Raw genomic sequence first — 57,671 nt, 5'->3', positions numbered from 1 at the left:
CTAAACCTTCAGCTGCTGACCTTGTCATATTGTGGCCGTAAAGGTTATGAACATCATTATGCTTAATAACTTCCCCATCCATATTATGATAGAAACTATTATAATCTTCACTACTATTACTTAATCCATTAAACGTATCTTTAAGTTCAAAGAAACTATATATATCAAGATTTTTGCCTTTACTTTCTTCTACTTTATTAAAAGCTTTTTTTAATCCTTCTTCTGAATAAAATATAGCTGGTTCATTCATATCATTCCAGAATCCATCAATTCCTTTATCAACTAACCATTTATATTTCTTTCCAAACCAAAGTCTTGCATCTTTATTTAAGAAATCTGGGAAGTGTACTTTTCCAGGCCATACTGCTGCAACAAATGGGTTTCCATCTTTATCTTTACAGAAATATCCCTTTTCCACTCCTTCTTCATAAATATCGTAACCATCTTCAATTTTCACTCCAGCATCTATTATTGGAATTAATCTAATTCCATCATTTTTCATATCTTTTACCATTTTATCAAAGGTTTTAAATGATTCTTTATTAATAGTGAAATTTTTAAACCTTTCCATATAATCTATATCTAAATATACACAATCTAATGGAATTTCTCTATCCCTAAAGGTTTGTCCAATTTCTCTAACTTCTTTTTCATCATTATAGCTCCATCTACTTTGCTGATATCCAAAAGTCCACTTTGGTGGAACATAAGCCATTCCAATTAACTGTCTAAAACTTTTTGAAATATCATTCACGTTATTTTCTTCTATAATGTAAACATCATAATCATTGCTTTGCACTTCTATAGTTAGTTCTCTATTATTAGAATAACCAACATCAAAACTTACTTTAGATGGAGTATTTATAAAAACTCCAAAGCTTTTATTTTCACCATGAACGATTAAAAAGTTATGAGCTCCATATAACGATCTCTTATCTTGCGCATGGTTTGGATCATCACTACAGTAACTTTCGTATATCCATCCTCTCTTATTTATTCCTCTAACATTTTCCCCAAGTCCATATACTAAATCTTCTGATTCTAAAGCATATTTTAATTTAGAATCAGAAAATTTAAAGTATGGCATATTGCCATTATCTGCTTTAATGTCAATTATAACTGAGTTGCAATCTATTACTTTTCCAAAAGAAAATTTTCTAATACCCATATTACACCACATCTTTCTTAACTATTTTTTTTGCATGAATCTCTTTCAATTAGCTTTGTATCTAAAATAATATGTTTGTTTTCACTATTATGCTTTATTAAATCTAATAGTAAATCAACAGTTTTCTCTGCCATTTCTTTTCTTGGCTGTTCTATTGTTGTTATTGCAGGATTATAAAATTCTGCAACTTCCATACCATCAAATCCTATTACTGAAACATCTTTTCCTACTTCAAAATTATTATCTACAAAAGCTTTAGCACATCCAGTTGCCATAATATCTGATATACAGAATACTCCATCTACTCTTAACCCTTTATTAATTAAGTCTGTAGTTGCTTTGTAGGCACCTTCTGCACTATATTCTCCATATAATATATAATCTTTGTTTAATGTAATATTGTTTTCAGCTAATGCTTCAATATAACCTAGTAATCTTTCATGTGCTAATCCAGCATCATTTTTTATTCCTATCATAATTGCTATTTTTTTATTGTTATTATCTATTAAATATTTTGTTGCTTTATAAGCAGCTTCTCTTTGTTTAATTCCTATTGATGAAAAGTTTTTAGCTTCAATATTATAATTAATATTTACTGATGATAATACAAGTGGTACATTTATTGCACTAAATGTATCTTCTGTAACTTCTCTTATATCGCATCCTAAATATATTATTCCTTGAAGCTTTCTAGCCTTTTCAAAAGATATTAAATCTCTTAACTCCTCATCTCCATTAGATGAAAAATCTGTATGCCTAAGAACCATAGTATAACCATTTTTAGCTATAAGTTTACCTATTACATCTATCATTTCTGAGAAGAATGGGTTAAATACTCCTCTTACTAAAACTCCTATAGTATTAGAATTAGTCTTCTTTAAATTTCTAGCACTACTATTTGGTATATAGTTGCTCTCTTCAATAATTTTTTGTATTCTTTTTCTTGTCTCATCCTTAACATCTGGATGATTATTTATTACTCTTGAAACAGTTCCAACTCCAACACCAGCAATTCTAGCTATATCGTTAATATTCATATTTATCCAAATCCTCTCAAAACTTAATATTATTTTTTCTTTAATATCATAAATGACATAGGTGCAACTTTAATAGCTGAATCTATATTCTTATTTTCACCACTATATAATTCTTTAAACTGACCTTTTATATTAAGTGGTACTATATCTTCTTTATTAGAATTATTTATGATAATAATTACTTCTTTATTCTTTAATTTTCTTCTAAAAGCTATTATATAACCTTCTTCATAAAGGCATTTATAATCACCATGTATAAGTTCTTCATTTTCTTTCCTTATACTTATAAGCTTTTTATAGTGTAAACGTAAATTCAAGTTTTGAGCTTTCTCATTCCATTGCATACATTTTCTGCATTCTGGATCTTCTCCTCCAGAAGTACCAATTTCATCTCCATAATATATATATGGAACTCCTATATAAGTAAATTGAAATACTACTGCAAGCTTCATCTTATCTTCATCATAATTGCATTCTGTTAAAAATCTTGATGTATCATGACTTCCTATAAGATTTAGAAGTTGCCTTGTAATACTCTCCATATATACGTGTCTATTCATAGAAAGTGCATCTGTTAATTCCTTTGCATCCATCTTTCCTTTAGCAAAAAAATCAATCATAGCATGTTTAAATGGATAGTTCATTATTGAGTCTAACTGTTCTCCTCTTAAAAAAGATATACCTTCATGCATTATCTCTCCAATTAAAACACTGTCTTCCTTAACTTCCTTTACCCCATCTCTCATAGCTCTCCAGAACTTATGATCAACTTCATCACAAACATCTAATCGCCATCCATCAATATTAGTTTCCTCTATCCAATATTTCAAAACTTTAATAAAGTATGTTCTAACATCTTCATTATTAGTGTTTAACTTTGGCATATTTATAACGTCATTTGCAAATGTATAATAATTTATTTTATTATCTTCAAATAAGGGAAACTTATCAATGTGATACCAATCTTTATACTTAGACATTTCACCATTTTCTAATATATCTTTAAATGCGAAGAAATCGTATCCAGTATGATTAAAAACTCCATCTAATATAATCCTTATTCCACTTTCGTGAGCTGTCTTTACTAATTCTTTTAAATCTTCAATTGTACCGAAATTCGGATCTATTTTATAATAATCATCTATATTATATTTATGGTTACTTGGAGATAAGAATATTGGAGTTAAATATACTAAGTTTATTCCAAGTTCCTTTAAATAAGGAACTTTATTTGTTATACCTTTTATATCTCCACCAAAAATTGATTTTGTATTTACTTCCTCTCCCCAAATTGATATTAAATTGGAATCCTTTTTCATAATCCCTTTACTGAATCTATCCGGAAATATTTGATATACAATTGATTCTTGAAGCCATTTAGCTTCTTTATATATATCAGCTTCCCCAATATATGCATACTGAAAAGGTATAAGCTCATTAATATTTTTTACGTTACTCTTAATACCTCTTTCGTCATAATAGCTTATATTTCCTTCTAAATCCAATAATTTAAAATAATATCTATATCTATTTCTTAAAATGTTAATATCTTTAGAGTATATTTCAAACAGATTGTCCTCTTCAAACAAATCCATTTTTACAAATTCATAATCATTTTCAAATTCATATCTGCATCTATAATAAAGCCGTACTTCCTTAATATCATCTTTTGCTACCTTTAATCTTACCCTTAAAGTATCTTTATCTAAGGGATATGCATATGGTACATCTGTTATATGATAAATAGCATGCTTATTCATAATATCCTCCTAAAATATGAGCTTTACTCTTTTACAGCTCCTGCAACTAATCCTTTAGAAACAAATTTTTGTATTGATACAAATAGTATTGCAAGTGGAATTGTTGCCATAACTGATGCTGCTGCATAAGCTGTCCAGTTAGTTGATACTCCTCCGTCCATGAAACTCTTAAGTCCTATTACTAATGTTTTAAGACCAGCGTCTTTAAGTAATGCTGCTGAAAGAATGTACTCTCCAAATGTTCCAATGAATGAAAAGAAGAATATAACTACAAGCATTGGTTTACATAATGGGAATATTATTTTTCTAAATATTTGACCATGTGTTGCTCCATCTACTAGAGCTGATTCATCAAGCTCTTTTGGTAATCCATCAATGAATCCTTTCATAAGCCATATATTATATGCACTAGCACCACACATTACTAATATTAAGAACCAATGGTTATCCATTCCGTTTAACTTATAGGCAACTGATAATATTGCAGGTAATGCCATTGAAGCTGGGAACATTTGTAGTATTAAAAGTGACATAAGTCCATACTTCTTACCGCTAAATCTTAATCTACTGAAAGTATAAGCTGATGGTAGTGTCATAGCAACTTGTGCTAAAGCTACAAACAGACATATTTTAAATGAATTTCCTACCCATAATAAGAAATCTGTTTCTTTTAAAACATATAAGTAATTATCAAAAGTTACTTCTGTCGGTATTAACTCTTTTTGTATAAAACTTGATCCTGTTGAAAGTGATGCTGTAACAATTGCAAGTACCGGGAATAATATTATAGCTATACTAATCCATATAAATATCCTACTTAGCCAAAGTGTTACTTTTTCTGGTTTTGTTAATATCTTTTTATGTTTATACTTCTTCTTTTTAAAATCCATCACATTACTCCCCCTTAAATTGGCCTGAAGCTCTCATTTGGAAAAATGCTATTGTTCCAACTATTAAAAATAGTATTATAGAAAGCGCCGCCCCTAAATCAAATCTTCCAAACTGAGTTGTCATCTTATATGCTGCTGAACCAAGTACATCAGTGTACCCTGCAAATGGTGAGTCTGGTCTAACTGGTCCACCACCTAATAAAAGGAAGGCTGCCGTAAAGCTACCAAAGTTAAATGACCATGATCCTATAAGAAGTGGAAATGCTGTATTTGCAAGTGATGGTAATGTTATTTTAAAGAATTTTTGGAATACTGAAGCTCCATCAATACTTGCTGCCTCATAATAAGTTTCTGGAATTGCAGCTAATGCTCCTATACATACATTCATCATGTATGGGAATCCAAGCCATATACTTATTGCAAGTACTGCAAGTCTTGCTGGCCCTGCCTCTGTAAGCCACATTATAGGTTCTGTTATTAAATTAAAGTTCATTAATAAACTATTTATTGCTCCATATTCACTATTTAAAAGTCCTGTAAATGAAATTGTTACTATAGCTGCTGGAAGTGCCCATGGTATTACTAAGAATCCTTTATAAATTGCTGATTCTTTCATATTTTTATTTGATAAAACTAAAGCATATATAAGACCTACTATAAATCCACCTAACGTAATTACTGTTGCAGAAATTATAGTCCATATAAATACTGGAATGAATACTTCTTTAAGTGGTCCAAATAAAACATCTTTAAAGTTCTTTAAACCTACGAAGCTAAAACCTTTATTTATTGTCTTTATATTATAGTTTGTAAAAGCTATTATTATTGTACATACTATAGGAAAAACTGTTAGTATAAGCATACTTGTCAGTGTTGGTGCAGTGAATTTTAAAGCTCTTAAGTTATCTTTTCCTGTTGCTTTTTTCTTACTCATAATTCTCCTCCCTTAAATGAGAATGGAGAGCTAATAGCCCTCCACCTTCCTTACTCTCAATAGTTACTTATTGTTGTGTTTCTATACCCTTTTTAATTGCTTCCATCATATCTTTTGCAACTTTTTCTGCATCTTCACCTTTATATAATCTTGGAATTTGTGATGTTCCATTCCATATTGCTTGCATTTCTAAAATGTTTGGCATTGGAATTGAAACTTTTGATTGTTCAACAAATCCTTCAAAGTACTTATTATCTTTAATAGCACTACTATTTAATACTTCTGTTAATACTGGTATTCTGTTACCAACCTTTAATAATTCTTCGCTCTTATTATCAACTAAGCTTTTTAAAAAGTCCCAAGCTAAGTCTTTGTTCTTTGATTTTGAACTAACAAAAGCAGTTTGAACTCCTAAGAAAGGCTTAAAAGTTTTTCCTTCTATTGTTGGAATTGGTACTACACCAAAGTTTAATCCAGCTTTTTCAAATTGCTCTATATCCCATGGTCCTGACATAAAGAATGTTGATTTTCCTTCTTTAAAGTTTGATGCTGCAATATCTCCTGTAACATCAGCTGGCATTAATTTATGCTTTGTAACTAATTCCTGTATAAATTTATATCCTTTAATAGCTCCTTCATTATCAAGACCTATATCTTTAGGATCTAAGTTACCTTGTTCTCCACCAAATAAATATCCCCCTAATGTTTGAACGAATCCTCCTGTAGTATAGAAGTTTCCTAAATCAATTTGGAATCCGTTTCCTGGCTTCTTAGCTATTTCAATTAACTCTTCCATTGTCTTTGGAGCTTCTTTAACTTTATCTTTATTATAGAAAAGTGCTATTGTTTCTTGAGCTAGTGGAACTGCATAATTCTTTCCGTCAAAAGCTGTTGCGTTCCAAACACTATCAGTTGCATATTTGCTTTTATCAAATTTATCTGCTGGTACTTCTTCAAGTAATCCAGCTTCATTAAATGTTGCTAAATTATCATGTGGCATACCGATATAAAGATCCGGCCCTTTACTTGAATTTGCAGCTTGTAAATATTCTTGGAATTCTGCATCATCATTTACTACTTTAACTGTATTTCCAGTCTTTTCACCCCACGCTTTAGCTTCATCTTCAATAGTTTTCATTTCTCCATCTTTTACTTTTGTCCATACTGTAATCTCTTGTCCACCCTTTGAAGATTCATTTGAACTTCCACATCCTACGAATAATGAACCTGTAACTAGAACTGCCATAATACTTGCGATAATTTTTTTCTTAACCATATAAATTCCCCTCCATATATAAATTAAAATATTGTTATTTGAGTTTCTTTATCAAAGACATGTATATCTTCTATATCAAAAGCAAATTGTATAGTTTGTCCACCGTCTAGCTCTACCCCACCCTTTGCTTTTATTGTTAAATTCTTTTCCCCAAGTTTTGTGTAAATATAAGATTCTGACCCTAAATTCTCTATAATATCAACTTTACTTTCAAAATTAATTAATCCAGTTTCCTTAAATCCAACTCTGTTATATATAATCTTTTCTGGTCTAATTCCTACTATTACTTCTTTATCTAAGTTATTAGCTTTTATACTTTTACTTATCTTCTCTTTAGATAACTCCATCTTCTTACCATCAATCTCAATATACCCTTTATCCCCTGAAACACTCATCTTTCCATATAAGAAGTTCATTTGTGGACTTCCTATGAATCCTGCTACAAACATATTTACAGGATTATTATATATTTCATTTGGTGTTGCAACTTGTTGTACTAACCCATCTTTCATAACAACAATTCTAGTCCCAAGTGTCATAGCTTCTGTTTGATCATGTGTTACATATATAAATGTTGTGTTTAATTCTTTATAAAGTTTTGAAATTTCTATTCTCATTTGAACTCTTAGTTTTGCATCAAGATTTGATAATGGCTCATCCATTAAGAAAACTTGTGGATTTCTAACAATAGCTCTACCCATAGCTACTCTTTGTCTTTGTCCTCCTGATAACGCTTTAGGCTTTCTATCTAGTAAATATTCTATATCAAGAATCTTAGCTGCATTTGTTACCTTTTCTTTTATCTCATCCTTAGGCATCTTTCTTAATTTAAGACCAAATGCCATATTATCAAAAACAGTCATATGAGGATATAACGCGTAATTTTGGAATACCATAGCTATATCTCTATCCTTTGGTGCAGTATCATTAACTAGCTTGTCCCCAATGTAAAGCTCACCCTTACTTATTTCTTCAAGTCCTGCAACCATTCTTAAAGTCGTTGATTTACCACATCCTGACGGCCCTACAAACACTATGAATTCTCTGTCTTTAATTTCTAAATCAAAATCTTTTACAGCCTCGAACCCATTCTCATATATTTTGTATAAGTTTTTAAAAACTAACCCTGCCATATTACCCCTCCTATTTTATTACCCTTTACTTCGGAAACCTTTCCAGTAATACTAAAAATAAATTCTCATAATTAACTTTCATCAATACTATTCGGAAACCTTTCCAATAAGGCTAAAAAATAAAGTGTTTACAATACCCATATTAAAACCTGTATTGGAATCAGTTCCAAAAAATATAAAATTTGAAAATTTATTAAATTTCAAGGAAACGTTTTCCTTATGAACTTATTCTATCATCATATTTTCCATATTTCAATAGTTTTTGTAAATTTTATCAAATATTTGTTAACTTTTTATTCTTTTGTTAATTACTAGTTAATATTTAATTCAATTCTCATAGTTTTTTTGTAAGAGAGAATATATTAAACTCTCTCTTACTTTATTTAAGCAAATGACTTCCCCTTCCACTTTCCTCTTCTCCATCTAAAGAAAACTAATATTCCTCTAAACCATTCATCTATAGTAAATCCAATCCATATTCCAGCAAGTCCAAGACCCATCTTTATTCCTAATATATACGCCGCTCCAACTCCAAAGGTCCACATAGAAAAAATACCTATATATACTGGAAATCTTACATCACCTGTTGCTCTTAATGCATTGATTCCAACAATATTTAATGTTCTTCCTACTTCTAGAAAAACATCTATAATTAATATTGTTGCTCCTATACTAATTATATCCTTATTTTCAGTCATAAATCCAAATATAGTCCTTCCAAATACCGCAATAGATACACTAACTATTATTGCTATTATAATTGCTCTCTTTAAACAATATAAAAATAATTTATATGCATTTTTCTCATCCTTATCTCCAATTAATTGCCCTATTAATATACTTCCACCTTGTCCTACAGCTACTGCAAACACGAAGGCGAAACTAGCTATTGTATTGACATAACTTTTAGCTGCCATACTATCAATACTTATCATATTTATAAAACTTGTAACCATAAGTTGTGATAAATTATATGATACTTGTTCTGCTGCTGTTGGTATTCCTATTTTAAATATATTATTTAAATGTATCTTTGGAAATGGTCTAAAATGTGATAGTTTAAATTTTCTAAATATAAGCTTCCAAACACTCCTTGCTAATATAACCATTCCAAGTATCCTACTTAAAGTTGTTGCAATTGCAGCTCCTTTTACTCCAAGTTCAGGAGCACCAAAGTTACCAAATATAAAAATATAATTTAAAATTACATTTGATATATTCATTATTAATGTTACATTCATACATATTTTAGTTAATGAATTTGATCTAAGTATTGCAGTGAACGTCATAAGTATTGCTTGAATAAATAGAAATCCTCCAACTATTTGCATATACTCTGTTCCAAGTTCTATAAGTTCTGGCGCACTTTTTAAAAGTCTTAAAAGTGTTGAACCTCCAAAGACCATAACGGCACTTATTATTAATCCAAGTATTCCATTAACTCCAACAGATATTCCACATAACTCTATTATATTTTTCTCATCAGACTTAGCTCCAATATATTGTGCTAGTAATATTGATGTTCCTGCAGTTATTACTCCAAACATTATATTAACAAGCCATATTAATTGATTTGCAATTCCTACTGCTGCAACTGCATTATCTGAATATCTCCCAAGCATTAAAGTATCAATTCCACCTAGGAGAGAGAATAAAAGTGTCTCTACAAATAATGGCCAAGTAATTTTTTTTAGCTCTTTAATAAGATACTGCTCTTTTTTTACTATTTCCATGAAATTTACTACTCCTTATGTAATTGATTTCCTTTCCAATATATAGTATTATACTGTTAAATTATCGCTTATTCTTGTATATAACTGCTTATTAATATAACAATTTTGCTTTTAGGAGGTTTTATGGAAAGATTTGATTACTTAACACTTAAAGAAAATGTTTCTCATGGAAATTTTGAGATTCCTATGAATATTTATACTGGAATTTTATCTACTAGTTCTTACTCCTGCCTTCATTGGCATAATGAAATGGAACTAATATATATATCTTCAGGTAATGGTATACTCCATTTAGATTTGAAAGACTACCCTATTAATTCAGGTGATATTTTATTAATTCCTAAAGGTTCACTCCACTATATGTCTAAAAAAACTTCTGGAACTTTGGAATATACAGCTATTGTATTTGATTTAGAAATGTTTACTTCATCTAATTTAGATTTTTGTACTATTAACTTCATTCATCCTTTAATAAATAAAGAACTTATGATAACACCAATAATTAGAACTACTGATTTATCATATAATATTATTCTTCAATATATATTAGATATTTGTCATTCTTTTTCATGTAAAGACTTTGCTTTTCAGCTCAGTATAAAAGGAGCTTTTCTATCTCTATTTTCTATACTATTTACTTGTAAGTACATAGTATTAGATATGAATAATTTAAGTAAAAATAATACTAGACTTGATAAAATAAAGGCTGTAATTAATTATATAAATGAAAATTATTATCATGTGATTACAGTAAGTGATCTCTGTAATATAGCCGGATATAGCGAATACCACTTTTTAAGATTTTTTAAAGATCAGACTGGTAAAACTTGTACTCAATTTATAAATACACTTAGAATAAATAAGTCACTTAACCTATTAGTAACAACAAATTTATCAATTACTGAAATTACATATGATGTTGGCTTTAATGATGTTTCTTACTTTATCAAAACATTTAAAAAGTATTTAGATAAATCTCCTACATCCTACAGAAAAGAGATTAAAAGTAATTAAAGGTGATATTAAAATATCACCTTTAATTACTTTTATAATACTTTAGATAAGAAATCTATAGTTCTTTGATTTTTAGGATTATCGAATATTTCATCAGGAGTTCCGCTCTCCATTATTATTCCTTCATCCATAAATAAAACTCTATCGCTAACTTCTCTTGCAAATCCCATTTCGTGAGTAACTATTACCATTGTCATTCCTTCATTAGCTAATGACTTCATAACACTTAAAACCTCTCCAACCATTTCTGGATCAAGAGCTGATGTTGGTTCATCAAATAGCATTACATCTGGCTCCATAGCTAAAGCTCTAGCTATTGCTATTCTTTGTTTCTGACCTCCTGATAATGAGTTTGGATAAGCATCCATCTTGTCTACTAATCCAACCATGTTAAGTAATTGAACAGCTTTATCTTTAGCTTCTTCCTTTGATATACCTTTTACTTTAATTGGTGCTAACCTTAAGTTCTCTAACACTGTTTTATGTGGGAAAAGATTAAATTGTTGAAATACCATTCCCATCTTTTCTCTTATTTTATTTATGTTCTCTTTCTTATCAGTAATATTTTTACCTTCAAAAGTTATCTCCCCATCAGTTGGAATCTCAAGTAGATTTAAGCATCTTAAAAAAGTACTTTTTCCTGATCCTGAAGGTCCTATTACAACAACAACCTCCCCCTTTTTTATATGCTCATCAATACCTTTTAATACTTCATTTTTACCAAATGACTTGTGTAAATTATTAACGTGAATCACCTTGTTTCATCCTCCCTTCTAAATATGATATAAGACGCCCTAGTGAAAATGTCATAACAAAATAAAATGCTGCAATAACTATATATGGTTCAAAAGGTAAATATACAGCTCCCTTTACGATATCAGCGCTAAACATAAGTTCAGATACACCTATAAATGATGCCATTGATGATTCCTTTATTATTGTTACAAATTCATTCCCTACTGCTGGTAATATATTTTTTATGGCTTGTGGTACTATTACCATTTTCATTGCTTGAAAATTAGTCATTCCAAGACTTCTTGCAGCTTCCATTTGTCCTTTATCTACTGCATTTATTCCAGCTCTTATTATTTCTGAAACATAAGCTGCTGAATTTAATGATACAGCAACTACTGCAGCTGTAAGTGGTGAAAAATCTATTCCTAAGAATAATGCTGACCCTGCATACACCATTAATATTTGTAATACCATTGGTGTTCCTCTTATTATCTCTATGTATACTGTTGCGATAATCGATAATGGTTTAAACTTACCTATACCTAACTTTGAGTTCTTCATGAAATATAAAACGGAACCAAACAACGTCCCGAATATTACTGCTATTAAAGAAATGACTAATGTCATTTTAGCTCCCTCTAGAAAAACTGGTAAGTATTCTGGTAAGAAGCTAAAATCAAATTTATATCCCATTTTATATGCCCCCTTTTCTTTGGATGCTTGGACTAATTACTCTTAGCCCAGGCATCATTTCACTTATTTTATTTGCTATAATTCTTTTATACATAATTGTTGATAAATATCTACTTCTCTTTTACTTGCTTAGATGACAATTCATTTGCTTCAACGATGAATTTATCTAAATCTCCATTATCTTTAAGTTTCTTTATTGTTTTATTAACTTCAGCTAATAATTCCTTATCACCTTTTTTAACTGCAACTGAATTTCCACCTGATTTATCTGTAAATTCAATTGGACATAAAGTAAGTTCGCTATTGTTCTTAATAGCCATTTCCCCAACTGGCTTTTCAGTAACTAAAGCATTTATTTTTCCAGCCTTAAGTTCTAATATTAAATTATTTACATTAGATAATAATGTCGGATTCTCAGCTTTTATTTCTTCTTTAGTTATATCAGCTTGAGTTGATCCCATTTGAGCCCCAATTTTTGCTCCTTTTAAATCTTCTACAGTCTTATATTTATCAACATCTTTTTTATTTACTAAAACACCGTGTTGTGCTGTATAGTAAATATCTGAGAAGTCTACTATCTTTTCTCTTTCCTTATCTGGATTCATTCCTGATATAATCATGTCAATTTGATTTGCTGGTATTGCTCCAAGTAATGAATCAAATTTCATATCTTTTATTGTAAGTTTTACTCCTAAGTCTTTAGCAATTTCTTCAGCAAGTTTCACATCAAAACCTACAATTGTATCTTTTCCATCTATCATTGCATGGAATTCATAAGGTGCATAATCAGCACTTAATCCAACAACAAGTTCTCCTTTATCCTTAATTGCTTGTACTGTTGTTTTCTTTTCTGTATCCCCATCACCTTTATCTTCTTTGTTTCCACATGCTACTATGCTAAATGTCATAGCTAATGCTAGACATGATGCAAGCACCTTTTTTAACAATCCTTTTTTCATTTTAAAAGCCCCCTTTTTATTTAAATACCATTATTTTTCCTTTTCTTAACTTATTAATATTATACAATATTAATTTATAATTATGCAAGTATTTTTTAATATATTTTTATATTTATGCATTTTTACTTATTTTTTAACACTTTATATACATTATTATGTATATCCATAATTTTCAATTACTCTTTATTAATATGGACTCAATCACCAAATATTACAGTTTTTTATATAATGTATTATTGAATTTATTAATTTATATAAGGGGCGTGATACCTTGATTAAATCAAAAAATCGTCATATGTTTCTAGGGGGAAATACTTCAGAAGGTTTCTATTCTCATTTCAAATATATACTTTCCCAAGAAGATGCAAATAAAATAATATGCTTAAAAGGTGGTCCTGGAACTGGTAAATCTTCTTTAATGAAAAAGCTTGCATTTTACTTTGCAACTAATTCTTATACAGTTGAAGAATTTCACTGTTCCTCTGATGATCAATCACTTGATGGAATTTTAGTTAAAGAGCTAAAAGTAGCTATAATGGACGGAACGGCTCCTCACGTAATTGACCCACAGACTCCAGGTGCTGTTGATAAAATTATAGATTTAGCAAAAGCTTTAGATGTTAAAGCAATTACCCCACATAAAAAAGAAATATTAGCCGTATCTAAAGATGTAAGTACAGCATTTCAAAGGGCATATATATTCTTTAACAGTGCAAGTAAAGTTTACTTAGATTGGCGTAAAATAAATAATTCATGCATCGATAGAGATCTTCTTCTTAATATTGAAAATACTTTAAAAGGAGCAATTATTCCAAATACATTTACAGGTCATGTTGGAACTGAAAGACACTTATTCTCTACAGCTTTTACACCTAATGGTATTGTATCTTTTGGTGACCATTTATCCACATTTACTACTAATAACTTTGTACTTAAGGGAGAACCTGGACTTTGTAAAAGTTACCTTCTTAAATCTATTGCGAAGTCTGCTATAGATCATGGCTTGAATGTTGAGTACTTCCATTGTCCATTACTTCCTGAAGAAGTTGAGCACATTATTATCCCTGAGGCAAAAATAGGTGTATTTACTGAAAATGAAATATCAAAGCTTAAAATTACTGGAACTTCTTTTGATTTAAATTCAATATGTATTAAAAATAAAATTGATGCTATTAAAGATGAAGTAGAATTTGATAAATGCGAATTTGATATATTATTAAACAAAGGATTATCTCTTATTACTGAAGCTAAGCTTCTACATGATAAACTAGAAAAATTTTATGTTTCTAATATGGATTTCAATGTTGTTAATGGAATTTATGACGATATAATAAAAGAATTTGAATCGTATAAATAATTCTATTATTATAAAATCAACAATTTAGTATAAAAGAATCAAATGTAAAGAGCGTCTTATAAAGTATAAAGACGCTCTTTAAGTATGAAATATTTACCATGTCATATTTTCACTTTATTCTCTAAATTTATGTTATAATTAAAAAAAATTAAAGAAAAAGGGGGGCCTTCTATGAATATAACACTTGGTTATTCACTTGGAATTCTAGCTTCTATTATAATGTTATTAAACTGCTTTTTATCAAGTAATCTAATTTTTATATTCTTGACACACCATGAAACGGATCTTTTAGTAGTTTCAAGTTCTATAATTATTTGCATTATAATTATCTTTCTAATCACTGCATCTAAAATGAATTCTTTATTAAGCCTATTTTTATATCAGATATTAATCGTTTGTCTTATATTTGTACCTAAAGGATTGTTACATTTTTTTAATAATCAAAATTTACATGATTCATATTTTGATTCAATTTTAGAAATATTCTCTGTACCTGTACAACGATTTTATTACATACCTTCATTTATATTATTCACCCTCTCTTTAATTTGTTTTACATATTCTTTTTATAAAGAAAAAAACTCAACAACTAACAATATTGAAGGCATATAACATATTAAATAAAAGAGGATATATCAAACTAACTTAAATAAGTTATTAGATATATCCTCTTTTATTTAAAAATATTCTATTTTATATTTTTTGTTTTAATTACTGATAATCTGTGAAGCGCTCTTGTGCACATAATATAATTAACTAAGTCTGGTGTATTTTCTTCATTTTCTAATATTATTACACCATCAAATTCTAACCCTTTTGCATAATATGCTGGGATAAGAACCTTTCCTCCATTATATATAATATCGTTTCTATCAAATGTAAGAATTTTAACTTTTTCTTTTAATCTGTGAGAAACTTCTTTAAGCTCTTCTTTGTTTTTAGTAATAACTGCTATACTTTCAAGACCTTCATCTTCATAATCTTCTATTATTGAAGCAATTGTCTCTATTGTATCTTCTATGCTTTCTGTTTCTTCTTCAAGAACTTTTTCACCATTTCTTACAAGAGGAATTATCTTATCTTCTTTTAAGAACTGACTTGCATATTCCATTATTTCTTGAGTTGATCTGTAACTCTTATTTAGGAAGAATTCCATAATTCTTGATTCATCAAAGACATCTTTTAAATTAGTCATTGCAGGAGCTTCATCAGTTTCAATAAGTCTTTGATTACTATCACCTACTATTGTATAACTAGTACATCCTGTTAACTCTTTAATTACTTCAAATTGCATGTAATTATAATCTTGTGCTTCATCTATTACAACGTGCTTGTATTCTTTAGTACACTTTTTACCGTTTAACTTAATCATTAAGTACAAAATACCTGCAAGATCCATGAATCCTAAGTCATTTGTATTTGTTATCTTCTTATATATATCTACTATATCTTCGTGAATTAACCAGCTCTTTAAAGCATCTCTAGAATTCATTACTTCTCTTACGATTTCCCTAATTTGAAGTCTTCTTTGATACTCTAAATTGTTCTTTTCAAATACAAGATCTTCTTCTTTTATAGTCTTTATCTTTTCTTCTATTTCACTATTAAGATTACGAACTTTCTCGTCTCTCTTATCTTTTATTTTAGAAGTAAGTATTCTCTTTATCTTTTCACTTCTTCTAAATAAAGGCATATATCTATAATGTTTATTAAATAATTCTTCTATTTCCTTAGCTGAAACAATTTCTTCACCATCAAACATAACTGGTTCTATATTGAAATATTTTTCGTCCATTTCTTTTACTTTTTCATCTAACTTAAGAGCGAATTTCTTAGAACTTTTATCCTTATAATCTGAAAGAGCTTTCTCATTATTGTTCATAGCTTTTTCTATATAATAAGCAAATTCAGTAAAGTTTTCTTCTAATCCTATTTCACTTTTAGCAAAAGCTTCAAATGTCATATTATCTATTCCATCTTCTCCAAGTGATGGAAGAACACCATTTATATAATCCATAAATATATCATTTGGTCCAAGTATAAGAACTTTATCTCCAAACTGTTTTCTAAAATTATATAAAAGATATGAAACTCTATGAAGAGCTATTGTTGTCTTTCCTGATCCTGCTACACCATTTACAACAACTATCTTATCTTTTGGCGCTCTTATAATTTCATCTTGTTCTTCTTGTATTGTCATTACAATATCTTTAAGTTTATCTGAAGAATTAGTAGTTAAAACCATTTGAAGTATATCATCTTTAACATCTACTGCAGAATCAAATACACCTTTAAGCTCACCTTTTTTAACTATAAGTTGTCTTCTTGCTAATATGTCTGTCTCAATTTCTCCAGCTGGTGATTCATAAGAAGATTTTCCTAAAGTTCCTTTATAAAAAAGTGATGCAATAGGAGCACGCCAGTCAATAACCACTGGCTCAAAGCTACCTTCTTTAGTTAGTCCAAATCTTCCTACATATATTTCTTCAGCTGTTCTATCATCCTCTTCAAGAAAAGATACCTTACCGAAGTAAGGTGAGTCTTTTAATATTGTGTATTCTTTAAGTTTTCTATCAATACTCTTATATGCTTCTTCTTTTACGTAAGCTTCATGGTCAAAGTATTCAGAAACCTTATCTTCATCATCTCTATATTCTTCTATAACCTTTTTTCTATAATCTATAATATATTGTGTAATATATTTTCTTTTATCTATATAATTTAATATTTCTTCATTTAACAAACTAAGTGTTTGCTCTAAGTTTTTTTCTTCCATTAAGAAATCTAGGTTATTACTCACTATATTTTCAATCTCCTTTGATATTATATTTCTTCCTTATCTTCTGAAGATCTAACTTCCTCTTTAGTATTGCCATCTTCTTCATCTTTTAATTTATGAAGATCTTCTTCATCAACTACAGTTTCTAAAAAGGCTTCATCAGTCTTTTTTCCTTCTGCAATAAGAATTTCTTCTTTTTTTCTTTCATTTTTGCTTTCTTCAATTATTCTAGCTTCTCTTCTCTCAGCTTCTTTTCTCGCTTCTTCAGCTTCTCTTTTAGCTTTTATTTCTGGATACTTTTCATAAACTATTTCCATGAACTCATCACCAAAAATTGTTTCTTTATCAAGAAGAATATTTGAGATTTTATCAAGTAAATCTCTATTATCTTTTAATAATTTTCTAGCTTTCTTATGAGCTTCTCTTATAATCTTTAATACTTCTTGATCTATTAGTGTTGAAGTTTCTTCACTACAATTTCTAACCGCTCTACCATCTAAATATCTATTTTGAATAGATTCAAGTGCCATCATATCAAATGTATCTGTCATACCATATACAGTTACCATACTTCTAGCACTTTGAGTAGCTCTTTCAATATCGTTTGAAGCTCCTGTTGATACTAAGTTAAATACTTCTTCTTCAGCAGCTCTTCCACCAAGCATAACAGTTATTTGGTTTAATAACTCTTCTCTAGAAATTAAGTATTTTTCTTCTTCTGGTAATTGCATTGTATATCCTAAAGCACCCATAGTTCTTGGTACTATTGTAATCTTATGAACTGGATCTCCATCTGAAAGTGCTGCAACAAGTGCATGCCCAACTTCATGGAATGCAACTGCTTTCTTTTCTTTAGGTGATAAAATTCTATCTTTCTTTTCTTTTCCGGCTATTATATCTTCAACAGCTTCTCTTAAGTCATCTTGGATAACTTCTTTTCTACCTTCTCTTACTGCTCTAAGTGCTGCTTCATTTACTATATTTGCAAGGTCAGCTCCAACAGCTCCTGGAGTACTCTTTGCAATTTCTACTAAGTCTACATCATCAGCAAGCTTAATATCTTTTGCATGAACTTTAAGTATAGCTTCCCTTCCTGGGAAATCAGGTCTATCAACTATTACTCTTCTATCAAATCTACCTGGTCTTAAAAGTGCTTTATCTAATATTTCTGGTCTATTTGTAGCTGCAAGTATTACTATACCTTTTGATGAATCGAATCCATCCATTTCTGAAAGTAATTGATTTAATGTTTGTTCTCTTTCATCATTACTTTGCATTTGGTTATCTCTACTCTTACCTACAGCATCAATTTCATCTATGAAAATAATACAAGGTGCTTTTTCTTGTGCATCTTTAAATAACTCTCTAACTCTTTTAGCTCCGGCACCAACGAACATTTCAACGAAACTTGATCCAGATATTGAGAAGAATGGTACTTTCGCTTCTCCTGCAACAGCTTTTGCAAGTAATGTTTTACCTGTTCCTGGAGGTCCTACTAAAAGAACACCCTTTGGAAGCTTAGCTCCTATTTCTGTATATTTACTTGGATCATTTAAGAAATCTATAACTTCTTCTAATGATTCTTTTGCTTCTTCTTGACCTGCAACATCTTTAAATGTTACTCCTATTTCATCTTCTAAGTAAACTTTAGCGTTATTTTTACCCATTGACATCATACCGCCGCCCATTTTTCCTGACATCTTAGAGAATAAGAATTTCCACATAATAAAGAAGAATATTATAGGTAATCCATATATTAATAAGAAATCAAAAATTGGTGACTGCTTAGGATTTTGACCAGTAACATCAATACCAGCTGCATTTAATTCTTTAAGTAAATCATCATTTTTTATATTTACAGTATATAAAGTTTTTCCTTTATATTCACTACTATCGCTAGGAGTGATAAGTAAATTGTCACTTGTTATTATAACTTTAGAAATCTGTTTATCCTTAACCATTTGTTGGAACTCAGTGTAACTAACTTCCTTATTCATTGACGTTTCTCTTACATAATTAAAAGACATTATTATAACTAGTGCTATTATAAAATATATAATCCCACTTTTATTTCTTTTTTTGTTTTGCTGTTCCATTTACTCCACCTCTTTCTTTTGTATATTAATTATTCTAATAATCCAATTCTATTTAAAGGATATATCCTAACTTGTGCTTTTCCTTTAATATCACTACCATCAATGTACGGATTTTTCCAAAAACGTGCATCATTAGAATTTGCTCTATTGTCCCCTAAGAAGAAATATTTCCCTTCTGGAACTTTAAATTCACCATAAGTATCCATAGGATATTTAACATATGGTTCATCTAATTTCTTACCATTTACAAATACTATTCCACCATCAATTTTTATTGTGTCTCCTGGAAGTCCTATTAATCTCTTTATAACCGTCTCATTTAATTCCTTAGATTCAAATACAACTATATCTCCTCTATGCAATTTTTCTGGGTCATATACTCTAGTTACAAAAAGATTATCTCCAACATTTAATGTTGGTTCCATAGAAGAACTTGGAATGTATACTTTAAATATTAAGAACTTATTTATAAGTACAGCAAGTACTACTGCTATAATTACTGGTACTATCCAATCAAAAAAGAAATTATTTTTCCCATTTGAAATTTTTCTTTTGCCTCTATCTGCTCTTGTCTCTGTATAATCAGTAAGCTTTATTCCATTCTTTTCTTCGCTCATTATTCCTCCCACATACCTTTCATTAGCTCCTCTATCTCATCCATACGCTTTTTAGTTTCTTCTTCACTAAAAGAATAAGTACTTCCTATTTTGTATAATACATCGCCTTCTTTAAGTGACTTTGAAAATTTGTCTTTAGGGATATTTATCATTTCCCCATTAGGTGTTTCAAGGATATAATATTCACTTTCTATTCTATCAACTATATATTTTTCTTTCATAAATATATTATCGACCATTTTAACCTTTCTAAACTTGCATATTCTTTATTAATTATAACATACTTTTTTGTCAATTTTCTTTCAGTAATATTTAAATTATTAATGTTTTACTAAGTTTAATTTACATTTTATTAATAAAAAAAGCTATTCTTACAAATAACATTCATATTTATTAAGTGAATGAAATTTATAAGAATAGCTTTTGCTCTTTTTTCACATTTAATTTATACTTCCAAAGCTCCCAATTGGACTTATTCTTATTTGAGCTTTTCCTTCAATATCACTTTGATCTATATATGGATTAGCCCAATATCTTGCATCTGAAGAATTCGCCCTATTATCTCCTAAGAAAAAATATTTTTCTTCTGGGACAGAATAACTCTGGATTGTTTCTTGAGGATGTTTAACATATTCCTCCTCAATTTTTTCTCCATTTACAAATAAATCTTTTCCTTTAATTTCAATCTTGTCTCCTGGAAGTCCTATTAATCTTTTTATCATTGTTTTCTCACATTCTTCATTATAAAAGACTAATATATCTCCTCTTTCAAGATTATCAAAATTATAAATTTTTGTTGCTAAAAATTTATCTCCAACTTTTATCGTAGGCTCCATAGACCCTGTTGGAACTTCCACTCTAAATAATAAAAACTTATTTATTAGTACCGCAAGGATTACTGCTCCAAGTACTGGCACTACCCAATTTTTAATAAACCTTCCACCCATAACTTCCCCTTCTTATATCACTTCATTTCTTATCATGTCCTCATAACTTTCTCTTTTGCATATAACTCTACTTACTCCATCTTTAACCATTACAACCGCTGACTTTGGAATCTTATTATAATTATTTGACATTGAATATCCATAAGCTCCCGTTGACATTACAGCAAGTAAATCTCCACTTAAAACTGACGGTATTTTTATTCCATCTAAAAGAATATCTCCAGATTCACAGCATTTTCCTGATATTGTAACCCTCTCTCTTGAATCATATACCATTCTATTTGCAACAATACATTCATACTGTGCATTATATAAAGCAGGTCTTATATTATCAGTCATCCCACCATCTACTGATACATATTTTCTTATTGATGGAATATCTTTAATCGATCCTATAGTATATAATGTTAATCCAGTATTTCCAACTATTGATCTACCTGGCTCAATTATAAGCGTTGGCTTCTTTAAATTTATTTCTAAGCAAATTTTATCAACCTTATTTAAAATAGCTGAGCAATATTCTATTGTTCTTTTAGGCTTGTCATTTTTACTATAATAAATACCAAAGCCGCCACCTAAATCTAGTTCATCAATTAAATATCCTGTCTCATCTTCAATTCTTTTAATCAAATTAAGCATTATTTCTGCAGCATCTTCATAAGGCTCTATCTCAAATATTTGAGAACCTATATGACAATGAAGTCCACATAAATTTACATTTTCTAATTTTATAGCTCTCTTTATTGCATTTATAATGTTATCTCCAACTGGTGCAAAACCAAACTTTGAATCTATTTGACCTGTTTTTATATACTCATGTGTGTGAGCTTCTATTCCAGGTGTTATCCTTAGATATATATTCTGAATTCTATTGTGTTCTTTTGACTTTTGATTTAGTTGTTCTATCTCATATAAGTTATCAACAACAAATGTTCCAATTCCAAGACTTACTCCCATTTCAATCTCTTCTAATGTTTTATTATTGCCGTGAAATAAAACTCTTTCAAGAGGGAATCCTGCTTTATAGGCGGTAAATAATTCTCCTCCAGAAACTACATCTAAATATAGTCCTTCTTCATTTATAATATCGCACATTGCTAAAGTTAAAAAAGCTTTTCCTGCATATGCTACTTTATTACCTTCACTACCACATTTAAAGGAATTATAATATTCCCTGCAGTTATCTCTTAAAAGTTCCTCATCCATAACATATAAAGGTGTTCCAAAATCTTCAACTAATTTTGTTGCCTTTACTCCTCCAATTACTAAAGAATTTTCCTCTGTTTTCATAGTACCAAATAATTTCATAAACGATTCCTCCACTCTATTTTAAGTAAAACAAAACGCCACAGAACTAGCTGTGACGGGTAATAGCGTGTGGGGTCATAAGGTGTCCTTATTACGTATAAAAATATTCAATAATAAAAAAGTCTATAAAAAACCTCTTCAAATAATTAAATACCAAATATGCAACTTAGTCCTTGTAGCGCTCCACGTTACGTGACAGTTATACATATGTTATATGCATACCCAGAAATATATCTTGCGGATATATAACTTCGGCCAATTTCCCTTTCCTTTTCCTTCATAGATTGCATCTCTAGAAAAGTACTGATGATTTTGGCACCTCTACCCTAGGGCTGTTTCTTTTACCATAATATTATATTATACTTTTTAATAATTGTACCATATTTTTCTATTTTTTCAACAGTTTTTCATTTTTTATTTAAAATTATAATATATATTTTTATTTAATATACATTATTTTATGTACTTTGTATATAACTTTTTTTATTTAGATTCCTTTATCTCTATATACATCCATTAAATCTCCCATAATTTCAGCTGATGATGGTGGTGTATAGCTTATTACATTAGCTCCTGCTTCTATCGTCTCATTAATGCATTCTTCTGTTGGTCCACCTGTAGCTATTATAGGTATTAGTGGATACTTTTCTCTAATTGCTCTAACTATTTTAGGTGTATCCTTTCCACCTGAAACATTTAATATAGTAGCTCCTGAATTTAATCTATCTTCAATATCTGTATCTTCTGAAACAATTGTCACTACAACAGGTATGTCCACGGTCTTTCTTATTCTTTTTAAAATACTATTTGAAGTTGGTGCATTTACAACAACTCCTATAGCTCCTTTGAACTCTGCATCTAATGCTAAGTTAACAACTCTTCTACCTTGAGTTATTCCCCCACCAACACCACAGAATACTGGAACATCTGCTGCTGTTATTATAGCTTCTGTTATTTTGGGTTGGGGCGTAAAAGGATATACCGCCATAATAGCATCTGCATTTGTATTCTTTATCATTGCAACATCTGTAGAAAACATTATCGATTTTATTCTCTTTCCAAAAATTTTTATTCCACTACATTTTCTAATTACTGATGGTGCTTCTATTATATGATTTCTTAATGTACCTGAAATCTCTGGTACGTATTTTTCATTATCCTTCTTCATTTACTTCTCCCTCCAAAATATCTAATAACTTTCTACTCTATTATAGACCTAACTTTAATATCTGAAAATACGCTTTGTTAAAAAAATTTTCACATTTTGTAGATAACGTATACAATTATATAATATAATGTTTATTATATACATTTTTAATAAATGAGGTGAATAGACTGTGCTTGAAAAGAGGAAGCTTTTCCTACCGTATAAAGTTTTAATCATTATGTATTTATTTTTTATAGTTACAGCCTTTTTTATTAATTCACCCAGTGAAATTTTAAATGGTTTAACAACTATTGTTTTAACACCAGATATTTTAATTACAGACTACGTTTCTATTGGGGGAATTGGTGCAACTCTTGTAAATGCTGCCTTAACTAGCTTAGTCAGTATTTTAATTTTATTTCTTGTTGGTATAAAACCAAATGGTTCAACTATTATGGCTTTATGGCTTATGACTGGATTTTCTTTCTTTGGAAAAAACATTCTTAATATATGGCCTGTTATGTTTGGTGTTTATTTATTTTCTAAATACCAAAAGCAACCCCTTCTAAATTATGCTTTAGTAATGCTCCTATCAACAACATTAGCTCCAACAGTTAGTCAAGTTAGTTTCACTGCAGACAATGCATTAATTGGTGTAATACTAGGTGGATTAATAGGAATTTTCACAGGATTTATATTAACACCAATTGCTACACACTGCATTTCTGCTCATGGTGGATATAACCTTTATAATATAGGTTTTGCAAGTGGACTTCTGGCTACTTTATTAATGTCCATTTTTAGATCTTTTGGAATTGATTTTAAAACACAACTTGTGTGGAGCACAGGAAATAACAAATTCTTTTTAATGTTCATTATAATTATATGCCTTTATCTAATTGGTATAGGTCTATATTTTGGGCGAAACATTAAAAGCAATTTACGCCGTATTAACAAGCAGTCTGGTAAATTAATCTCCGACTTCTATCTATTGTTTGGAGATAGTACTTATATTAACATGGGGGTTATAGGCCTATTTTCAGTATTTTACTTACTTCTAATAGGTGGAGAAATAAATGGACCAACTATTGGAGGCTTATTTACCATTATAGGATTTGGATGCTTTGGTAAACATATTTTAAACATTATCCCTGTAATGGTTGGTGCAACAATTGGCGGTGCACTTAGTATTTACAGTATAGCTGATGAAGGAATTCTTCTTGCAATATTATTCAGTACTTGTCTTGCTCCTATAGCTGGAAAGTTTGGATGGAAGATTGGAATAATTACTGGTATGCTTCACGTTGCATTAGTTACTAACGTTGGTTACCTTCACGGTGGATTAAACCTTTATAACAATGGTCTTGCAGGGGGGCTTGTTGCAATGATAATATTACCAATAATAACTACTTTTAAGAAAGAGGTTCGAACAGATGAAATTTAAAATCGAAAAAAATATTAAGATAATTAATGAGTTAATATCTTTTTGCTATCACTTTTCAGCTAAGGATGTTACTGTAAACATTAAAAATAGCGAAGAGATATCTACAATAACAGTAGATGCAATAATAAATAAATTTCCTGAAGAAGATTATGCTAACTTAGTCCACTCATTAAACATCCCACGTCAACATGAAATTGAGCAGTATTATTGGCAACTAGGTGGAGATAACGCTTTTGACTGTGAACTATCTTTAGTAGGTATGATGACTGATGAAGCTAAAGTTTCATACGAAAATTCAATTCTTCATATAGAACTTAATAGAAGTGAAGAGGGTATATAAAAATATTTCACTAACTAAAAAAAATAAGATTTAGAATTTCTAAATCTTATTTTTTCATATTATGCGTTTCTTAGTTGTATAATTTTACTAACTATTTTTTTCCCTATTAAATCTTCTTCCATCTGAGATAGAGCATCTTTTAACTCAACCCATCCAATGCCTTCGACTTCATCAGATTTAATAATTTCTCCGCTTTCATACTTTGCCATAAATGTTATCATAAATAGATCCTTATCTCTAACAAAATCTGATCCTAAATAAGTTACATCTTTCACAGTTATTCCTGTTTCTTCAAAGACTTCTCTACAAACAGTATCTTCTGCACGTTCATTTTGATCTATATATCCTGAAACTAAAACTTTAGAGTTTTTATATATGTAACTCTGCTTTAATAAAAGTATTTTATCATCTTTAATTACACCTACAACTATACAAGGTTTTGGAGTATCAAAGTATAAAGTATCATCAACTTTACAGTATGGTACATATCCTTCATCCCAGCAATTAAATAATTCTAATTTTCTTCCACACTTTGGACAATATTCAAACTTCATATCATTCTCCCTCAAATTCGATAAGTTATCTATATTATAAGATATACTTAAATTTATTAGAAGTTAATTTTCTAAAAATTAGCTTTTACTTCTTTTGTTAAAGTTATTCCATTTCGTTCTACATCACATTCATATATAAATATATCAACGCCTGCATCTCTTGCTTCTCTTAATGCAACTCCAAATTTTTCATCCCTTTCATCATTTGGACAGAAACTCTTCATACCATCCATTTGAAGTAAAAATAATACTCCAGCTCCCCGTCCACTATTTTTCACATCTATTAATTCTAAAAGATGCTTTCTTCCTCTTTCTGTTGGTGCATCTGGAAAGGCAGCATGTCCATCTTCTTCTAATGTAACACCTTTAACTTCTAAATAATATTCTTCTCCATTTTCTTTAGCTAACTTAAAATCAAACCTGCTATTTCCAAAAGTTTTTTCCTTTAATATAATTGAATATTCTTTAAGTTTTTCAATTTTTTTATTTTGTAAAGCTTCAAGTACAACTTTATTTGGTATTTGAGAATCTATACTTATAAGTTTATCTCCTTTATAAACAGATATTAAATCATACTTAGTTTTTCTTGTAGGATTATCTTCTTTTCTAAGTAATACCTTCTCCCCCTCTTTCAAAAGCTCTCTGCACCTCCCAGTATTTGGAACGTGAACAGTTATTATTTCTCCATTTAAATTAACAACTGCATTAAATCTATTTGGCCTCTCTATAAATTCACAATCTAATATGTCTTTTTCATAGTTCATTTTACTTTCCCTCCTATGTTATCCACATTATCCACACTTTTTATCCACAGTTTTGTGTATAATGTTAATTACCTTTGTCGATATATATTCTTTTTATGTAACTTATTTTAATCAATAATATTTATTTATACAAATTCCACTATATTGTTACACTTAATAATTTTATGTATATATATTGTGTCTAATTTTATCTTCTTGATATTTTTCTTTAAATAAAGACTTATCCACATTTTATACTAAGTTATCCACATTTTCAACAGCAAATCTTCTTAAACCCTTTAGTTTCAAGGGTTTACTGCCTGTTGATAATTTTGTTAAATTAAGGAATTATATACCCACTTTTCTTATTGTTTTTTATAGGTTGTACACAGTTTTACTGCTTTTTAACATAAAAAAATAGCCCTTAGAAAATGGACTCTAAAGGCATAAATTTATATGAATATGTATTTGTTGGCTGTACTATTTAATTACATACTAAACGTTTTCACGCATTTTGTCAATTATTTTATTATCAAATATTAAGAATTCTTATAATTTTCTTAAAGTATATATTATACATAAAACACTACCTTGCATTGTATAATACCTTATAGTATACTGTAGTTAGTTATTTGGAATAAATTGTTATATAATTTATAATAGAAAGGGTCTGATACCATGAATACTCAATTAAAAAAAGGTGTACTTGAATTATGCGTTCTTTCTGTTCTTTCTAAAAGGGACTGTTATGGCTATGAGCTTATAAATGAAATATCTAAGCATATATCTATTTCAGATGGTACAGTCTACCCCATCCTTAGAAGACTTACTAAAGAAGGTTATTTTACTACCTATCTTCAAGAATCTATGGAAGGTCCACCTAGAAAGTACTATAGACTTACAGCACTTGGGTTCGCTTATAAAGAAGACTTGGAACGTGAATGGTTATCGTTCCAAAATGCAGTAAATAATATTATCATTGGAGGTTATACTTGTGAATAAAAATGAATTTTTATCTATTCTAGCTAGTGGATTAAAAGACTTTCCTGAGAAAGAACTTGCTGATATTCTTTTCGATTATCAAGAGCACTTTACAATAGGAAAATCTAATGGAAAAACTGAAGAAGAAATTATAGAAGAACTTGGTACTCCTTATGAAATAGTTTATCAATATAGAAGTGCTTACTTAGAAAAAGTAGCTTTAAATGATGAACCTGATACTTCAAAATATACAGAGGATGATACGAAATTTTATGGTGATGTAAATTATGAAACTGTATGCGATGATGATTTCACTAAAAAAGATACTTCTCAAAATAAAAGTGAAAACACAGATCAACATACTAAACCTAAAAAAACTGGATTTTTCCAAAATTTTGCCATTAATGAAAAGAGCGTATTAACTATTATTCTTATAATTTTAGGTTGTATATTCTTAAGTCCATTTATTATAGGTGCTGGTGGAATGGCATTTGGACTAATTGTAGGTTTTATAGGGCTTTTAATAGGGCTTGTTGGTTGCGGATTTGCTTTAACAGTATCAGGAATTGCTGTTATTTTATCTAAAGTTGGATTAGTAGTTCTTGGTGCTAGCGAAACTCCTAATTTCATACTTGATTTTCCAAACTCAGTTATTATTTTATTTATTATAGGATCACTTGCATTAACAATACTTGTTGCAATGCTTGTATATTACTTTATAAAATGGTTATTTATAACTATAATAAATTTATTTAAGAAAAATACTAAAGGAGGTAACTAAAATGAAAAAGCCAATTATAAAAAAGAAATTTAAAATAACATTATTAGTTCTCCTTATAGTTTCCATTGTTTCATATGTATCTTCTTTTGTAGTTCTTTATAATGGAAATTATAGATTATCTAATTATAAAGAAGAGTTTAAAGATGCTTTTGGAAGTTATCCAACTGTTGATTTTTTTAATTTTTCAACTTGGGGAAACACTCATTATTTCTCAATAACAACAGGGCATGAAAATAATGATAATATAAAAACACTTAATATTAATACTGTTTCATCAAATATAAAAATAACAACAGATAGTAGTAATATGTTTAATGCAACTTATTCAGGTAACTCATCTATTAATCACGAATCTGTCTCTGATGGCTTTGTTTTTAACGATAAGGAGAAATCTTTAAATATTTCAATGAAAGATAGTGAGAGTAAAATTATTAACGGTGATATTGAATTATCAATTCCAAATAATTTTAATGGCAATATAGTAATTAATACAGTAAGTGGTTCAGTTAAATTAGATGATACACATTGTAACAATTTAACTATTAAATCAGTTTCTTCTGATATAAATTTACAAAATAAAACTACAATATCTAATGAATTAAATATTACTTCTACTAGTGGAAGTATAAATTTATACTCTCCTTTAGAGTATAAATCTGCTAAACTTAAAACTGTTTCAGGAGATATTGATACAACACTTTCTGATAAAGTTAATTCATTAGAAATATCTTCTACATCAGGTGATGTAACATTAGATAATAGTAACTCTATAGCTAATTCCTCCTTCGACTTAAATAGTAAATCAGGAATTATCCATTCTAATAATACTAATGGTAATAAAGGGAATGGAAATAATAAAATTAAAGTATCAACAATAAGTGGAGATATAACTCTTAACTAGATTGCAAATGCATAGCTATATATAATAAAACCCCTTTATAGTAAAATATATTTATATTAATACTATAAAGGGGTTTTTGTTATGAAAAAGAAATTTATTATATTATCTTTTGATGCTGTATCAAATATAGATTTTAATTATATAAAAAATTTACGTAATTTTAAGGAGCTTATTAAAAATGGCTCTTACTGCTCAAATGTTGAGTCTGTTTATCCATCTTTAACTTATCCAGCTCATACTTCCATCTCAACTGGGATGCTCCCTATTAATCATGGAATAACTAATAACATAAAAGTTGATCCATATAGAGAAAAGGCTGACTGGTTTTGGAGCCAAAATTATATAAAAAGCAAAACAATTTATGATGTAGCAAAAGAAAAAGGATTTAAAACCTGTTCCCTATTTTGGCCTGTTACTGCTAAATCAAAAACAATAGATCTTAATCTTCCAGAAGTTCTTCCTAATAGATTTTGGCAAAATCAAATATTAGTTTCGGCTTTAAATGGAACTTTATCATTTCAATTAAAAGTTAATAATTTATTTGGCCATTTAAGGGATGGTATAAAACAGCCACAATTAGATAATTTCACTTTTGAAAGTCTTATGTATGTGCTAAAAAATGATTTAGCTGATTTTATTTTAGTTCACTTTACCGATGTAGATACTCAAAAGCATCATTTTGGTACGAAAAATCCTGAGATTAAAGAAGGTTTAAAGAGACATGATGAACGTTTAGGTCATGTACTATCATTTTTAAAAGAGAATAACCTCTATGATGATACTACTTTAATAGCTCTTGGAGATCATAGCTGCAAGGATACTGATTATGTAATTAAACTTAATAGATTATTTTTAGAAAAGGGTTATATAACTGTTAAAAATAATAAAATTAAGAGCTATGATGTTTACTGCAACTACTGTGATGGGTCTGCTTATATATATTTAAACAAAGATAGTTCAAATTTTAAAAGAGAGATATATTCCATTTTAAAAGACTTCTCTACTACTAATAACAACTGTATAAAAAACATTTTTTCGCAATCTGAAGCTATCTCACTTGGTGCCGATCCAAATTGTGATTTTATGCTTGAAGCAAAGGATGGATATTATTTTATAAATGATTTTACCAATAATATTATAGAAAAAACTAAAGGCAAATATGATATGGGTACTCATGGATACTTACCTAATGATAATAATTATAAGACATTTTTCATTGTTAAAGATGCTAGAGTTAAGAAAAATTACGAAATTCCAAGTATGACTCTTATGGATGAAGGGGCTACTATATTCCAGTTGCTTAATGAAAATACTACTTCCTTAGATGGTAAAATAATTACAGATATTTTTATATAAACTAATAATTAAGATAAGCAAATATTGCTTATCTTAATTATTAACATAGTTATTCTTTTTGAATCTAATGCGCCATTCATCCTCTTCTTCTTTAGTTAAATCCAAATATTTTTTTGCCCACAAATCTTCTTTAATCTTTTTAAACTCCATATGAGATAGCTGTCCATCTTTCTTTAAAACCGGATGACAATGCCAGTACTCTAGTGAGAAATTGCACCAAAACTTTAATATTAATATTTCATCATCTTGAATTAACATATTAGCTTTAAAGCATTTTCTCCTTTTTAAATAACTGTAAAACTCTAATATATTATTTCCTATTACTTTTTCAAAATAAAACTCATCAATAAATACTGCATTTGAACAATTAGAAAACTCTTTTATCTTAAGTAAATCAACATTTTTACTAAATAAAAATTCTTTAGCATAGTTGTAAACATAAAGAGTGTATAAATCTAATTTCATTAGCTACTCCAAATTATTTATATTTAGTTTATTTATATATATAATATTATTCTTTATGAATATTTTTTGTAAAATTACTAAAACTATTAGTGTATCAAAGAGGAGGTGAACTTTATGAAAGATCAAATGAATGATAATATGATTGGTAACTTACCAAAAAATATTAATAAAGCATCAGCAGCTCCTAAAGAAGATGCAGAAGAAATTACTAAAGTTGTTAAACAAGGCGGTCGCGTCGTAGGATATGAACTTTCAAACGGACATCAAATCGATAAAAATGCCGCAGTTCAAATGGCTAAAGATGGTGAAATCAAAGGTGTTGGAGTAGGCGTTTCCAAGACAGGGGAAGAATACGTAAGAAGCCTACCTGACGATACAGAAGCTAACAACTTAAGCAGTTTACCAGTTATAACAATACACTCATAACTATATATTTTAACTACACCATAATTAAGAGGAGGGAATATTCCCTCCTCTTCCTCATTTTTTAAAACTAATTATTGAAATAAATGTATCTCCATCTATATCAATATCAAATACTCCACCTTGTAATTCCATTAAAGATTTACATATATCTAATCCAAGTCCATGCCCTTCAGTACTTCTTGATGAGTCTCCCCTCCAAAATCTTCGAATTGCATCTTCCTTATTAAAATTTATTTTATACTTTGCTATATTTCTAAATTTAACATTTATATATTCATTATTTTCTTCAAAGGAAATTAATATATCACTATTTTCTTTAGAATACTTCCTTATATTATCTATAATATTTTGTAATACCCTTAAGCTACTCTTCTTGTTTAACTTAACTATTTTATCTATATTATTTTCAAATATAATATTTAAGTTTTTCTCCTCTAATTTTGATTTATACTCCTTTATAAACTCTCCTACTATATAAAATATATCGATTTCTTCTAATGCTATATTATTTTTATCAGTATTTGTTATACCTTTCAACTCTATTAATATATCATTTAATCTTTTACTTTTATCATCTAATATTTCTATATACTTTTCTCTTTCTTCTTTAGTGTATTGTTTATTTTTAAGAATATATGTGTAGTTTATTATTGATGTTAAAGGAGTTTTTAAATCATGAGATACGTTTGTTATAAGCTCATTTTTATCGTTTTCACTTCTACCTTCTTTTAAACCAGCTTCTTGAACTTTAATAACTAACTTTGAAATTGCCCTTATAATCATAGAATAATTTTCTCCATAAAAGGATTCTGATTTTTCAAAATTAATTTCCTTGTCTAATGATTCCTTTATAATTTTCACCTCTCCATTTTTTGCTCTATTCATAAAGTTATTAATTGTAGTATTTACAATACTTAATCTAACCTTATCTTTTATAAAACTAAATAATAAGTAAACTATTATAATACTCTCTATAAAGATAATAAATGTAGAATGCTTTCCAAGTACTATTTCTTCTGCTGAAATTAATTCCCCTCCTATTTCTACTTTATTATGATTCATATATCTAATTCCAAAGTTAGATGTTATTAAACTATAAATAAGGATACTTCCCATCAGTAATAGTATTAATTCAAATATTAATTTTTTACTTCTCTTTTTATATAAATTTTTATATTTATTCTCTTCTTTTTTATATAAGTAATAGTATCTTATACTGTTATAAAGAGTTGATAATAAAATGAAAGCTAATATTAAAGCTATAGACAGAATAATAAGCGAATCTACTGTCATTCCCATTTCTCTAGTTAAAAGAAACATTAAGAAAACTAATAGAAGTGACATATACATGAAGTTTCTTTCAAATATAGTACGTTTATTTACTTCATTTCTTATTTTATTTTCTTCCTCACTATACCATCTTTCTTTCTCTTCTTTCTTATTAAGCATTTCGTATATTAGCATTTATTATCACCTCCATATTCTAATGTTATTACAGCCTTAAAAAGATCCCCATCTCTTTCAATAGCAAGGGTTCCTCCTTGAAGATCTACAATTTTTCTAACCACTTTAAGTTCTATTCCCTCATTGAAATCTTTAATAAAATCTTTCGATGTATTCTTAATTTCAATTTTAACCTTTGAGCAATAGCTATACTTATCATTTTCTATGGGAATTACGTTAATAAAAATTCTACTATCTTCCTTTGAATGCTTTATAGCATTTTTTATTAAATATCTTATTGAAGTCCATAATTTTTCACCATCTCCATATACATTAATACTTTTAATGTCAAATTCGTATATAACTTCTCTACTTAATAAATCTTCTTCAAATTCTTCAAATGTATTTTTAATTATTGAAACTATATCCAACGGCATTCTATTAACTTCTATATCTCTTGATAGTATTTTAGAGCATTCAAATAATCTTTCTATATCTTCTTTAAGTATCTTCTCTTCTTTATATAAATCGTTCAAAACATCCACATTGCTTTCATTATCAGTTCGTAACAATTCAATATTTTTAATTATATTATTTGATGGCACTTCTAAAGATAGTATTAGTTTGTTTATCAGATTTTCTTCTTCCCTATTTTCACTTGCCTTTTTACCACTTTCTGTAGATAAATCAAGTAATTTATTTATAGAAATATATAATTTTGAAACATTCTTTCCTAATAAATTTAATGTTGAAGAATCATTAATCATAATGCTAACCATAGAATAATTTATACTCATATCATCTTCGAGCCTTCTTAAGCTTTCGCTTAAGCTAAAAAATATCATTGCTACTCTGAATTTGTTTATACCATTAAATATTAAAAGTATTACTATTGTTGCAAATAAAATTATAACTACTCTACTGTTTAAGTAACCGCTTAGAAATATATAATTAAATAATATTGATAGCCCAATAATAATTGAAATAATTAATATCTTAAATATAGCCCCTTTATTTATATTAGATTTTTTCGAATTTATATCCAATACCCCACACCACCTTTAAGTATTCTGGTTTCTTAGGATTAATTTCAATCTTTTCTCTAATCCTTCTTATATGAACCATTATTGTATCCGTATTTATTGCCTCTTCACCCCATACATTTTCATATATTTGTTCTGAAGAAAATACCCTACCTGCATTACTCATTAATAAATCAAGTATTTTATATTCAATAAGTGTTAGTTTCACATTATTAATACAATCTAAAATTAAGCTTTTGCTATCTTTATTTAAAGTTACCCTGCCTATTTCAACCTTATTTTCTATTACTTCGTTGTTATTAACATAACTTCCAAGAGTTTTATATCTTCTAAGTTGTGACTTTACTCTTGCTATTAATTCAAGTGGATCAAATGGCTTCCCAATATAGTCATCTGCTCCTACTGTTAATCCAAGAACTTTATCTCCACCTTGTGACTTTGCTGATAATATTATTATTGGTATATTATTATTTTCTCTTATTTTCATTGTTGCCTTTAATCCATCTAACTTTGGCATCATAACATCCATAATTATTAAATGTACTTCATTTTCCTTTAGCTTTTTTAACGCATCTTCTCCATCGTAAGCTTTAATAATATTTGTATCTTCACCTTTTAAATATATTTCTATTGCATCTACAATTTCAACTTCATCATCAACTACTAAAATATTATTTTTTACCACAATATCCCCTCCATTTCATAAGAAAATTATATCATCAAAGTAGTTTATATTTGTAATAATAACCATAAAAACTAACATTTAGCTTTTATAATTCTTACAACTTTCTAAAATTTTATGAAATCATATTCATTTTGTATTTCAATAAAATATAGTTGTAGCCTTTAGAAATGTTAACTTTTAGTCCATGGTATATTTAAAATTTTATGCTATTCTTGTAATGAAATTATTTATATTATGAAAGAAGGTATTTTTATGGAAGCACAAGAATTTGATCAAGAATTTAATAAGATAATTGAAGAAGATAAGGATTTCGTTAACTTTGTTGGAGATTCAAACGCAGAATACTATTTCAATAAAAAGAAAAAACAAACTGGAGATTCATTATTCCCATCATGGAATTTTGCTTCATTCTTTGCACCAGCATACTGGTTACTATATAGAAAGTTATACAAATGGTTCATCGGATTCACAGCCGTTAATTTAGTATTATCTTTACTACTTGAATTAATAGGACCTACAACTGCAATTATTGGTAACATAGTACTTGCAGTACTTATGGGTATATTCGGAAATGCAATTTATATTACTCATGCTAAAAAGAAAGTTACATCATTAAAAGCTTTTTATAGCCAATTCGGAAATGAGGACGAACATATTAAGGCAAATGGTGGAACTAACATAGTTGCTCCTTTAGTATTACTTGCTATATCACTATTTATGGCATTATCATTCTTAATTATATTTGCTTCATTTGCTTCAAGTTTTGCAAACTTTATGTTTTAATTTTAAAACATAAAAGAAGCCTAAAAATATCATTATATTTTTAGGCTTTTTTTAATTTAATTTATATTTTTTCTACTTCAACTACACCATATATTATCTATAATTCACAACTGCCAATCTAGGAGTATGAGCAAGTTCTTCAAGCTTCTTTCCATTATACATAAATTCTACCCCACTAATCCAATTCCCCTTGTATCCTCTTTGGAGTAAGCTATCAATTAATGTTATTTCGGTTACGTAGCCTCCAAGTGATCCTTGGAATCTTTGATACCATTCATCACTACCGCCATCATCTAAGTTTATTGTAGCTATTAGTTTTCCCTTAACATCTTTTACACTTTTAACTTCTATTTTAAGAGAATCAAAACTCTTCTTCGAAATATTGTTAGCTATAAGATTAAGATTTTCTTTAATTGAGTCAGATTTACTCTTAACTGTACCAGTAACAATAGTTTTTTCATTCATAGGATCTACTGAATATAATGTAAATGTCTTTTCTGTCTGCTTGTTTTTATCTACCTCTGCCTTCTTCTTAGCTTCAGCTTCTTTCTTAGCCTTTTCCTCAGCTAATCTCTTCTTTTCCTCTTCCTTTTTCTTTTCTTCTTCCATCTTTAACTTTTCTGCATTTTCATCTGAATCCTTATTAGCTTCATTTCCTTTATCCTCATTCTTATTGTCATCTACTTGCTCATAACCACTTTCTTTACCATCGTTATTTTCTGTCTTTTTATTACTTGTACATCCAGCTAAATTAATAGCTAAAATCCCCATTAAAAATATAATCAGTCCCTTCTTCAAACCATATCCCCCTCTATTAATTTACTCCACAATAATTAATTGCCTTCTAATTTATTTATATATTTATTCATCTGGTTAAATCATTTTTATTCTTTTTTATCTCTTTGATTATAAATAATATAAATACTACTGAAACTAGTATAAGCATAATCTCCATTACAACAACATTCAAAGTCCCTCTTTGAACAAGTGCAACCGGAAAATCTATAAATGCATGTATTAAAATAGCTATAAAGTAATAACTCTTCTTTCCATATTTAACTGCATTAAATACAATAATTGATAATCCTATTTGAATTATAATCGCACATACTCTCTCTATTCCTGCTAATCCAAAATTATATGATGGAATTATTGATAACTGGTTATATGCACCTTGCATAGCTCCCTCAACTGGTACTCCTGCATTTATCATTAATGATACTGCTATATTTATTACGTATGTTACTCCTACAAATAATATAGCTTCAATTCCACCATGTCCTATACCATAGCTTATTCCATCTTGTATTCTTCTCTCATCTTTAAGTATAAATCTAAAGCAAATATATCTTGCTGTTTCTTCAAATATACCAGCCATAAGACCACCATATAACATGTAAATAATAGTATTACCCATAATTAAACTAGATGTATTACTGTTTCCAACTAATAAATAATAATTAATTGGTCCCTCTATACACTGTACTGCTACAAAAAATGCTGCAGATCCAATGAAGAAACTCTTTAATGATGCTTTATATTTTACTCTCATGATAACTATTAAAACTATAGGTAATGCTATACTTATTATTGCAGTAAAAGCCATCATAAATATTGAAGTATTACTTATCATTCCCCCCTACCCCCTTTTTAATTAACTATTAAAGTATTGTTCCAAATTTTTTATAATATAAAACTATAGAGTAACCTATTGATACTATGCCCCATCCTAAAACACCTATTATGACCGCTACTTTCATACCAAATAATATATATAATAAAGGTATGCTTATTCCAAATGGTAGTGATAAGTATCCTGATAATTTATGTGTCTTATCCCATATTTCATTGTCTGCTCTAGTCCATGGAACTCTAATTCCTATATTTCTATTATTGCTTATTTTAGTAAAACTATTGCCTACAACAATTATTAATATTGATGAAAATAATATTTCAAAAGTATCTTCACTCATTGCCATTTCATTTATAGCACTAAGGCTTTTATAAAGTACAAGTACAGAAATTAGTGCTGTAGAAAATGTTAACTGCCTTCTTATTGTTTTTGTTCTTGGATCATCCCATGCTTTTTTTGATATGTGATGCGCAAATTGTGCATATATTGTAATAACAATCATAATACCTATTGATACTACAAATAATCCAACTTTAGTACTTTCACTATCAATGTTTTCTGGTAATTTGTTATAAATAACAGCTGTAAAAATAATTGTAAATAAAGTAATTCCAATTGTTCCAAAATCAAATTTTATTTTCATATTTATTCCCCTTTCAACTAATTAATAATTAACTTTTAAATATATCCAAAAATCCTGTTAATGCGCGTTGAAGAACAGATGTATTAATTGAATATATTATAAATTGTCCCTGTCTATCTTTAACTACAAGTTCCGCCTCTCTTAATATGTCTAAATGTTTTGATATTGATGGCTTAGACATATTAAAGTTTTCTGCTATCTCTCCAGCTGACATAGGTTTACTTGAAAGAAGCTTTAGAATTTCTCTTCTTGTATCATCTGATAGTGCTTTAAACACCTTATTCATAACTTACCTTCCTTATTCAGTTAATTAGATATTTAACCAATTGGTTAAATATCTAATTACATTATATTCCATTGGAATATTTTTGTAAATATATTTTTATTTTTTTATATTTTTTTAAAAAAAGACTGCTTCAAAAGATATAATATCTTTTGAAGCAGTCTTTAATTTAAATAACCTACTTTAAATAAATAAGTTAGATGTTGACTCCTCAGCTTCACCTAAGTAGTAACCAACTCCACCAAATTTAACTCCATTAATAAGTTCTTCTTCTTTAATTCCCATAACGTCCATTGACATTGTACAAGCTACAATCTCTACTCCATTATCAATTGCAGCTTTAATAAGTTCTTCTAATGATTGAACGTTTTTCTTCTTCATAATTCCTCTAATCATCTTAGAACCCATTCCGCCCATGTTCATTTTAGATAAACCTAATTTCTTACTTCCTCTTGGCATCATCTTACCAAAAGCTTTTTCTATAACATTTTTAGAAACACTAACTTTTTCATGCTTTCTTAAAACATTTAATCCCCAGAAAGTAAAGAACATAGTAACGTTTTTACCCATAGCTGCAGCTCCATTTGCAATAATGAATGCAGCTATTGCTTTATCTAAATCTCCACTAAACACAACCATCGTTTGACCATTCTTTTCATATGCCACTTGTCTATCTGATGTTGTATCTACTGCTACTTCATCACCTTCAAGTCCTTTTATAAGTTCAGCTTTAATTAAGCCTTTATCTTTATTAACAGTTACTAAAGTATTTTTTGTTCTCTTAGCCCAAGCTTCAACATCTTTAAAGAATCCAGGATCTGATGCTGATACTTTAAGCACATCGCCCTTTTCCATTGATTCCATAGTCATTGCTAATTGCATTAATGGTCCTGGACAACAAAGTCCTTCTGCATTAAGCTCCCTAACTTTTCTTTCTTTATTTTCTTCTACTTTATTGAGCCTGGCACAGCTCCCATTATTATTTTCTTTTATTTCTTTTGCTTTATATCCATATGTTGAATAAGCTTTATATCCACCTGAAAGATTTTTAACCTTATATCCATTAGCTTTTAATATTCTTTCAGCAATCCATCCTCTAACTCCAACAGCACAGTAAACCCATATTTCTTTATTCTTATCTAATTCATTCATTCTATTTCTTATATCATTAACCGGAATATGAACTGCACCTTCTATCATTCCATTTTCAACTTCAATTGATTCTCTTACATCAACTAATATATGCTTATCTTTATTAAATCCGTTTAAATCTTCAACGAACATTAAATCACTTAAACCATTAGCTTCATTTTCCGCAATAAAACCTGCCATGTTAGCTGGTGATTTTGCTGAAAGATATGGTGGTGCATAAGCAAGTTCTAATTCAGTTAAATCTTCCATAGTCCCTTTAAACTTAATTACTGTTGCTATTACATCAATAAATTTATCAACACCTTCATAACCTACAGCTTGTGCTCCAAGTACTTTTCCTTCAACATCATATAAAACTTTAATTGAAAGTTGTTTAGCTCCTGGATAATATCCTGCATGAGTCATTGGATATAAGTATACTTTCTTATACTTTATCCCCATGTTCTTTATTGTTCTTTCGTTATTTCCAGTAGCTCCTGCTGTTAAATCAAATACTTTTATTATCGATGTTCCCATTGTTCCTTTATATTCGAAATCTTTACCTGAAATATTATTTGCTATAATTCTTCCTTGTCTATTAGCAGGTCCTGCTAAAGGAATGAATGCAGTTTTTCCATTAATATAATCTTTAACAGCAACTGCATCTCCAGCTGCATAAACATTATCTTTATTAGTTCTCATGTGAGAGTCGACAATAATATGTCCTCTTTCTCCAAGTTCTAACTCTGTATCTTTTAAGAAAGTTGTATCTGGTGCAACACCAATTGCTGAAACTACTATTTCTCCACATACTTCTTTTCCACTACCAAGCTTAACTTTTATTCCGTTAACTTCCTCTTCAAATTCCATAACTTTATCATTTAATATTATAGAAACTCCGTTATCATTCATCTCCATCTCTAATAGTTCTGAAATTTCTGAATCAAAGGGTGCTAATATGTGAGGCGCTGCTTCTATTAGTGTTACATTTATTCCTCTATGTTTTAAGTTTTCAGCAACTTCTATTCCAATAAATCCGCCACCTATTACTATTGCATTTTTAACATTTCCATTATCAACTTCACTCTTAATTCCATCCATATCATTTATATTTCTTAATGAGTGAACTCTTTTGCTATCAATTCCTTTTATTGATGGTGTAATTGGCTTAGCCCCTGGAGAAATTACTAAATAATCATAATTTTCTTCATATGTTCCATCATTTTTAGAATTTACTTTAACTGTTTTATTATCAAAGTCAACTGATACAACTTCACTATTAACTCTTACATCAAGTTCAAATCTATCTTTCATCTTTTCTGGAGTTTGTAGTATAAGATTTTCTCTATCTTTTATAACTTCTCCAATATGATATGGTAATCCGCAATTAGCAAATGATATGTAATTTCCTTTTTCAAATATTACTATTTCTGCATCTTCATCTAATCTTCTAAGTCTAGCAGCAGTTGATGCACCACCTGCAACTCCACCTATAATTAAAACTTTTTTCCTAGCCATAATACATTCCTCCTTAAATATCTAGTAGTACTTTAATAATTTCTTCTACACGTTTATCTTTAATTTTATAAATAACTTCTAGTCCTTTTCTTTCACCTTCAATAATTCCAACACTTCTTAATTTTTGAAGATGTTGTGATATTGTTGATTGAGGCATATCTAAACAGTCTTGCATAAATCCAACATTACAGCTTTCCTTTTCCATAAGTCCTCTTACTATACAAAGTCTAACTGGATGGGCTAATACTTTTAAAAATTCTGCTTTATCATTTAATTCTTTATAATTATTATCCATAATTTCACCTCTTAAGTTTTATTATTTTCATTAATCACTATATCGTAATATTATGATATAGTGATTAATATGTCAAGAAAAAATATATCATTTTATAGTACAATTTACTAATCAGTTAATTCATCTGGATCTAATCCACCTAAAATAGCAGTGAGTACTTCTTTATCATTTTGTATTTTATAAGTTCCACTATCTTCTTTTATAATTACATTAACTGTTGTTGTCTTTAATGGAATAGTTTGATTTTCTATTGCTGTAATAAAGGCATTATCTAAATCTCCACCTATATTTTCACCATTTAACATATCACCATTTAAAGTCTTTTCATTAAAATTTAATGATTGAACATTGCTCATATAATGATTGTATATATCAATACCATTTAATGCTGTAACTTCTGTTTTAACAACATAATTTCCATTTTCTTTTTTTGTCTCTAATATTTTATAGCTTATCTTTCCGCTCCAATAATCAATAGCACTCTTTCTAACACTATCATAATCTTCAAATTGCTTTATTGACTTTTCTAATAATCCTCCACCTTCAACATAATTATTAGCCTTTTGTAGTTCCATATTTTTGTAATCACTAAAGAAATTATCACAAGCTTCACTTGCTTTTTTACTATCTCCACAGCCAATTAATATAACTGATAGCATAACTGCTATGGCACCTAAAAATATTTTTTTCATTCTTTTGTTCTCCTATCCCCATACCCGCTTCGTTTATTTTGTAATAAATTTATTTGGATCAAGTCCACCATATAATGCTTTAAGTAAATTACCGTCGCCATTAATGTACCAATTGCTATCTATATTTTGTAGCTGTACAGTTACAACTGTTGTTACTATATCATTATTTTTATTTTTAACTTCTTTTAATAATGCTTTATCATATTCTTTATTAAGTTCTGCTTTTTCTTCACTTGTTTTAGCTTCTTTTTTTAATGATGCTATGTCTTTTATATACTGATTATATATTTTGACACCATTTAAAGCCATTACTTTTACTGTTACTTCTGCATTATCTCCTTCATTATTAATCGAAACTATTTCATATCCAATCTTTTCAGTCCAATACTTTATTGCCTCTTTTTCTCCATCAGTAAAATTATTATATATTTCCATATCTGGTGTTACACCATTTAGAAAATAGTTTTCTGCCTTTTTGAAATTGCATTTTTTAAAGTCAGAAAAGAAAGCATTAATAGTATTTTCTGGTGAATTCTTTTCTACATTTGTACTTATTTTTGATTTAGTACATCCAGCTATTCCAAAGAGCATAGTTAAACTTAGTATGGCTATAATGATTTTTTTCATAATAGCACCTCCTATTTATTCTCATCTAATTATAACAACTATATTTAGTATGGTTATTTAATCCATTATTTATTAACATTAATTTTACTTTAGCTAAAATATTCACTACTTTATAAGTATATTTTTCCTTTTAAATAGAAAAAAGAGAGCTTTTTAAGCTCCCTTAATAAAATTCTTATAATCCTGATACTTTTAAGAAACCATTCCCTTGTACTTCTTCTATACTTCCAATTGTAAAGAAGGCTTCTTCATCAGTTTTATCAATAAATTCTTTAACTTTTTCAATTTCTTTTTTATTTAAAACTGAATAAATTATTTCTTTTTCTTTTTCACTATAAGCTCCTGATCCTGAAAGATTAGTACAACCTCTTTTTAGTTCACTCATTATGTAATTTGATATTTCTTTATGCTTATCACTTACTATCGTAATTTGTTTCTTTTGATTTACATAAGATATAAGCTTATCAATAAGTGGTCCATTAACTGAAACACATAAAAGTGCATAAAATCCTCTATCTGCTCCAAAAGTTAATGCTCCCATTAAAGTTACTATAAAGTCTACACATAATAATGATATACCTATGTTAAAACTTGTATACTTATTTAATATTTTTGCAAGTATATCAGTTCCACCAGTTGATGCATTTATATTAAATATCATAGCAAGTCCAACTGCTGTTATTACAGTTCCAAATATACTAGCAAGTAATAAATCTGTTGTTAATGCCTGTGGATTCATGAATTTTTCCATAAACCATAATAATAGTGAAAGACCAAAGCTTGCATATATTGTTTTAAGCCCAAAATCTCCACCAACTAGTATAAATGCTAATATAAATAAAAATATATTTGCAAAAAGTGTTATTCCACCAACAGTTAAAGATGGTATGTAATGTGTCATTACTACAGCAAGTCCACTTACTCCCCCCGCTGCTAAGTCGTTAGGTGCATAGAAGTATTCAATAGCTACTGCAACTAATATTACGCCTAATGTTATGATTAAATATTCTTTTATATTTTCTTTCACCTTAAACATCTCCTAATGTAAATTACAATGTAATCTTTTGTTTTTTCACATTACTTAGAATAACAGAATTATTTAAATCATCATAGTACTTTTTTAAAATAATAAGAGAATAATTATACGCATATTCAAAAAACTAATTAAATACACTGCATAATTATTCTCATACTATTATTATATGTTATTAATCTTGTAAATCATCAATAATACTTTCCATCTTTAAAATAGCTTTATGTTCCGCTTCTATTCTAGCTTCCGGATCAAAACCAGTGTTAGTTATTAATAACTCTTTAAATATTTTAATTCCTAAAAATTTCATTATATCCTCTACATATTCAACACCTTGACTAAGCTTACCTCTAAGTATCCATGGAACTGGTCCTCCTGATGATTGAACATAAACCATCTTTCTATCTTTATCATCTAAAGTCCCTTTTATTTTATCTATGCTTATTGTTACAGTCTTTCCTTCTTGGCATATACAATCTATATATTCCTTTAATGGTGCTGGAAAAGATAAATTCCACATAGGAGCTGAAATAACGTAAAGATCTGCTGCAACGAATTGATCACACAACTGATTTATTCTATCAACATCTTTCTTCTCATTATCATTTAGCTTGTCATAAGCTTCTTTATTTACTACAGCACTCCTACTTTCAAAATATTTATAGTTTAATCTTGGAATGTAATCTTTATATAAATCAATAGTTTCTACTTGACATTCAGGATTAACATCAACAATTTTATCAATTAGTTTAACTGCAACTTTTCTACTAGATGATAAATCTTCTGGTTTTGAATTAACGATTATATGTAATAGTTTCATAAAAAGCCTTCTTTCTTCATATTTGAATTTAGTATTTGACTTTTTATTTATTTCTATTCAATTAGCGCCTCTAAATTTGATGCAATATCACTCTTTATATTATGTATATCAATATTTTTTCCTGGACATAATGTTTGGTTACAATCTCTATGACCTACTATATCTTCAATATTATATTTTACTGTTAAGCTTGTACCTAATTTAACTAGACTATCAATTTGTGCTTTACTCGCTTTATCTACTTCATAATTTCCTTCTAAACATATCCCTATACTTTTACTATTTTCATTTATAGTATGTGCGCCTTTTACCTTTTCATCTCGTCCCCTATATATAATTCCGTCCTTTCTTATGTAGTAATGATATCCTATTCCTCCATAGCCTTTATCTAAATGCCATTTATGTATCGTCTCAGGTGAGACGTCTTTAGAAGCAGAATGATGTATTATAAGTCTTTTTGGCACATTATACGCTTCTAAATTATCTCCCCAAGTATAATTCACTTCTTTTACGTCAATTGAATCATTAATATCTTCAATCTTTTTTTCTAATTCACTGTTTTTTACTTTTATTTCTTTATTACTATATAAAAATGCTGAATATTTGTTTGATGAATAATGACTGTATATGAATGCTCCAGATACTACAACTATAATTCCAACCAAAATAAGTGCAACTGTTCTTCTTCTTCTTTTTCTCATAAGTTTCGCATAACTAGCTTTCTTTTTGTAAAAGTTTTCTATATCTCTCAACTTTTCATAATTCTTCTTAGTCATGACTCCCTCCTAATTATTTTTACATTTTTTACCTTATTTTATAACACCAAAGTATAATTTAACTTCAATTATAATTTAATTCTACCATATTATGTAAATACCCACAACTATTAATTCCTTTTTTATTCTATTTTTCATAAGTATATAGTACACTTGTCTTATTGATATTTTATTTTGAGAGGTGTATATAATTGCGTAATATTTTTTTAAGCTACTTATTAGTAATTAATATAGTAGGGTTTATATCGATGTTTATTGATAAAGAAAAAGCTAAAAGACATAAATGGAGAATTCCTGAAAATACTTTGATGTTTATTGCTCTTATTGGTGGTAGCATTGGTAGTATTTTAGGTATGGAAGTTTTTAGACATAAAACAAAGCATATGAAATTCAAGTTAGGCTTACCTGTAATACTAATTGTTCAAATAATTTTATACTTTATGGTTTTTGTTAAATAAATATAATAAAACAACTAAATTTGAGAATAAAAAAAGAGTGTCGATTTTATCGACACTCTAAAAAAGTCAACTTACGTTACTTCCTCAATATATACTATTTTCTTTCTATATCAATAACAACTTCTTCTGTTATCGTATCTTCTGGACCTGCATATTCATCAATAAAATATAAAGGTCTATTTTTAACTTCTGTAAATATTCTTCCTAAGTATTCACCAATAACTCCTAAGAATATTAGTTGTATACCACCCATCATAAGCATTACGCATATAAGGCTTGAATATCCCGGTACATCGATACCTGATACTAGTGTTCTTATTATTATGTATATCATATATATGAATGCTACAAATGCAATAATTCCTCCAAATATAGTTGCAAGTCTAAGTGGCGCAGTTGTAAATGAAGTTATTCCTTCAATAGCTAAATCTACAAGCTTTAAATAATTCCATTTAGTCTCTCCAGCAACTCTTGGGTCTCTATCGAATTCAATAGCTTTCTTTTTAAATCCAATTAAACTAAACATTCCTTTTGTATATCTTTGCTTCTCTGGGAATGCTTTTAATGCTTCTATAGCTCTTCTACTTAAAAGTCTAAAATCTCCTGTATCTGTTTGTATTGGAACATTAGATACAGATTGTAATATTTTATAGAACTTCTTAGAAGTAAACTTTTTAAGCCAAGTTTCTCCTTTTCTACTTCTTCTTTTTGCGTAAACATCATCATAGCCTTCTTCATAATATTTAAGCATATCCACAATTAACTCAGGTGGATCTTGAAGATCTGCATCTATTATAGCAACAGCATCTCCTGTTACATAATCAAAAGCTGCTCCCATAGCTGTTTCTTTCCCGTAATTTCTTGAAAGATTAACATAGCATACTCTAGGATCACTTTTTCTATACCCCTTAACAATGTTTAATGAATTGTCTTTACTTCCATCATTAACGAATAAAAACTCTAACTCATAGTTAGGGATATTTTCCCCTAATGCATCTAATCTCTTATATAAATATGGAAGAGACTCTTCTTCATTATACATAGGTATTATTATTGATAATTTTTTCATCTTTATACTTCCTTTCCAACTTAATGAAAAATGGTTGTAGTGTTATCTAATAAATGAATTTACTCCTCACTATTATAATTTACTTGTTCACACATTTCAATACATGAATTTATTTAATTACATGCTCAAACTCATTTCTTATGTTTTTTAAATTTCCATAAACAGTGACTCTATCAAATACTTCAAAAATGTAATCAGGTGTAGCAAATTTGATAAATTTATCACCTTTATCTATGTTAAGTACTTCAATTTCCAGATCTTTTAATCCACTATCTAATATACTCTTACCTATTATTCTGCACTCTTTTGAAAGATATATTTGATATACACCATATCCCCTTGTATTTGTTATTAAAGTTAAGCTCTCTGAATTCATTTTCTCCCATATTTTAGATTTTAATACTGCATTTTCAAGATTTAATTCGAGCTTTTCAATTGTCTTTGTCTTTTTAATAATAAAATTAAATACTATTAGTACAACTATTACTACAAAAAAACCTATTCCTGTAACTGTATCTGATATCATAGTTACAAAAAATGATATAAATGTCGCTGTACTTACATAACTGACTATCATAAGCCAACTCGCTATTTTCCTTCTTACAGGATGTTGCACAACCATCTCACTCTCTCTTGTTGTAAAGCCTGTACTAGTTAATAATGATACAACTTGAAATCTAGCCTTTTTAATAGGCATCCCTGTAAGTCTCATTAAAATAGAACATATATTTACAATAACAAGAAAAATCGTGCCAAACATTAAAAACGTAAATATTAAACCCATTTTTTCCTCCATGAATCGCATAATATAATTTGATAGTTAAATTATATTATACGGTCTAGACCTACATATGAACTTATTGTAAAATTAAAGAAAAATCATCCTATCTTTAATAAATAGGATGATTTTTTTACATAAGTGGTGCAAAAACTCTAAGAATTGCTGTTAATATTCTGTCATATATTTTAACATGCTTACAATCTTCTAAGCTTATTTCCATACATAAATCTAATGTATTCAAGTAATCTTCTTTAATTTGCATAACAGACTTTGTCTTATAAAGCCAAACTCCACATTCAAAGTGAAGATATAAACTTCTATAATCAAAGTTTATTGTTCCTATAGTAGCTAGTACATCATCTGATACAACTGTTTTTGAATGTATAAATCCTGGTGTATATTCATATATTTTTATTCCAGCTTTAATAAGTTGTGGATAATATGCTCTTGTAACAATATGTGCATACCACTTATCTTCTATATGTGGTGTTACAATTCTTACATCAACCCCACTCTTTGCAGCAAGTGTTAGTGCTGTTACTAATTCATTATCAATTATTAAATATGGAGTATTTATATAAACATAATCTTTTGCCTTTGATATTATATTTAAATATACATTTTCTCCAACAGTTTCATCATCTAATGGACTATCTGCATAAGGCTGTACATATCCATCACTTTCAAACATTTCTTTATACTCTGAAAGCGGTTTATATTTTGCATAATCAACCTTCTCTCTACTATTAAAACTCCAAAGTTGAAGAAACATAACTGTTAAGTTCCAAACTCCATCACCTTTTAACATTAAAGAGGCGTCTTTCCAATGTCCAAACCTAACAATTTCATTTATATATTCATCTGCTAAATTTATTCCACCTGTAAATGCTGTATGTCCATCAATAACTGTAATTTTTCTATGATCTCTATTATTTAGTATTATTGATAAGAATGGTACAAAAGGATTAAATACTTGGCACTTAATTCCCCTTCCTATAAGTTCTTCATTATACTTATACGGAAGAGTTGTTAAACATCCCATATCATCATAGATTACTCTTACATCTACCCCTTCTTTTACTTTTTGTTCCATAATCTCCAATATAGTGTTCCACATTTTTCCTTCATGTATTATAAAATACTCCATAAATATATATCGTTTTGCTTTCTTTAGTTCCTCTATTAACTTCTCATAAAAATTTTCTCCTGGTGATAAATACTCTGTAGTAGTATTTTTATAGATAGGTGATAAGGCAAACTCACTTGTATATCTTGCTTGATTTGCAATTGATTTATCTATCTGTTCTAATTCTTTCATTATACTTTCATCTTGGACCAGCAGGTCTTTAGATTCTAAATATACTTTCTCAACTTTCTTCTTGAACTTAGTGTTCATTTTCTTTCCGCCGAATATAAGGTAAAACAACCCACCGAAGATAGGAAATAATAATACCGGTATTGTCCACGCTAATTTGTAAGATGGGTTATCTGTTCTGCTGACTATGTATATTACAACTAAGACGCTTATTATAAAGAAGAATATGTACAAATCTACAAAAGACTCACTTAACTTCCATATTCCAAATATTAATATACATAATTGAAATAGTAGTAGCACCCCCACTATTACTAATCTACTTAACAAAAAATCTAATATTTTTCTCATTCATTCCTCCTTGATTAACATATATATATTTATATTTTAATCATTATCTTACCTATATTCAACTTAATATATTATTTTCCGACTATTCTCATAGATTGAAATACTAATCCTTGGTATTTTGGCGCTATATATCTCTTATTACTTTCCTTGTCCTCTACCGCTTTAATATATTCTTTAACAATAGATTCTGTGCTTATACATTCAACTTTAGTGAAATATCCTTGTTCTGCTATCCTTATTTTATTAACTATATGTTTAAAATAAGATTTTTCTTTCATCCAATGATATTTTCTTTCCATCATTAACTGATTAAATCCTGTTTTATACGCTCCAGGTTCTATTATTGCAACATCAATATTACAATCTGTAAGTAATACCAATTCCTCGATTAAAGATTCTGCAATTGCTTCTATTGCAAACTTTGTTGAAGTATATGGTGAGAAAAATCCCTTAGATATTCTTCCAAGTAACGATGAGACAAATATAATTCTTCCTTCTTTATTTTTTACCATATTTGTTAATGCTAGTTGTGTTAATTCAATTGGTGCAATTACATTAGTCTCATAAGCTTTTCTATATCTTGATACATCAATTTCCATAACTGAACCACTATCCCCTACTGCTGCATTGTTTATTAAAACATCTATATCGTAGTTTAAAATTTTCTTTCTATCTTCTTCTAATGTTACATTTAATTTTATCCCTTTAAGATTATCTTCTAGCCCTTTATCCTTTGCATACTCGTTAATTAATCTTGCCTCCTCTTCAAAATGTGTTGATGCAATTACATTATGCCCCCTTCTTGCAAGCTCAATTGAAGCATCCCTTCCAATTCCAGTTCCAGCACCCGTTATAAATACTCTCTTAAACATAAAAAACCACTCCTATTTTTTGTTAATTATTTTTATTATGTCCATAATCAACAAAAAAAAGTGGCTAATGCCACTTTTTTTAAGGTGATTTTCTATTTATTATTATATTCATTAAAATGATGTGCTAATGCTCCAACTAAATTTGCATCCTTTTTGTGGGTACATGTCCCAAGCATAGGTTTAACTTTAGCGATTTCTACTTTTTTAAGTATTGTATCCATAGATTCATTTAATCTATCTATAAAATCTTCTCTTTCACTAATAGCCCCACCTAATAATATAAGTTCTGGATCATAAACATACTGAAGATTAAATATTCCTTTTGCCAAAGTTCTATAAAATGTATCTATTGCACTTTTACAAAACTCATCACCAGCCTCAGCCTTTGAAAATACTTCTACTCCATCAATTAAATCATCATTATAATGCTTTCTAACTTTTCTTACAAATGACATTGTTGATGCTACTTCACTGAAGTTTTTATATTCTCCGTTTTCTTCCTCCATAAGCATATATCCAAACTCTCCACCATGAAGATGCTTACCGTGATGTATTTTTCCATCCTTTATTATTGCACCACCTATTCCAGTACCACATACTAAGAACATAATATCACTTACGCCCTTTGCTGACCCTGAAAACACTTCTGCTAACGCTGCACAATTTGCATCGTTTTCTATACTTACAGGAAGATTTACTCTCTCCCTAATTATTTCTTTAAAATTAGGTCCATGAATACATGGTATAGCACTCGCTCCCCCTACTATTCCAGTAACTGTATCTACAGCACCAGGTGAACTTATAGCGACTCCTTTAATATCATACTCACTTTTAACTCCATCTATAAAAAGAATTATTGAATCCATAAGCTCATTAAAATTATGCCTAACTTCAATATTACCTCTTTTTATTAAATTCCCTTTTTCATCTAAAACAGCTGTCTTTATTGAAGTTCCTCCAATATCTAAACATGCGTACATTAAAACCCTCTCCCTCTCATACATAAAATCCATTATAGTATTGCATATAAACCAGACCTTGTAAACCTTTAATTGAAATTACCTAGCTTAATTTATATCTAAATATATTTAAAAGTCGACATTTTAAGTCAAATAAATATATTTAATTATTTTAATTTAAAATTTAATAAAATTATATTATATATTAACTTTTTAAAGCTAATACTATACATTTTCTTGTAAAATCAATGTAATTTTTACACTTTTATTTACATGATTTTTTTCTAATTTTTCCCTAGTTTTTAATTCTTTTATATGTTAACATGAATTTAATTACATTATTTGTAAATTAAATTTCAACAATGAAGTTTAATATATATAAAAAATAAAGGAGTGGGTCAACTAATGGCTAAAAGAGCAATTAGCAAACGTTCAAATGTTATTATAGCTTGTGCTACAGTAACAACCTTACTAATGGGAATATCTGCTTCTGCCATACCATTTAATCAAAAAAATGATATAGCAGTTACAGCAGAAAAAAGCACTTCAAAAACTAAACGTAATGTAATGTATTATGGAGACTGGTCTGTTTGGGGAGGACAAGGTTCCTTCTATCCTAAAGACATTCCAGCTGATCAACTTACTCATTTAAATTTTGCATTTTTAGACTTTAATGCAAATGGTGAACTAATATTTACTGACAAAGGTGCTGCTTGTGAAAATCCCGTAGGAATGGATGGCGTTACATGGGGTGACCCTAATGCTGGTGTTCTTGCGGCATTACAAGACTTAAGAGCTAAAAACCCTAATCTTAAAATAGGAATTTCCCTTGGAGGCTGGTCCAAATCTGGTGACTTTTCTGTTGTTGCTAGTGATGCTTCGAAGAGAGCTAAGTTTGTTGAAAACGTTATGGAGTTTATTCGTTATACTAATATGGACTTCGTAGATTTAGATTGGGAATATCCAGGTGCCTTAAGAGATCCTGATAAAGTTGATAATCAAAATGATGAAGGTACAACACAAGCAAAACCTGAAGATAAAGAGAATTATATTCTTCTTCTAAAAGATTTTAGAAAAGCTTTAGATAAACAAGGTGTTGACCTTGGTAAGACATATGAGCTTTCAGTTGCACTTCCAGCACCAATTGAAAAAGTAGATATTGGTATTGACGTTAATGCATTATTTGACACTGTAGACTTTGCAAATATCATGACTTATGACATGAGAGGAGCTTGGGATCCAATAAGTGGTCATCAAACACCTTTATATACAAATCCAAATGATCCATACAAAGGAAAAGGTCTTTCTGTTGATGAAAGTGTTGATTACTTTATATCAAAAGGTGCAGAGCCTGAAAAAATTGTTGTTGGTGCTGCTTACTATACACGTGGATGGGAAAAAGTATCTAATGATAACGTAGATACAAAAAATCCTGGTCTCTTTGGTAAAGCTGAAAAAATCGCTAAAGATGCAGACCAAACACTTACTACTGGCGCTGATAATGAAGCTCCAGTAAAAAATGGAGAAGGTGGTCGCCGTGGTGGTGTTTGGTCCTATAGATCTCTTGATGCTCTAAAATCTAAGTACCCTGGACTTAAAGAATACTGGGATGATACAGCAAAGGCACCATATCTTTATAATGAATCTACTGGCGCTTTCTTCACATATGATAATGTGAAATCAATTAAAGAAAAGTGTAAGTATGTAAATGATAATGAACTTGGCGGTATGATTGGCTGGATGGCTTCACAAGATGCACCATCAACTCCTGGTTCAAATTCTAGAGATGAATTAACTAAGGCTACAAAAAACGCTTTATATGGCAATGCTGAATTGCCGAAACATGAAATAGTTTATGATGAATTAGATTTATCTTGTACTGTTGAAACTTTTAAAGAATCTTGGAGTGATAAAGGTGGATATACAATAACATTAAAGAATAATGAAAAACTCGAAGAATCTGGTGATGTTCTACGTAGTGTCGAAACTACAGCTGAAACATTAAAAAATGCTAAAATTTATATAAAGAATAATGGAACTAAAATAGTTAGTGGCGATTATACTGTTGGTACTATTAAAGAAGAAAATGGCTATTCAGTAATTGACCTTGGTGAAATATATTCTGCTAAAGTTATAAAACCTGGTTCAACTTACACTATGACTTTAAATACTGAAAAAGCGCCATCTGATACTTCTTCTCTTGAAAGTATATCTATATCTCAAAGGATGTCTCCTAAAGGAAGTGAGATGGGTAGACAAACTGTATTTGGGAATGAGGTAGCACCTGGTGAAAATACAGCACCAGTAATTAAAGGTGTTAAAAACCAAACTTTAGTAATCGGTGATAAATTTGACCCTCTAAATGGAGTAACTGCTTTTGATAAAGAAGATGGAGACTTAACTAGTAATATTATAATAAGCGGTACTGTTGATACTAGTAAAGCTAGTACGTATCCTTTAGTATATACAGTTTCAGATAGTAAAGGTCTAAAAGTCTCTTCTGATTGTACTATAATGGTTAAAGATAAAGGTACTATCCCTAATGATAATTATGACAATGCTAAAATATATAATGCAGGTGATAAAGTAATATATAAGGGTAAAGAATATATTTGTAAATGGTGGGTTCAAGGACAAGCACCTGGAACTACTTCTGCCTGGGAACTGATAGTTCTTAGATAATAGTTAAATAATAAATATAAAAAGGAATCTAATAAATATTAGATTCCTTTTTATATTTATTATTTTAAAACTTAGTATTACCACCTTGTGGAAATACAATTTTAACGGTTGTTCCTTTATCTTTTTCTGAAAAAATCTTTATTCCAAGACCTAGCTTATCACAAAGTTTCTTACACAAATATAAACCCATTCCAGTTGACTTACCGAAAATCCTACCATTCTCTCCTGTATACCCCTTTAAAAATACTTTTCTAATATCTCTATCACTTATTCCAACTCCATTATCTTCTATAGATAATATAGTATTATTTTTTTTAATATATGAGCTAATTTTAATTTTTCCACCTTGTGGAGTATATTTTACAGCATTAACTACTATTTGATTTATTATAAATTCTGCCCACTTTACATCACTAAAAACTTTTTCTGAAATATCATCTAGTTCTAAAGAAATTCTTTTCCCAATAAAATCTCTTGAATTCTTCTTAACTACTTTCATTATAACTTGCTTTAATGGAAATTCCTTTATTATATAATCCTCATTTGCCTCATCTGATTTTGAATAATATAATACTTGTTCTATCATTTCGTCAATTTTATTTAATTCTTTATCTATACTTCTTGTTACTTCATTTTCATTGTTTTCAATAACAAGTTTAGATGATGCTATTGGTGTTTTTATTTCATGGACCCACATCTCTATATAATCTCTATAATCCTTTTGTTTATATTTATATATATTAACATGTTCATGCATATCCTTATTAGAAACTCTTAAAATTTCATACATTAACTTACCTTCAAGAAATGATGGTTCCTTCAATAGCTCTGTAATTAAATACTTTTTATCTAGTGTTTCTACAAAGTCAGATATTTCATTATAAAATTTTTGTTTTCTAATAAATTCAGTTATTATATATGTTAATAATGGCAAGAACCATATTGCAAATACAACTCCTATTACAGCACCACCAAAATTTAGCATATGCATAAATATAGTTAAAATAATAAATATACCTAGATTTATTATTAAAAATATACTCTTATCCTTTAGATAATCTAATAGTTTCATGGCATTATATACCCAAGGCCTCTTCTTGTTTCAATAACATTTTCTATACCCATCTCTTGAAGCTTCTTTCTTATTCTAGTTACATTAACTGATAATGTATTGTCATCAACATAGTAATCTGAATTCCATAAATGTTCCATAAGCTGTTCTCTACTTACGATTTCACCCTTATGTTCTATCATATAAGATAAAATTTTCATTTCATTTTTAGTTATCTCTAAAGTTTGATCATTACATATTATTATTCCTTTTAATAAATCTAGTTCAAAATTTTTATATGATAACTTATTGCTTTTCTCTTCCTTACCATAACTTCTTCTAAGTAACGCTTCAATACGCACTAGTAATATTTGAGTATTATACGGTTTAGTTACAAAGTCATCTGCACCTAAATTCATACTCATAAGTTCATCCATCTCACTGTCTCTACTTGTAACAATTATTATTGGAACTGCAGAATTCTTTCTTATTTCTCTACATATATGATATCCATCAAAGTATGGTAAATTCACATCTAATAGAACTAAATCTGGCTTTGAATTATGTACTTCTTCAATTATATTTTCAAAATCTGTTGGTGTATTTATATTGTACCCATATTTTGAAAGTAATTTTTTAAGTTCCTCTCTTATAGTTTCACTGTCTTCTACGATTGTAATATTATACATATTAACCCTCCCTTAAAATATCCTTTCTTTATATTATATATAATTTTACCCATAATACTTTAATTAAATTAAATTTTTTAAAATTAAAACCTTCCTAAATTATATTTAGAAAGGTTTTATGTTATATATGGACTTTTAATTTACTTTATATATTTGTTTTATTGCTGATGGTAAACTGCTTGCTTTAATTTCTTCATAACTTCTTACCTTACCATCACTCTTATAAACCATTAAAAACCTATTTGGTTTTAAAACTTTATTCGTATTAAACTCTAGTATCTCTTCATTCCCTTTTTTATCATACCCTTTTATTTTATATAAATATACTTGTCCATTTATTTCATGATTTAATTCTGTTTTAACATAATATTTTGTAGCCCCGAAATTAACTAACATGTTAGTTCCAAAGATTAATCTTAATGCAATTATTACTCCAATTAAACCCAATATTTTTTTCATATTATCGTCCTTTTAACTAAAATTTCTTTACTATATTTTTATAACCAAAGAAAGTTGCTATAAAGTATCCACCGTATATTACTATTATTACTCCCATAGTCATAATTGATGCTATTAATATGCTTGAACTTCCAAAGGATGATATAAATTCATTAGCTTGATATATTCCAACTATTGAATGAACTATTGCTAGTACTAGTGGAAGAGCAAAGTATATAAAAGTTTGAGTAAATATTGATTTATTTATCATTTTTTCAGGTGCTCCAATTCTTCTTAAAGCATTATATCTGTCTGCACTATCACTTGCTTCTGATAATTGTTGAAGTGCAAGTACTGCAGCACTTGATATTAAGAATATAACTCCTAAGTATAAAGTAATATATAAAATTATTGTTGTAGTAAGTTGTGTTTGCTCTTGAAGAGTTACTTTAGAATCAAATAACACAAATGCGTCATGATCTCCTCTACTATCCAAATAATTTTTAAAGAATGTTGAATACGCTTTTTCTGATGATTCTAAATTATTATCACCATAATTAATATCTAAGTATGCCATATCTGGTTCTAATGACTTAACAAATTCATCTGGTACTATTACAGTAAATATATTATCAGCAATACCTGTTGTTATATTAGTATCTGTTATAATCTTTTTATTTTGAATTTTATACTCTTTACCATCTAGCTTTATACTATTATTGTCTTCCATAAAATTATCTACTGTTGATCTTATAAATGCTGAATTTGATTGAACTAATACTGAGTCCTTATTCAAATCAACTTTTTCTTTTCCTTGAAGTTCTCTCATTTTATTATAATCTGATATACTTATAGCATTAACAAAACTATAATCACTTATTTCTGCACCCTTACTTGCATTATATTTAGATAAAATATCTCCTAATTTATCCTTTGTCTTATATACAGTAACAAACGCATACTTATCTCCGTCTTGTATTTTAAAACCATTTTTATTTAATACTTTCTCAAAAGAAGGGTTTCCATCTTCATTTGTAAGCATTTTAGCAGTTGCACTAAATGGTGATAAACCATCTACGTTATTCTTTTTAAAACTAACTCCAACTGAAAGCATTGAAATTGTTAAGAATAACATTAAACATATAACTGTCATTGAAACAAAATTTGTATTTATTTTGCTATTAATTTGTCTTAATGTAAACATGTTTAATTTCTTTAAATATAATTTTTTATTTTTTTGAATGACCATAATTAAAAATGTTGTTAAACCATAGAAGAAAGCTGCTGTTCCAATAACCCCAAGTCCTATTGACAGTTTAAATTCAATTTTTTCGAAATTCAATCCTACTTTATTTATTAAATAGTATGCAGTTCCAAGTATAGCTAATGATGCTAAAAATATTATTCCTGCTATAATAGGATTTTTTATTTTGATTTGCTCATTTTTCTTATGTGCATTTAAAAGATCTATTAGTTTATATTTTGAAATAACAACTGTATTAAATACCATAACTAATATGTATATTATTCCAAAATAAATTACTGTCTTTAAAATTGCATCTGGCGCTATAACAAACTTATAATTATCTAAACTTATATCAAACATTTTAGCTGTAATTACAGACAACCCTTGTGATGCAAACAAACCAAGTACAAGACCTGCAATTAATGAAAATGCTCCTATTATTAACTCTTCAATAACTAATAACCTTGATATTTTATTTTTTCCCATTCCAAGGGACATATATAATCCAAGTTCTTTTTTTCTTCTTTTTATTAAAAAGTTATTGGCATAAATAATAAGTAAACCAAGTATTACAGATACGAATACTGATAGCATTGAAATAACTTGTGAAATCATTTGGATTGAATTTGATTTACTATCATTTATTGTTGCCATTGTATTTTGTGCACTTATTGAATTAAAAGTGTAAAATATACAAACTGCAAATGTTAATGTTAAAAAGTATACTGTATAATCTTTAAAACTTTTTCTTACATTATTAATGGCTAATTTAGAATACATC

The 57,671-nt window shown here is 28.6% G+C and carries 57 protein-coding genes and 1 riboswitch (1 of these 58 running past the window's edge); of the genes, 12 read left to right on the top strand and 45 right to left on the bottom strand.

Going from position 1 to position 57,671, the window contains the following annotated elements; translation table 11 throughout:
- From RSF37_RS01855 to RSF37_RS01820, 8 genes are all read right to left on the bottom strand, one after another.
- Window positions 1–1,168, bottom strand: the 5' portion of a protein-coding gene (locus tag RSF37_RS01855; RefSeq protein ID WP_332562676.1) for a TIM-barrel domain-containing protein. It extends 953 nt beyond the left edge of the window; 1,168 of the gene's 2,121 nt are visible here — the first part of the coding sequence; the start codon lies at window positions 1,166–1,168; its stop codon lies beyond the left edge, outside the window.
- Window positions 1,169–1,185: 17 nt separating this feature from the next.
- Entirely contained in the window at window positions 1,186–2,205 is a 1,020-nt protein-coding gene (locus RSF37_RS01850) for a LacI family DNA-binding transcriptional regulator (protein WP_332562675.1), read from the bottom strand.
- 29 nt (window positions 2,206–2,234) lie between these two features.
- Window positions 2,235–3,965, bottom strand: a complete 1,731-nt coding sequence (locus tag RSF37_RS01845; protein WP_332562674.1) for a glycoside hydrolase family 13 protein — start codon at window positions 3,963–3,965, stop codon at window positions 2,235–2,237.
- 23 nt (window positions 3,966–3,988) lie between these two features.
- Window positions 3,989–4,855, bottom strand: a complete 867-nt coding sequence (locus RSF37_RS01840) for a sugar ABC transporter permease (RefSeq protein ID WP_332562740.1) — start codon at window positions 4,853–4,855, stop codon at window positions 3,989–3,991.
- A 4-nt stretch (window positions 4,856–4,859) separates the two neighbouring features.
- Window positions 4,860–5,789 carry a carbohydrate ABC transporter permease gene (locus tag RSF37_RS01835; protein WP_332562673.1) on the bottom strand — a complete coding sequence of 310 codons (930 nt, stop codon included), beginning with the start codon at window positions 5,787–5,789 and terminating at the stop codon, window positions 4,860–4,862.
- Window positions 5,790–5,856: 67 nt separating this feature from the next.
- Window positions 5,857–7,065, bottom strand: a complete 1,209-nt coding sequence (locus RSF37_RS01830) for a sugar ABC transporter substrate-binding protein (RefSeq protein WP_332562672.1) — start codon at window positions 7,063–7,065, stop codon at window positions 5,857–5,859.
- Between the two features lie 23 nt (window positions 7,066–7,088).
- Window positions 7,089–8,198, bottom strand: a complete 1,110-nt coding sequence (locus tag RSF37_RS01825; protein ID WP_332562671.1) for an ABC transporter ATP-binding protein — start codon at window positions 8,196–8,198, stop codon at window positions 7,089–7,091.
- A 383-nt stretch (window positions 8,199–8,581) separates the two neighbouring features.
- Window positions 8,582–9,931, bottom strand: coding sequence for an MATE family efflux transporter (locus tag RSF37_RS01820; RefSeq protein WP_332562670.1), 1,350 nt, complete (start codon window positions 9,929–9,931; stop codon window positions 8,582–8,584).
- 123 nt (window positions 9,932–10,054) lie between these two features.
- On the opposite strand from RSF37_RS01820, the gene RSF37_RS01815 reads away from it, so the two are divergent.
- Window positions 10,055–10,945: an AraC family transcriptional regulator gene (locus RSF37_RS01815; RefSeq protein WP_332562669.1), complete on the top strand. Its 891-nt coding sequence runs from the start codon at window positions 10,055–10,057 to the stop codon at window positions 10,943–10,945.
- A gap of 32 nt (window positions 10,946–10,977) precedes the next feature.
- Here RSF37_RS01815 and RSF37_RS01810 read toward each other — a convergent pair whose 3' ends face one another.
- The 3 genes from RSF37_RS01810 to RSF37_RS01800 form a co-directional block, all read right to left on the bottom strand.
- A complete protein-coding gene (locus RSF37_RS01810) occupies window positions 10,978–11,700 on the bottom strand; it encodes an amino acid ABC transporter ATP-binding protein (protein ID WP_332562668.1) in 723 nt (240 codons plus the stop codon).
- Complete coding sequence (locus RSF37_RS01805) at window positions 11,687–12,373, bottom strand: amino acid ABC transporter permease (protein WP_332562667.1); 687 nt, start codon at window positions 12,371–12,373, stop codon at window positions 11,687–11,689. The genes RSF37_RS01810 and RSF37_RS01805 overlap by 14 nt, the downstream gene beginning before the upstream one ends.
- Before the next feature lie 110 nt (window positions 12,374–12,483).
- Window positions 12,484–13,332: a transporter substrate-binding domain-containing protein gene (locus RSF37_RS01800; RefSeq protein WP_332562666.1), complete on the bottom strand. Its 849-nt coding sequence runs from the start codon at window positions 13,330–13,332 to the stop codon at window positions 12,484–12,486.
- 271 nt (window positions 13,333–13,603) lie between these two features.
- Between RSF37_RS01800 and RSF37_RS01795 the strand changes: the two genes are divergently transcribed.
- A complete protein-coding gene (locus RSF37_RS01795) occupies window positions 13,604–14,689 on the top strand; it encodes an ATPase (protein WP_332562665.1) in 1,086 nt (361 codons plus the stop codon).
- 188 nt (window positions 14,690–14,877) lie between these two features.
- On the opposite strand, the gene RSF37_RS01790 is transcribed toward RSF37_RS01795, so the two are convergent.
- The 8 genes from RSF37_RS01790 to RSF37_RS01755 all read right to left on the bottom strand — a co-directional run bounded on the left by RSF37_RS01790 (window position 14,878) and on the right by RSF37_RS01755 (window position 23,604).
- Window positions 14,878–15,009 carry a hypothetical protein gene (locus tag RSF37_RS01790; RefSeq protein ID WP_332562664.1) on the bottom strand — a complete coding sequence of 44 codons (132 nt, stop codon included), beginning with the start codon at window positions 15,007–15,009 and terminating at the stop codon, window positions 14,878–14,880.
- Between the two features lie 368 nt (window positions 15,010–15,377).
- On the bottom strand, window positions 15,378–17,489 hold the full coding sequence (locus tag RSF37_RS01785) for a HelD family protein (RefSeq protein WP_332562663.1): 2,112 nt from the start codon (window positions 17,487–17,489) through the stop codon (window positions 15,378–15,380).
- Between the two features lie 23 nt (window positions 17,490–17,512).
- The gene (gene ftsH, locus RSF37_RS01780; protein WP_332562662.1) at window positions 17,513–19,564 is read right to left on the bottom strand and encodes an ATP-dependent zinc metalloprotease FtsH; all 2,052 of its coding nucleotides are present in this window, start codon (window positions 19,562–19,564) and stop codon (window positions 17,513–17,515) included.
- Window positions 19,565–19,593: 29 nt separating this feature from the next.
- Window positions 19,594–20,181 carry a signal peptidase I gene (lepB, locus tag RSF37_RS01775; protein ID WP_332562661.1) on the bottom strand — a complete coding sequence of 196 codons (588 nt, stop codon included), beginning with the start codon at window positions 20,179–20,181 and terminating at the stop codon, window positions 19,594–19,596.
- The gene (locus RSF37_RS01770; RefSeq protein ID WP_332562660.1) at window positions 20,181–20,420 is read right to left on the bottom strand and encodes a DUF3006 domain-containing protein; all 240 of its coding nucleotides are present in this window, start codon (window positions 20,418–20,420) and stop codon (window positions 20,181–20,183) included. Before RSF37_RS01770 ends, lepB (RSF37_RS01775) begins: the two co-directional genes overlap by 1 nt.
- Before the next feature lie 201 nt (window positions 20,421–20,621).
- Entirely contained in the window at window positions 20,622–21,128 is a 507-nt protein-coding gene (gene lepB, locus RSF37_RS01765) for a signal peptidase I (RefSeq protein ID WP_332562659.1), read from the bottom strand.
- A 12-nt stretch (window positions 21,129–21,140) separates the two neighbouring features.
- Window positions 21,141–22,436 carry a diaminopimelate decarboxylase gene (gene lysA, locus RSF37_RS01760; protein ID WP_332562658.1) on the bottom strand — a complete coding sequence of 432 codons (1,296 nt, stop codon included), beginning with the start codon at window positions 22,434–22,436 and terminating at the stop codon, window positions 21,141–21,143.
- Window positions 22,437–22,604: 168 nt separating this feature from the next.
- A riboswitch (Lysine riboswitch) is annotated at window positions 22,605–22,768 on the bottom strand.
- Window positions 22,769–22,923: 155 nt separating this feature from the next.
- Window positions 22,924–23,604: a hydrolase gene (locus RSF37_RS01755; protein WP_332562657.1), complete on the bottom strand. Its 681-nt coding sequence runs from the start codon at window positions 23,602–23,604 to the stop codon at window positions 22,924–22,926.
- Window positions 23,605–23,773: 169 nt separating this feature from the next.
- Here RSF37_RS01755 and RSF37_RS01750 point away from each other — a divergent pair, with 169 nt between their 5' ends.
- Window positions 23,774–25,027 (top strand): DUF1576 domain-containing protein, encoded by a 1,254-nt coding sequence (locus RSF37_RS01750; protein ID WP_332562656.1) that lies wholly within the window; start codon window positions 23,774–23,776, stop codon window positions 25,025–25,027.
- Window positions 25,017–25,367 (top strand): hypothetical protein, encoded by a 351-nt coding sequence (locus RSF37_RS01745; RefSeq protein ID WP_332562655.1) that lies wholly within the window; start codon window positions 25,017–25,019, stop codon window positions 25,365–25,367. Before RSF37_RS01750 ends, RSF37_RS01745 begins: the two co-directional genes overlap by 11 nt.
- Window positions 25,368–25,426: 59 nt before the next feature.
- Here RSF37_RS01745 and RSF37_RS01740 read toward each other — a convergent pair whose 3' ends face one another.
- Together RSF37_RS01740 and sfsA are read right to left on the bottom strand one after the other, a co-directional pair.
- Window positions 25,427–25,921 carry an NAD(+) diphosphatase gene (locus RSF37_RS01740; RefSeq protein ID WP_332562654.1) on the bottom strand — a complete coding sequence of 165 codons (495 nt, stop codon included), beginning with the start codon at window positions 25,919–25,921 and terminating at the stop codon, window positions 25,427–25,429.
- Between the two features lie 71 nt (window positions 25,922–25,992).
- Complete coding sequence (gene sfsA / locus RSF37_RS01735) at window positions 25,993–26,685, bottom strand: DNA/RNA nuclease SfsA (protein WP_332562653.1); 693 nt, start codon at window positions 26,683–26,685, stop codon at window positions 25,993–25,995.
- 657 nt (window positions 26,686–27,342) lie between these two features.
- On the opposite strand from sfsA, the gene RSF37_RS01730 reads away from it, so the two are divergent.
- The 4 genes from RSF37_RS01730 (at window position 27,343) to RSF37_RS01715 (ending at window position 30,683) form a co-directional block, all read left to right on the top strand.
- Window positions 27,343–27,666 (top strand): PadR family transcriptional regulator, encoded by a 324-nt coding sequence (locus RSF37_RS01730; RefSeq protein WP_332562652.1) that lies wholly within the window; start codon window positions 27,343–27,345, stop codon window positions 27,664–27,666.
- On the top strand, window positions 27,659–28,426 hold the full coding sequence (locus RSF37_RS01725) for a DUF1700 domain-containing protein (protein ID WP_332562651.1): 768 nt from the start codon (window positions 27,659–27,661) through the stop codon (window positions 28,424–28,426). The genes RSF37_RS01730 and RSF37_RS01725 overlap by 8 nt, the downstream gene beginning before the upstream one ends.
- 1 nt (window position 28,427) lies before the next feature.
- The gene (locus RSF37_RS01720; RefSeq protein WP_332562650.1) at window positions 28,428–29,327 is read left to right on the top strand and encodes a DUF4097 family beta strand repeat-containing protein; all 900 of its coding nucleotides are present in this window, start codon (window positions 28,428–28,430) and stop codon (window positions 29,325–29,327) included.
- An 81-nt stretch (window positions 29,328–29,408) separates the two neighbouring features.
- On the top strand, window positions 29,409–30,683 hold the full coding sequence (locus RSF37_RS01715; RefSeq protein WP_332562649.1) for an alkaline phosphatase family protein: 1,275 nt from the start codon (window positions 29,409–29,411) through the stop codon (window positions 30,681–30,683).
- Between the two features lie 33 nt (window positions 30,684–30,716).
- Here the strand turns inward: RSF37_RS01715 and RSF37_RS01710 are convergent, their stop codons facing one another.
- Window positions 30,717–31,148, bottom strand: coding sequence for a hypothetical protein (locus RSF37_RS01710; protein ID WP_332562648.1), 432 nt, complete (start codon window positions 31,146–31,148; stop codon window positions 30,717–30,719).
- A 114-nt stretch (window positions 31,149–31,262) separates the two neighbouring features.
- On the opposite strand from RSF37_RS01710, the gene RSF37_RS01705 reads away from it, so the two are divergent.
- Window positions 31,263–31,574 (top strand): DUF3892 domain-containing protein, encoded by a 312-nt coding sequence (locus RSF37_RS01705; protein WP_332562647.1) that lies wholly within the window; start codon window positions 31,263–31,265, stop codon window positions 31,572–31,574.
- A 54-nt stretch (window positions 31,575–31,628) separates the two neighbouring features.
- Here the strand turns inward: RSF37_RS01705 and RSF37_RS01700 are convergent, their stop codons facing one another.
- Genes RSF37_RS01700 through RSF37_RS01690 form a run of 3 tightly spaced genes read right to left on the bottom strand, consistent with a single transcriptional unit; the run spans window position 31,629 to window position 34,745 of the window.
- Window positions 31,629–33,038, bottom strand: coding sequence for a sensor histidine kinase (locus tag RSF37_RS01700; RefSeq protein ID WP_332562646.1), 1,410 nt, complete (start codon window positions 33,036–33,038; stop codon window positions 31,629–31,631).
- The gene (locus RSF37_RS01695) at window positions 33,032–34,063 is read right to left on the bottom strand and encodes a sensor histidine kinase (RefSeq protein ID WP_332562645.1); all 1,032 of its coding nucleotides are present in this window, start codon (window positions 34,061–34,063) and stop codon (window positions 33,032–33,034) included. Before RSF37_RS01695 ends, RSF37_RS01700 begins: the two co-directional genes overlap by 7 nt.
- On the bottom strand, window positions 34,038–34,745 hold the full coding sequence (locus RSF37_RS01690) for a response regulator transcription factor (protein ID WP_332562644.1): 708 nt from the start codon (window positions 34,743–34,745) through the stop codon (window positions 34,038–34,040). The genes RSF37_RS01695 and RSF37_RS01690 overlap by 26 nt, the downstream gene beginning before the upstream one ends.
- A 252-nt stretch (window positions 34,746–34,997) precedes the next feature.
- Here RSF37_RS01690 and RSF37_RS01685 point away from each other — a divergent pair, with 252 nt between their 5' ends.
- A complete protein-coding gene (locus tag RSF37_RS01685) occupies window positions 34,998–35,528 on the top strand; it encodes a DUF2628 domain-containing protein (RefSeq protein ID WP_332562643.1) in 531 nt (176 codons plus the stop codon).
- A gap of 93 nt (window positions 35,529–35,621) precedes the next feature.
- Here RSF37_RS01685 and RSF37_RS01680 read toward each other — a convergent pair whose 3' ends face one another.
- The 11 genes from RSF37_RS01680 to RSF37_RS01630 form a co-directional block, all read right to left on the bottom strand.
- On the bottom strand, window positions 35,622–36,326 hold the full coding sequence (locus RSF37_RS01680; protein WP_332562642.1) for a hypothetical protein: 705 nt from the start codon (window positions 36,324–36,326) through the stop codon (window positions 35,622–35,624).
- A gap of 67 nt (window positions 36,327–36,393) precedes the next feature.
- A complete protein-coding gene (locus tag RSF37_RS01675; protein ID WP_332562641.1) occupies window positions 36,394–37,161 on the bottom strand; it encodes a YhfC family intramembrane metalloprotease in 768 nt (255 codons plus the stop codon).
- A gap of 28 nt (window positions 37,162–37,189) precedes the next feature.
- The gene (locus tag RSF37_RS01670; RefSeq protein ID WP_332562640.1) at window positions 37,190–37,804 is read right to left on the bottom strand and encodes an SdpI family protein; all 615 of its coding nucleotides are present in this window, start codon (window positions 37,802–37,804) and stop codon (window positions 37,190–37,192) included.
- A gap of 28 nt (window positions 37,805–37,832) precedes the next feature.
- Entirely contained in the window at window positions 37,833–38,090 is a 258-nt protein-coding gene (locus tag RSF37_RS01665; RefSeq protein WP_332562639.1) for an autorepressor SdpR family transcription factor, read from the bottom strand.
- Between the two features lie 180 nt (window positions 38,091–38,270).
- Window positions 38,271–40,736 (bottom strand): DsrE/DsrF/DrsH-like family protein, encoded by a 2,466-nt coding sequence (locus tag RSF37_RS01660; RefSeq protein WP_332562638.1) that lies wholly within the window; start codon window positions 40,734–40,736, stop codon window positions 38,271–38,273.
- 13 nt (window positions 40,737–40,749) lie between these two features.
- Window positions 40,750–41,031, bottom strand: a complete 282-nt coding sequence (locus RSF37_RS01655) for an ArsR/SmtB family transcription factor (protein WP_332562637.1) — start codon at window positions 41,029–41,031, stop codon at window positions 40,750–40,752.
- A 107-nt stretch (window positions 41,032–41,138) separates the two neighbouring features.
- The gene (locus RSF37_RS01650; RefSeq protein ID WP_332562636.1) at window positions 41,139–41,723 is read right to left on the bottom strand and encodes a hypothetical protein; all 585 of its coding nucleotides are present in this window, start codon (window positions 41,721–41,723) and stop codon (window positions 41,139–41,141) included.
- A gap of 33 nt (window positions 41,724–41,756) precedes the next feature.
- A complete protein-coding gene (locus tag RSF37_RS01645) occupies window positions 41,757–42,350 on the bottom strand; it encodes a hypothetical protein (RefSeq protein ID WP_332562635.1) in 594 nt (197 codons plus the stop codon).
- Window positions 42,351–42,525: 175 nt separating this feature from the next.
- Window positions 42,526–43,377 carry a YitT family protein gene (locus tag RSF37_RS01640; protein WP_332562634.1) on the bottom strand — a complete coding sequence of 284 codons (852 nt, stop codon included), beginning with the start codon at window positions 43,375–43,377 and terminating at the stop codon, window positions 42,526–42,528.
- A 181-nt stretch (window positions 43,378–43,558) separates the two neighbouring features.
- The gene (locus tag RSF37_RS01635) at window positions 43,559–44,203 is read right to left on the bottom strand and encodes an FMN-dependent NADH-azoreductase (RefSeq protein ID WP_332562633.1); all 645 of its coding nucleotides are present in this window, start codon (window positions 44,201–44,203) and stop codon (window positions 43,559–43,561) included.
- Window positions 44,204–44,256: 53 nt separating this feature from the next.
- Entirely contained in the window at window positions 44,257–44,979 is a 723-nt protein-coding gene (locus RSF37_RS01630; protein WP_332562632.1) for a peptidoglycan recognition protein family protein, read from the bottom strand.
- A gap of 191 nt (window positions 44,980–45,170) precedes the next feature.
- Here RSF37_RS01630 and RSF37_RS01625 point away from each other — a divergent pair, with 191 nt between their 5' ends.
- Window positions 45,171–45,437: a DUF1294 domain-containing protein gene (locus RSF37_RS01625; protein ID WP_332562631.1), complete on the top strand. Its 267-nt coding sequence runs from the start codon at window positions 45,171–45,173 to the stop codon at window positions 45,435–45,437.
- 94 nt (window positions 45,438–45,531) lie between these two features.
- On the opposite strand, the gene RSF37_RS01620 is transcribed toward RSF37_RS01625, so the two are convergent.
- From RSF37_RS01620 to RSF37_RS01600, 5 genes are all read right to left on the bottom strand, one after another.
- Window positions 45,532–46,506 (bottom strand): glycosyltransferase family 2 protein, encoded by a 975-nt coding sequence (locus tag RSF37_RS01620; RefSeq protein WP_332562630.1) that lies wholly within the window; start codon window positions 46,504–46,506, stop codon window positions 45,532–45,534.
- A 109-nt stretch (window positions 46,507–46,615) separates the two neighbouring features.
- A complete protein-coding gene (locus tag RSF37_RS01615; RefSeq protein ID WP_332562629.1) occupies window positions 46,616–47,290 on the bottom strand; it encodes a TrkA C-terminal domain-containing protein in 675 nt (224 codons plus the stop codon).
- A 127-nt stretch (window positions 47,291–47,417) separates the two neighbouring features.
- Window positions 47,418–48,953 (bottom strand): cardiolipin synthase, encoded by a 1,536-nt coding sequence (gene cls, locus RSF37_RS01610; RefSeq protein ID WP_332562628.1) that lies wholly within the window; start codon window positions 48,951–48,953, stop codon window positions 47,418–47,420.
- Window positions 48,954–49,024: 71 nt separating this feature from the next.
- Window positions 49,025–49,825, bottom strand: coding sequence for an SDR family NAD(P)-dependent oxidoreductase (locus RSF37_RS01605; RefSeq protein WP_332562627.1), 801 nt, complete (start codon window positions 49,823–49,825; stop codon window positions 49,025–49,027).
- Between the two features lie 92 nt (window positions 49,826–49,917).
- Window positions 49,918–50,805 carry an ROK family protein gene (locus RSF37_RS01600; protein ID WP_332562626.1) on the bottom strand — a complete coding sequence of 296 codons (888 nt, stop codon included), beginning with the start codon at window positions 50,803–50,805 and terminating at the stop codon, window positions 49,918–49,920.
- 384 nt (window positions 50,806–51,189) lie between these two features.
- On the opposite strand from RSF37_RS01600, the gene RSF37_RS01595 reads away from it, so the two are divergent.
- A complete protein-coding gene (locus tag RSF37_RS01595) occupies window positions 51,190–53,466 on the top strand; it encodes a glycosyl hydrolase family 18 protein (protein ID WP_332562625.1) in 2,277 nt (758 codons plus the stop codon).
- 64 nt (window positions 53,467–53,530) lie between these two features.
- On the opposite strand, the gene RSF37_RS01590 is transcribed toward RSF37_RS01595, so the two are convergent.
- From RSF37_RS01590 to RSF37_RS01575, 4 genes are all read right to left on the bottom strand, one after another.
- A complete protein-coding gene (locus RSF37_RS01590; RefSeq protein WP_332562624.1) occupies window positions 53,531–54,538 on the bottom strand; it encodes a sensor histidine kinase in 1,008 nt (335 codons plus the stop codon).
- Complete coding sequence (locus RSF37_RS01585; RefSeq protein ID WP_332562623.1) at window positions 54,535–55,206, bottom strand: response regulator transcription factor; 672 nt, start codon at window positions 55,204–55,206, stop codon at window positions 54,535–54,537. The genes RSF37_RS01590 and RSF37_RS01585 overlap by 4 nt, the downstream gene beginning before the upstream one ends.
- 135 nt (window positions 55,207–55,341) lie before the next feature.
- Entirely contained in the window at window positions 55,342–55,665 is a 324-nt protein-coding gene (locus RSF37_RS01580) for a YxeA family protein (protein WP_332562622.1), read from the bottom strand.
- Between the two features lie 16 nt (window positions 55,666–55,681).
- Window positions 55,682–57,671 (bottom strand): ABC transporter permease (locus RSF37_RS01575; protein WP_332562621.1); only part of this gene is annotated, 1,990 nt, incomplete at its 5' end.

The sequence above is a fragment of the Clostridium sp. genome, from assembly GCF_036643715.1.
Taxonomy (GTDB): domain Bacteria; phylum Bacillota; class Clostridia; order Clostridiales; family Clostridiaceae; genus Clostridium.
This window is presented reverse-complemented; position numbering and strand designations above follow the sequence as displayed.

Coding starts and splice junctions, on each gene's coding strand:
- RSF37_RS01850 (WP_332562675.1), bottom strand. CDS start 2,205: ATGAATATTAACGATATAGCTAGAATTGCTGGTGTTGGAGTTGGAACT.
- RSF37_RS01845 (WP_332562674.1), bottom strand. CDS start 3,965: ATGAATAAGCATGCTATTTATCATATAACAGATGTACCATATGCATAT.
- RSF37_RS01840 (WP_332562740.1), bottom strand. CDS start 4,855: ATGGATTTTAAAAAGAAGAAGTATAAACATAAAAAGATATTAACAAAA.
- RSF37_RS01835 (WP_332562673.1), bottom strand. CDS start 5,789: ATGAGTAAGAAAAAAGCAACAGGAAAAGATAACTTAAGAGCTTTAAAA.
- RSF37_RS01830 (WP_332562672.1), bottom strand. CDS start 7,065: ATGGTTAAGAAAAAAATTATCGCAAGTATTATGGCAGTTCTAGTTACA.
- RSF37_RS01825 (WP_332562671.1), bottom strand. CDS start 8,198: ATGGCAGGGTTAGTTTTTAAAAACTTATACAAAATATATGAGAATGGG.
- RSF37_RS01820 (WP_332562670.1), bottom strand. CDS start 9,931: ATGGAAATAGTAAAAAAAGAGCAGTATCTTATTAAAGAGCTAAAAAAA.
- RSF37_RS01815 (WP_332562669.1), top strand. CDS start 10,055: ATGGAAAGATTTGATTACTTAACACTTAAAGAAAATGTTTCTCATGGA.
- RSF37_RS01805 (WP_332562667.1), bottom strand. CDS start 12,373: ATGGGATATAAATTTGATTTTAGCTTCTTACCAGAATACTTACCAGTT.
- RSF37_RS01800 (WP_332562666.1), bottom strand. CDS start 13,332: ATGAAAAAAGGATTGTTAAAAAAGGTGCTTGCATCATGTCTAGCATTA.
- RSF37_RS01790 (WP_332562664.1), bottom strand. CDS start 15,009: ATGCAAATAATTATAGAACTTGAAACTACTAAAAGATCCGTTTCATGG.
- ftsH (WP_332562662.1), bottom strand. CDS start 19,564: ATGGAACAGCAAAACAAAAAAAGAAATAAAAGTGGGATTATATATTTT.
- lepB (WP_332562661.1), bottom strand. CDS start 20,181: ATGAGCGAAGAAAAGAATGGAATAAAGCTTACTGATTATACAGAGACA.
- RSF37_RS01770 (WP_332562660.1), bottom strand. CDS start 20,420: ATGGTCGATAATATATTTATGAAAGAAAAATATATAGTTGATAGAATA.
- lepB (WP_332562659.1), bottom strand. CDS start 21,128: ATGGGTGGAAGGTTTATTAAAAATTGGGTAGTGCCAGTACTTGGAGCA.
- lysA (WP_332562658.1), bottom strand. CDS start 22,436: ATGAAATTATTTGGTACTATGAAAACAGAGGAAAATTCTTTAGTAATT.
- RSF37_RS01755 (WP_332562657.1), bottom strand. CDS start 23,604: ATGAAGAAGGATAATGAAAAATACGTACCAGAGATTTCAGGTACATTA.
- RSF37_RS01745 (WP_332562655.1), top strand. CDS start 25,017: ATGAAATTTAAAATCGAAAAAAATATTAAGATAATTAATGAGTTAATA.
- RSF37_RS01740 (WP_332562654.1), bottom strand. CDS start 25,921: ATGAAGTTTGAATATTGTCCAAAGTGTGGAAGAAAATTAGAATTATTT.
- sfsA (WP_332562653.1), bottom strand. CDS start 26,685: ATGAACTATGAAAAAGACATATTAGATTGTGAATTTATAGAGAGGCCA.
- RSF37_RS01730 (WP_332562652.1), top strand. CDS start 27,343: ATGAATACTCAATTAAAAAAAGGTGTACTTGAATTATGCGTTCTTTCT.
- RSF37_RS01720 (WP_332562650.1), top strand. CDS start 28,428: ATGAAAAAGCCAATTATAAAAAAGAAATTTAAAATAACATTATTAGTT.
- RSF37_RS01715 (WP_332562649.1), top strand. CDS start 29,409: ATGAAAAAGAAATTTATTATATTATCTTTTGATGCTGTATCAAATATA.
- RSF37_RS01710 (WP_332562648.1), bottom strand. CDS start 31,148: ATGAAATTAGATTTATACACTCTTTATGTTTACAACTATGCTAAAGAA.
- RSF37_RS01705 (WP_332562647.1), top strand. CDS start 31,263: ATGAAAGATCAAATGAATGATAATATGATTGGTAACTTACCAAAAAAT.
- RSF37_RS01700 (WP_332562646.1), bottom strand. CDS start 33,038: ATGCTAATATACGAAATGCTTAATAAGAAAGAAGAGAAAGAAAGATGG.
- RSF37_RS01685 (WP_332562643.1), top strand. CDS start 34,998: ATGGAAGCACAAGAATTTGATCAAGAATTTAATAAGATAATTGAAGAA.
- RSF37_RS01675 (WP_332562641.1), bottom strand. CDS start 37,161: ATGATAAGTAATACTTCAATATTTATGATGGCTTTTACTGCAATAATA.
- RSF37_RS01670 (WP_332562640.1), bottom strand. CDS start 37,804: ATGAAAATAAAATTTGATTTTGGAACAATTGGAATTACTTTATTTACA.
- RSF37_RS01665 (WP_332562639.1), bottom strand. CDS start 38,090: ATGAATAAGGTGTTTAAAGCACTATCAGATGATACAAGAAGAGAAATT.
- RSF37_RS01660 (WP_332562638.1), bottom strand. CDS start 40,736: ATGGCTAGGAAAAAAGTTTTAATTATAGGTGGAGTTGCAGGTGGTGCA.
- RSF37_RS01655 (WP_332562637.1), bottom strand. CDS start 41,031: ATGGATAATAATTATAAAGAATTAAATGATAAAGCAGAATTTTTAAAA.
- RSF37_RS01650 (WP_332562636.1), bottom strand. CDS start 41,723: ATGAAAAAAATATTTTTAGGTGCCATAGCAGTTATGCTATCAGTTATA.
- RSF37_RS01645 (WP_332562635.1), bottom strand. CDS start 42,350: ATGAAAAAAATCATTATAGCCATACTAAGTTTAACTATGCTCTTTGGA.
- RSF37_RS01635 (WP_332562633.1), bottom strand. CDS start 44,203: ATGAAACTATTACATATAATCGTTAATTCAAAACCAGAAGATTTATCA.
- RSF37_RS01630 (WP_332562632.1), bottom strand. CDS start 44,979: ATGACTAAGAAGAATTATGAAAAGTTGAGAGATATAGAAAACTTTTAC.
- RSF37_RS01620 (WP_332562630.1), bottom strand. CDS start 46,506: ATGAAAAAATTATCAATAATAATACCTATGTATAATGAAGAAGAGTCT.
- RSF37_RS01615 (WP_332562629.1), bottom strand. CDS start 47,290: ATGGGTTTAATATTTACGTTTTTAATGTTTGGCACGATTTTTCTTGTT.
- cls (WP_332562628.1), bottom strand. CDS start 48,953: ATGAGAAAAATATTAGATTTTTTGTTAAGTAGATTAGTAATAGTGGGG.
- RSF37_RS01605 (WP_332562627.1), bottom strand. CDS start 49,825: ATGTTTAAGAGAGTATTTATAACGGGTGCTGGAACTGGAATTGGAAGG.
- RSF37_RS01600 (WP_332562626.1), bottom strand. CDS start 50,805: ATGTACGCATGTTTAGATATTGGAGGAACTTCAATAAAGACAGCTGTT.
- RSF37_RS01595 (WP_332562625.1), top strand. CDS start 51,190: ATGGCTAAAAGAGCAATTAGCAAACGTTCAAATGTTATTATAGCTTGT.
- RSF37_RS01590 (WP_332562624.1), bottom strand. CDS start 54,538: ATGAAACTATTAGATTATCTAAAGGATAAGAGTATATTTTTAATAATA.
- RSF37_RS01585 (WP_332562623.1), bottom strand. CDS start 55,206: ATGTATAATATTACAATCGTAGAAGACAGTGAAACTATAAGAGAGGAA.
- RSF37_RS01580 (WP_332562622.1), bottom strand. CDS start 55,665: ATGAAAAAAATATTGGGTTTAATTGGAGTAATAATTGCATTAAGATTA.